This window comes from Flavobacterium beibuense F44-8 (assembly GCF_000769915.1).
GTDB classification, from domain to species: domain Bacteria; phylum Bacteroidota; class Bacteroidia; order Flavobacteriales; family Flavobacteriaceae; genus Flavobacterium; species Flavobacterium beibuense.
In genome coordinates, this window is the sequence record NZ_JRLV01000014.1 from 57,672 (window position 1) to 115,342 (window position 57,671).

A 57,671-nucleotide genomic window follows, 5' to 3' on the forward strand; every position below is an offset into this window, starting at 1 on the left:
AGCCCGCTTTTTTATTCTATTGAAATACTATCGTTAAGCACTTTCACATCATCTCTAATTACATCAACACTATCCTTAACAGCCTTTGCTTTAAAATCCTTGACAACATTTTTATTCTCCTTAGAAACTATACTGTCAATTTCAACTTTTTCTGTCTTAAGCCTTTCAGACACTTTTTCTAAAATAGCCTCATAACGGTCAAAATCAGCAGCATAATACTCATTGCTTTGAGCAAATGTTAAGCTGTCTGTTTGGTATTTATCATAAATATAAGTATCAATCTTAATATCGTTAGCACTGAGCACGGCCGGAGCAAAAGAACTTATAGACTGTAGTAGGGCTACATCATAAAGTATATCCTCCATCTTATCTTCACTTAAAAGATTATCCGGTTTCTGTAATTTATCATTACAGGCAAAAAGGCATATTGCCGATAAAAAAACTGCAATTTTTTTCATGATTATTCCCTATCAAAAAGTAAACGCTCACCACAACGGATATCTTTCACCTTAAAGTTATTGTATACCAGTTGTCCGTTTACAAACGTATGCGTAATTCTTGATTTAAAGTTAGTACCCTCAAACGGAGACCAACCGCATTTATATAGGATATTTTCTTTTTTCACATTCCAAGGCAATCCTGCATTTACAATAGCAAGATCGGCAAAATAGCCTTCACGGATAAAGCCACGCTTCTCTACCCTGAATAGTTTTGCCGGGTTATGAGCCATTTTCTCCACTATCTTCTCGATAGATATCTTACCCTGATGATATGCCTCAAACATAGCCACTACAGCATGCTGTACAAGCGGCCCGCCCGATGGAGCACTGGTGTATGGATTTTTTTTCTCCTCAAGTGTGTGAGGAGCATGATCTGTAGCTATAACATCAATCCTGTCATCAAGCAAAGCTTCCCAAAGCGCCTTTCTGTCTTCAGCCGTTTTTACAGCAGGGTTCCATTTAATAAACGAACCTTTTTTCTCATAATCGGCATCGGTAAACCAAAGGTGGTGAATACACACCTCGGCAGTAATTTTTTTCTCCTCAAGCGGAATTTTATTGGTAAAAAGTTCGGTTTCCTTAGCTGTAGACACGTGGAAAACGTGCAGCCTTGCTCCTGTTTTTTTAGCCAGTTCAATTGCTCTTGACGAAGAGATATAACATGCCTCTGCACTACGAATAAGCGGATGGTATTTCATTGGGATGTCATCACCAAACTCCTCCTGATATTTTGCAAAATTAGCACGTATAGTAGCCTCATCTTCACAGTGTGCAGCAATAAGCATTGAAGTACTTGAGAAAATCTTTTCCAGTACCTGCTCATCATCAACCAGCATATTACCGGTAGATGAGCCCAGGAAAAGTTTTATACCCGCAACATTTCTCGGATTGGTTTTTAAAACCTCCTCAAGATTATCGTTAGTACCACCCATCATGAATGAATAGTTAGCATACGATGTTTCGGCTGCTCTTTGGTACTTCTGCTCCAAAAGCTCCTGTGTTACCGCATTTGGCACGGTATTAGGCTGCTCAATGAATGAAGTGATACCACCGGCAACCGCAGCACGCGATTCGGTTTCAATATTACCCTTATGGGTAAGACCCGGCTCTCTAAAGTGTACCTGGTCATCTATCGCACCCGGAATAAGGTAATTCCCTTCGGCATCAATAATTTTAATATCAGAAGATTTTGCACTGATACTATCAGCAATCTCCTTTATGTATTTATCCTCAATTAAAAGATCGCCTTCAAAAATAGACCCTTCGTTTACGATCTTAGCGTTCTTAATTAAAACCCTGTTCATTATATCCGTTATAATCTGTTAAGCATTTTTTTAATTCGTAATGAAATAACACCAAAGATAGCTTCTTTAATAATGGCATTACTCATTTTAGATTGTCCTTTAGTTCTGTCGGTAAATATTATAGGCACTTCTGTTATAATAAACCCGTTAGACCAGGCTCTGTATTTCATTTCTATCTGGAAAGCATACCCCACAAACTTAATTTTATCAAGATTTATGGTTTCCAGCACCTTGCGCGTGTAGCATATAAAACCGGCAGTAGCATCGTGAATTTTCATTCCCGTTATCATTTTTACATAAACCGAAGCATAATATGACATAAGCACACGGCTAAGTGGCCAGTTCACAACATTTACTCCGGTACTGTACCTTGACCCTATTGCCATATCGGCTCCGTTTTTACAACTCACCTGCAGCCTTTCTAAATCGGCAGGGTTGTGTGAAAAATCGGCGTCCATTTCAAAAATATATTCGTATTTCCCGGCAATAGCCCATTTAAACCCGTGCACATAGGCAGTACCTAACCCCTCTTTACCGGCTCTTACTTCCAGGAAAAGGTTATCAGGAAACTCTGCCTGAAGCTCTTTTACCTTAGCAGCAGTACCATCGGGCGAATTATCATCAACCACCAGTATATCGAAGCTTGTCTCTAATGAAAAAACAGCCCTTATAATGGTTTCAATGTTCTCAATTTCGTTATAAGTAGGTATTACTACTATACCTTCGCTCATGTGCGCGTGAATTTTGAATGCAAAAATAATGTATTTCTAACGTGCATGCCATAATTAAATTATAATTCTGCAAAATAACTGTACATAAAAATGTTTAATTTTGCTGTGTATGACCGACTTCGTTTTACATGAAAGAATAATCGATAGCAAAGACTGGGCCACCATCCTGTTTGTTTTTTGCTTTGTGCTCATTGCAGCAAACCGCTCTGTATTTGGGGGGCGCTTTGCCGAATTCTCAAAACTCGCACTATCAAACAAATACATAAAAATATACAAGGATAGCGGTAATATGACCAGTACTTTTACCATATCTTTCTTTTTTGTACAACTGGTGTCATTTACTTTTTTCATACAATTCCTGCTAAGTTATTTTGGCAGCAGCAGTAAATACAGTCTTGTTACCTTTGTACAGATATTTACTTTTTTAAGCTTTTTTATCCTCTCTAAATACCTTACCGAAAAAATAATTGCCACATCATTTAACATAGAAGAGTTTAACGAGCAGTTTAACCTTATGAAAGTAAACTACCGAACCTATATAGGACTGGTGTTACTTCCGTTAAATGCAATACTGTTTTACAACAGTAACCCCTCCCCTTTTGTGGTTTATACAATTTTAACCCTTATAATTACGGGAAGCCTTTATTCATACATAGTTTCATTGAAGACTTATCAAAATTTGATACTCGGTAAATTATTCTATTTTATTTTGTATCTTTGCACTCTTGAAATAGCACCCTATTATTTCATGTATTATTGGTTTACAAAAAGTTAGTTATAACAACATGTCAAATATGAAAGTGAAAACAATTTTGGTTTCGCAGCCGGAACCTAAAGTAGAAAATTCACCATACTTCGAAATCCAGAACAAACTAAAAGTAAAAGTAGACTTTAGGCCATTTATCCACGTAGAGGGTGTAAGCGCAAAAGATGTTAGGGCTCAAAAAATTGACCTTAACAATTTCACTGCCATAGTCCTTACCAGCAAGAATTCTGTTGATAATTTTTTCCGGGTAGCGGAAGAAATGCGTTATAAAGTGCCTGAAACTATGAAATACTTTTGCCAGAGCGAGGCCGTAGCCTTTTACCTGCAGAAGTATGTGGTGTACAGAAAGAGAAAAATCTATGTGGGCCAGAAAGATTTTGCCGATCTTTCTCCGCTTATTAAAAAGTACAAGGATGAGAAATTTCTTTTACCGGCTTCAGATCAGCTTAACGACGATGTCCCTCAAACAATGGACAACCTTAAGGTAAACTGGACAGCAGGTACTTTTTATAAAACAGTGATGAGTGACCTTTCTGACCTTAAAGATGTTTACTACGATGTACTGGTATTTTTCAGTCCTACAGGAATTAAATCTTTATTTAAAAACTTCCCTGATTTCAAGCAAAACGACACCAGGATTGCTGTATTTGGAAGTACAACCCAAAAAGAAGCTCTGGACCGCAACCTGCGCATAGATATTATGGCTCCTGCACCGGGAACCCCTTCTATGACAATGGCTCTTGAAAAATATATTATTGAAGCCAACAAAGGGAAATAATATTATATTACATTACACCAAACACACACAATACTACAAAAGCCGCTTAAAAAGCGGCTTTTTTTGTTTATACACGTTTATACTACAGCAAACTATACAAACAAAAAAAAGAGCCGTAAAAAACGGCTCTTTTTCATTATTCTAAAATTTCCTGATTATGCCACTGGTGCACCTGCCATGATTTCATCATTAGCAAATTCTTCAAATTTGGCAAAGTTTTTCCTGAACGACTCGGCAAGCTCATGTGCTTTTGCATCATAAGCATCCTTATCTTCCCATGTAGTCCTTGGGTTTAAAACCTCATCAGGAACATTAGGACAGGTTTGCGGTATCGCTAAGCCAAATACTTTATGTGTTTTGTAATCCACATTATCCAACTCTCCGTTAAGAGCTGCAGTAATCATGGCTCTGGTATATTTTAATTTCATACGCTGACCCGTACCGTAAGCACCACCGGTCCATCCGGTATTGATAAGCCATACATTAACGCCGGCTTCTTTCATTTTAGCACTTAACATCTCAGCATATTTTGTTGGGTGTAGCGGCATAAACGGCGCACCGAAACAAGCAGAGAAGTTAGGCACCGGCTCATTGATGCCTGCCTCCGTACCTGCTACCTTAGCTGTATAGCCCGAAATGAAGTGGTAAGCAGCCTGACCCGGAGTTAACTTAGAAACCGGAGGCAGTACCCCAAACGCATCGGCAGTAAGGAAAAATATGTTTTTAGGATTTTCACCGATAGATCCCGGCTGAATGTTATCTATATGATATATTGGGTAGCTTACACGTGTATTAGGCGTGATTGAAATATCTTCAAAATCAACCTCTTTAGTACCTTCTTTAAAGATTACATTCTCTAAAAGAGCTCCTTTTTTAATAGCCCTGAAGATATCCGGCTCATTTTCTTCTGTCAGGTTGATAACCTTAGCATAACAACCACCTTCAAAGTTGAAAATTGTATTTTCTTTAGTCCATCCGTGCTCATCGTCACCAATAAGCTTACGTGCAGGATCGGCAGAAAGTGTAGTTTTACCTGTACCCGAAAGACCGAAGAAAATAGCTGTATCACCTTTTTCACCCACATTGGCACTACAGTGCATAGGTAAAGTATTTTTAAACACAGGAAGAATAAAGTTAAGCGCAGAGAAAATACCTTTTTTCATCTCTCCGGTATAACCTGTACCACCTATAAGAGCAATTTTTCTTGTGAAGTCAAGTATTGCAAAGTTGTGCTGACGTGTTCCGTCTACAGCCGGATCGGCCATAAAGCCCGGTGCACATACCACATGCCATTCTGCATTAAAGTTCTCAAGTTCTGAATCTTCAGGACGAAGGAACATATTATAACAGAAAAGGTTTGACCATGCACATTCAGTAACCACCCTAACGTTCATCCTGTAATTAGGATCGGCACATACATAGCTATCCCTTACAAAAACTTCTTTACTCGAAAGGTATTCGGTTACTTTATTATACAGTTTTTCAAATTTATCACTATCAAAAGGAATATTGACATTACCCCACCACACTTTATCTTCAGTAATACTGTCTTTAACTATAAAGCGGTCCTGAGGAGATCTTCCGGTGAACTCTCCGGTATTAATTGCCAGCGCCCCTGTAGAACTTTCGACACCCTGGCCTTTCTCTATCGTAATATCATGTAACTCATCTGGAGTTAACTGATACTTTACATTAGCATTTTTAATTCCCATTTTCTCTAACGAAATCGTTTTCGTAAAAAGGCCAAAATTACTCATAAGTTTTGTTATTAAGTTGCATTGTTTCAGGGGACAAAAGTATAAATTAAACTTTACAAAATAAAAAATTAAAACAAAATTATTGTTTTCGCTTCATTATCTGTAAAAATAATACTACCCAAGCACAAATTAATAATAATCCTCCAACAGGTGTTATAAAACCTATTGTTTTGAAATCGAACGAAAAAAGGCTGTTACACGATAAAAAATAGATAGATCCCGAAAAGAAAAACACCCCTATGGTTGTAAGTGTTAAAATTGTCTTTTTTGCCTTTTCTGTTAACATTGAAGTTGCCCCTACAAAAAGCAGGAATAACGCATGATATATTTGGTATTTTACCCCTGTGTCAAAAGTAGCTATCTGTTCCGGCTCAATGAGTTTTTTTAATCCGTGTGCTCCAAAAGCACCAAGCATAATACCCGTAGCACCCAGTATTGCTGCAATCGCTATTGTTTTTTTATCCATGATTATGTTATTGTGAGGGTAAATTTAAAAAGTTTAACGCATTTATTTTGCTAAATAATTTTTATAAATATAACAAATTACTACTTTCGTGTTATAATTAAATAACCAAACTCAAATGAGGAATATATTAATAATTGGTGCAGGACGCTCTGCATCATCATTAATTAAATACCTTTTAGACAAATCAGAGACTGAAAACCTGCACCTTACTATTGCAGATCTTTCCCTTGAACTTGCCCAAAAGAAAACCGCAGGCCATCCTCGCGCCACAGCTATAGCTTTTGATATTTTTAATGCAGAACAACGCGATACACAATTAAGCAAAGCCGATATAGTAATTTCCATGCTACCGGCACATTTGCATTATGAAGTCGCTAAAGACTGTATTAAGCATAAAAAACACCTGGTAACCGCATCATATGTTAGCCCTGCCATGCAGGAACTCGATACGCTGGTTAAGGAAAACAATCTTGTTTTCATGAACGAGATAGGTCTTGACCCGGGTATAGATCACATGAGTGCCATGAAGGTTATAAACGAAATTCGTGAGCAGGGCGGTAAAGTAATTTTATTTGAATCGTTTTGTGGCGGACTTGTAGCCCCGGAAAGTGATAACAACCTGTGGAACTATAAGTTTACCTGGAACCCGCGTAATGTGGTACTTGCAGGACAGGGAGGAACAGCTAAATTTGTTCAGGAAGGAACCTACAAGTATATCCCTTACAATAAGCTTTTCCGTCGTACAGAATTTATGGAGGTAGAAGGTTATGGCCGATTTGAAGGTTATGCCAACAGGGACTCTTTAAAATACCGCAGCGTATACGGACTGGATGATGCCTTAACCTTATATAGAGGTACACTTAGGCGTGTAGGCTTCTCTAAAGCATGGAACATGTTTGTACAACTGGGTATGACCGATGATTCGTATATCATGGAAAACTCAGAGAATATGAGCTACAGGGAGTTTGTCAATTCGTTTTTACCTTATCATCCCAGCGATTCGGTTGAATTGAAATTAAGACACAGCCTAAAACTGGATCAGGATGATATACAGTGGGACAAACTGGTAGAGCTTGACATTTTTAACCCGAATAAAAAAGTAGGGCTTATAGATGCCACTCCGGCTCAGATACTGGAAAAAATACTTAGCGACAAGTGGACGCTTAGTCCTGAGGACAAGGACATGATTGTTATGTACCACAAGTTTGGATACGAGCTTAACGGTGAACGCAAACAGATAGACTCCACTATGGTATGTATAGGGGAAGATCAAACCTACACTGCAATGGCAAAAACAGTAGGTTTACCGGTAGCTATGGCAACCTTACAAATATTAAACGGTAATATTACCACACCAGGGGTACAAATACCCATAAACAAAGAAGTATACGAGCCAATATTAAAAGAGCTTGAAGATTTTGGGGTCGTTTTTCACGAAAAACACGTTCCCTACATGGGCTACAATGCCAATAATGTAGTGAGCTAGACCTCCTTTACTAACTCAATATTTTACAGCCTTTCCCACCGCCCCGGGAAAGGCTATTTTTTTCTACCATTCTACACTAACATTAATTATAGTCAATATGCAATAGTATCAAAACATAAATATCAATCACTAACTGTAACCAAAAAACGTATATTTACAACAAACTGAAAGGTTATGAAGATAAATTCACTACAAATTGAAATAGACGGTATTGATAAAGAGATACTCCGCTATCTTATGGAAGATGCCCGTAAACCCATATTACAGATAGCCGCAAAAATAGGCATATCGGGCGCTGCCATTCACCAACGTTTGCGTAAACTGGAACAGGCAGGAGTAATAGCCGGATCAAAGTTTATTGTAAACACAAAAGTTTTGGGCTACAGTACAATGGCATTTGTAGGGATCTATCTGGAAAAAGCTTCCAGTAATTTTGAAGCAGTTAAAGAACTTAAGAAAATACCCGAAGTACTGGAATGTCATTATACCACAGGAAACTGGTCTATACTCATAAAAATGATATGCCGTGACAACGAACACCTCATGCAGCTACTCAACAAAAAAATACAGCCCATTAATGGAGTATCACGTACCGAAACCTTTATATCATTGGAACAGCAAATTGAAAGACAGATACAGTTATAACAGCAAGTCAGGAAAGACTATGAAAAAGACTACAACTACAATCAGTTTATCATTAATAACATGTCTTTTATTTAGCTGCAACACCCCTGGTTACATAAAAAACAAATACACAATAACAGGCGCGACAGCCCATATAATAGATTCTACACAGATAGATTTAAAACTAGCTGTCACTTACTATTCTGACTCAACATACAGCAATTTGTTCCCAAGTTCTATTGAAAAGGGTCAGGAAGGGAGTGATGATGAAATTTTATTTTTAGGTTTTAAGAAGGAGAAAACCAACGAGATACTAAATGAACTTGCAAAAAAACTAAACTCAAAGAAAAAAGGATATACAGGAGAAAAACTGGAACGTGGCTACATACTCCCTAACACAAATCCTAATTATGATGACTTAATAATGATAATTAAACGAAAAAACAGTATTGACACGCTGAAAATAGAGACATACAAACAAGCTTACTAAATAAAAAAACAGCCGGACCTTTAAGTCCGGCTGTTTATCAAGATATATATAGACAGGGTTTAATCCCTGGAACCTCCAAATACCTGCAATGCCCAATACAAAAGCATAGCTAACGATCCAATAGCAGCGACCACATAAGTACGGGCAGCCCATTTTAGTGAATCCTCAGCACCGGCATATTCCTGCTGACTAAGCATATTTTTGCTTTTTAACCATGCAAGGGCACGGTTACTGGCATCATACTCCACCGGCAATGTCACAAAGCTAAACAGTGTGGCAATAGCCATAAGTGCAACACCTAAAACAGCTATATAATACCCCATACCTATTTTAGCGGCAGCACCTAAAATCAAGCCTAAAAATATAAGCATAGGCGCAAGATTAGACGACACGCTTACCACAGGAACCATTTTAGACCTAAAAGTAAGCATGCTGTATGCTGTAGCATGCTGAACGGCATGCCCTACCTCGTGTGCTGCAACGGCGGCGGCGGCGGCATTACGCTGGTTATATACGGCCTCACTTAGGTTCACGGTTTTATCTGCCGGGTTATAATGGTCGGTTAACCTACCGGCTACCGATACTACCTTTACATCATAGATACCGTTATCCTGCAACATTTTCTGAGCGATTTCAGCACCACTCATACCATTCCTTAAGTGTACTTTTGAGTAAAAAGCAAACTTACTCTTTAGTTTGGCACTAATAGCGTAACTTGCCAAACCAATAATACCTATTAAAATATAATATTCTAAATACATCGTTTTTTGATTTATATAAATAGTATATATCAAAATTAAAGCCAATCTTAATTAAGATTGGCTTTAACTGTTATTTTGGCATTTTATTAAGCTTTTACCATGCCCAAAGTGCTAATCTGACATAAAAAGTACCCAAACCGTTTTCCTTTACTGTATTCCCTACAGAAGCAAAATCCGACTTCCATTTACCGTTTGTAAGTCCTATATCATATCCGGCATTAATCCTTAACGGGAAATTAGTATCTCTAAGAAAACCAAAAGCTACAGACGGACCAACATTCAACAAACCGCTTCTAAGCGACACATGAGAGTTGTTCATTGTATTAGGAAGATCATCAAGATCTACGTAGTTGTTTCTTGAAAACAGGTTAACGTAGTAAGAGGTGTATGACACGTCACCTCCGGCAGAAAACATAAAATCCTTGTTTTCCCAAATCGTGTAATGCACCCTTAGCCTACTGCTACTACTAATAGACTGCGTCCTGAAACCACCGTCATTCCTGTCGTAAAAACTACCGGAAATCTCTATATCGGTATACATTTTAGAATCGGGAATGTTGATGCGGAAACCAAGGGCAAATTCGGGAGTGGCTTCATCAATTTTACGAAAACCGGCATTGGCAAGCTTGTCGTTAAGTTTAAACCCACTGTTTATGTTAGCTCCTAATGCCACATACAGGTAAACGGGTTTCTCTTTTTCATTTGTTGTTTCAGGCTGACTTTCCTGTGCAAAGATTGATGATTGAACTCCAAAGCAGCAAAGGGCTGCAAATAGTAAGGCTTTTTTCATAGCATGATTGTTTATTTGGTTATTTGATTTAGCATTACCAAACCATGTGCCAAAATTCCTGTTAATACTAAAGTACATCTTTTTAGCACAGGTTGTTATACGTTATCACTACACTCCGTTCAGAATGACAAAGCAGAGCCTAATACATACGAGTGTCATCCTGACGAAAGGAAGGATCTATATTTTTAGACCTACAAGGTTTCAAAACCCTGCAGGAGAAAATTATCCTACGATATTAATAATCTTACCCGGAACAACAATCACCTTTTTAGGTGCGCGTCCGTCAAGTTGCTGTACGGTACGCTCGTCAGCTAAAATAGTTTTCTCTATTTCAGGAACAGGCATATCCATAGGCAGTTCAATTTTAAAGCGCATTTTTCCGTTAAACGATACCGGATATTCCTTACTGCTTTCCACAAGGTGTTCCGGATTGAATTTAGGGAACGGCACTTTAGAGATACTTTCCTGATGCCCTAACCTGTGCCAAAGCTCTTCGGCAATGTGTGGCGCATAAGGCGAAATAAGTATGGTAAACGGCTCAAGTATGGTACGCTCATGGCATTTAATAGCCGAAAGCTCATTAACAGCGATCATGAATGAACTTACCGATGTATTGAACGAGAAGTTCTCTATATCTTCCTGTACCTTTTTAATGGTTTTATGAAGTATTTTGTATGCCTCCTTACTTGGCTGATTGGTATTAACAATAAGTCCGTTATCGTCAAAGTATAACTTCCATAATTTTTTAAGGAAGCCCGAAACTCCTGTTATACCGGCAGTATTCCATGGTTTGGCCTGCTCTAACGGACCAAGGAACATTTCATACAACCTTAAAGTATCGGCACCATACTGCTCACAAATATCATCAGGGTTAACTACATTGTACCAACGCTTAGACATTTTTTCTACTTCACGTCCTACAAAATATTTACCATCTTCAAGTATAAACTCTGCGTCATTAAACTGCGGCTGCCAGTTCTTTAATGCCTCAACATCTATTTCATCTGAAGCATTCACCAAATTAACATCTACACGTAATTCTTCAGTCTCATAGTTTTGTTTAAGACCTTTTGAAACATATTGATTAGTTCCTGAAACACGATAAACAATCGCACTCATACCCAAAATCATACCCTGGTTGATTAGCTTTTTAAACGGCTCTTCCTGAGTGATAAATCCGCGGTCTTTTAAAAACTTGTTCCAAAAACGACTGTATAATAAGTGACCTGTAGCGTGCTCGCTACCGCCAATATATAAGTCTACACTCTCCCAGTATTCCTGTGCTTTTTTAGATACGAATTCCTCATCGTTGTGCGGGTCCATATACCTTAGCCAATACCATGAACTACCTGCCCAACCCGGCATAGTGTTTAGCTCAAGCGGGAATACCGATACATTATCGATAAGATCGTTGCTTACCACTTTGTGCTCTGCAACACTCCATGCCCACTCTTTAGAGTTCCCTAAAGGCGGCTGCCCGTCTTCGGTAGGAAGGTATTTCTCCACTTCCGGAAGGCGAATTGGCAAGTACTTATCCTCTATCATTTGCGGTAACCCGTTTACATAATAAACCGGGAACGGCTCACCCCAGTAACGCTGGCGCGAGAATACAGCATCACGAAGGCGGTAATTGGTTTTACCCTTACCCTGCCCTATATCTTCAAGCGCCTCAATAGCTTTTTTGGTCGCTTTTTTATAATCAAGTCCGTTTAGGAAGTCAGAATCCTTTAGCTTCACGCCTTCTTTAGCGCCATAAGCCTCTTCGGAAATATCAACTCCGTCAAAAATATTTTTGATTGGGATATTAAAATGCTTCGCAAAATCATAATCACGCTGATCTCCGGCAGGTACTGCCATAACAGCTCCTGTACCATAGCCCGCAAGCACGTAGTCACCAATCCAAACCGGAATAGGCTCTTTAGTGAAAGGATGCTCGGCATACGCACCGGTAAATACCCCTGATATGGTTTTTACATCGGCCATACGCTCGCGCTCACTCTTTCTTGAAGTAGCCTCGATGTATGCTTCAACCGCTTCCTTCTGTTCCGGAGTAGTGATTTTTGCTACCAGTTCATGTTCTGGCGCAAGCGTCATAAAGCTAACCCCAAAAATAGTATCAGGGCGTGTAGTAAACACATCTATCGCAAACTCTCCGGTATCATCTCCCGTTAACAGGTGAAGGAATTTATTATGATTGTCTTTTACTTTAAAGGTAACCGCAGCTCCAACCGATTTTCCAATCCAGTTACGCTGACTGTCTTTTAGCGAATCGGTCCAGTCGATTGTGTCAAGCCCTTGTAGTAACCTTTCGGCATAAGCGGAAATTCTCATACTCCACTGCGTCATTTTTTTACGCACTACCGGATGCCCTCCCCTTTCGGAAACACCGTTCACAATTTCGTCATTCGCTAATACAGTACCTAAAGCCGGACACCAGTTCACTTCGGTTTCGGCAAGATAGGTAAGTCTATATTTTAATAATATTTTTTGCTGCTCTTCACCGCTGTAACCTTTCCATTCGGCAGCAGTAAACGCCGGGATATTATCATCACAAACCGCATTTACTTTTGTGTTACCGTTTGCTTCAAACTCAATAACAAGGGCACGAATATCTTCTGCCTTGTTAGCATCGATATCAAACCATGAATTGAACAGTTGGATAAATATCCACTGTGTCCATTTGTAATACTCAGGGTTAGATGTTCTCACCTCCCTGTCCCAGTCAAAAGAAAAGCCTATTTTATCAAGCTGCTCCCTGTAACGCGCAATATTGGTTTCGGTAGTTATAGCAGGGTGCTGCCCGGTTTGGATAGCATACTGTTCTGCCGGAAGTCCAAAACTGTCATATCCCTGTGGGTGCAGTACATTAAAACCTTTATGGCGTTTGTAACGTGCATAAATATCTGAAGCGATATAACCCAGTGGGTGCCCTACGTGTAATCCTGCCCCCGATGGGTAAGGAAACATATCAAGCACATAATATTTCGGCTTATCAGAAACATCTTCTGCCATAAAAGTACCGTTCTCTGCCCAGTACTTTTGCCATCTGGCTTCAATTTCGTTAGGATTGTATTTCATTGTATCAGTCTAAAGTCAAAAGTTTGAAAGTCTTTAAGGAAGGCAAATTTACGCTTATTGTACGAAAGTCAAAACTTTGCCCGTTATAAACTATGTATAAACAAATACTTTATTTATTTTTACACCTAAAATTAATGTGTGTATGGCATCATCTTTTGAACAATTTCAAAAAAGGCGGTTGATTTCTTCATATTTCTCGGTTATATTAATCATTTTCATAGTACTTACCCTTTTAGGGGCGTTAGGGCTTTTTGTTATCAATACAGAAAAGCTGTCGGGCTATGTAAAGGAGAATATTCCGCTTACTATTTATTTTAAAAGGGAAGCTAAAGACGAAAACATCAAGGCTTTTGGAAAAGAGCTTGAAAAGGCAGACTATATTAAAAACTTCCACTACGTCTCTAAAAAGGAAGCAGCCGAAAAGAACAAGGACATTTTAGGCGACTTTGAAAGCCTTATTGAAAATCCGTTATTTGATTCTTACGACATTCACCTAAAAAGTGCTTACGTACAGCCAGACAGCATCAAGAAAATTGATGAGAAGTTCAGGAAAAACGAAATGGTCGCCGATGTAAGTTATGATGCCGTAGTGGTAGAAATGGCTAACGAAAACATTAAGAAAATAACTTTTTGGATACTGGTTATTAGCGGCGGACTTACCTTTGTAGCCATGCTGCTTATAAACAGTTCACTTAGACTATCCATATACTCACACCGTTTTACCATCAAAACCATGCAGATGGTAGGTGCAACAAAATCCTTCATCAGGAGGCCGTTTATATGGAGAGGCATTAAACTGGGGCTTATAGGCGCACTACTTGCTATAGGAGCTTTATTATGGCTGGTTAACTATGTAGACGGTAAGCTGCCATTCCTGGACATTTGGAAAGACTGGGTTCCTACAGCTATTGTAATGGGTGGTGTACTGGGCTTTGGTATAATAATCGCAGCCATAAGTACGTTCTTTGCTACGCAGCGTTTCCTTAACCTAAGGACAGACGATTTATATTAAGCAAACCGCAAAACCTGAAATTTTAAACCTGAAACAATTATTATGGGTAACGAGATAAAAACACATTTCCTTTTTGAAAAGGTAAACTACAAAATACTTTTAATAGGCCTTGGCGTTATTTTACTGGGCTTTATACTTATGGCAGGTGGCGGTAGCGACGACCCTAAAGTATTTAGTGATGCTATTTTCAACTTTAGGAGAATAAGACTTGCACCTACTGTAGTGCTTATTGGTTTTGGCGTTACTATTTATGCCATACTTAAAAACCCGAACACTAAAAAAGACAGCAATTTTCCTGAAGACGCCGAAATTAAGAACTTCAAAAAATAATTACCCCTAATGGATTACTTACAGGCCATTATTATAGCCATCATTGAAGGCTTAACCGAGTATTTACCTGTTTCATCTACCGGACACATGATTATCGCTTCCTCCTTTTTCGGGATTGCAGGCGACGATTTCACCAAACTGTTTACGATAGTTATACAGCTTGGCGCTATACTTTCGGTAATTGTACTTTACTTTAAACGTTTTTTCCAAACGGTAGATTTTTACCTAAAACTACTGGTAGCCTTTATGCCTGCCGTAGTACTTGGATTATTATTAAGCGACTTTATAGACAGTCTGCTGGAAAGTCCGCTAACGGTAGCCATATCACTGGTTATAGGCGGAGTTATCCTTTTAAAGGTAGACGACTATTTTGGCGATTCTGAAAACACCGAAATAAGTTATGCTACCGCATTAAAAATAGGATTTTTTCAATGTATTGCCATGATACCGGGTGTATCCAGGAGCGGTGCCAGTATTGTGGGTGGTATGTCGCAAAAGCTTTCGCGTAAGGCTGCTGCCGAATTCTCTTTCTTCCTGGCAGTACCTACCATGTTTGGCGCAACAGCAAAAAAATCATTTGATTACTATAAGGCCGGATTTGAACTTACCGGAGATCAGGTAAACCTACTTATAATCGGTAACATAGTTGCCTTTATTGTAGGTACACTGGCCATAAAAACCTTTATTAATTACCTTAGCCGACACGGCTTTAAAGTGTTTGGCTACTACAGGATTCTTGCCGGACTGGCAGTAATTATAATTCATTACTTTATTCACCCACTTACTATTATTTAATGACGGCAGAAAGTTTTCAGGAAGGACAGGTAGTATTGATAGATAAACCACTGCAATGGAGTTCGTTTCAGGCAGTGAATAAAGTGAAGTGGGCCCTTAAAAAAAACTTAGGTTTAAAAAAGATAAAAGTAGGTCACGCCGGGACTCTTGACCCTCTGGCTACCGGACTACTTATTATATGTACCGGAAAATTCACCAAACGTATCCCCGAACTACAGGGCATGGTAAAGGAATATACCGGAACTTTCCATATTGGAGCCACTACCCCTTCGTATGATTTGGAAACGGAAGTAAATGCCACTTTCCCAACCGAACATATAACTGAAGAACTTATACTTGAAACCACTAAACAGTTTACCGGTGAGATAGACCAGAAACCTCCTGTATTTTCGGCCATCAAAAAAGACGGGAAACGCCTATACGAACATGCCCGAAAAGGTGAAGAGGTAGAAATTGCTTCCCGCAAAGTTACTGTACATGAGTTTGAAATTACCCGAGTAGCATTACCCGAAGTAGATTTCAGGATTGTTTGCAGCAAAGGAACTTACATTCGCTCTATCGCTAACGATTTTGGAGCTGCCATGCAAAGCGGTTCACACCTAACGGCATTACGCCGAACTAAAATAGGCGAGTTCTCGGTAGAGGATGCCATTTTACCCGATGCTTTTGAAACTATGGTCAGAAGCCTGAATAACGAATAGCTTTAGGTATCTTTGCAGCATGAAAAAAGCAATATTCTTTTTACTCTTAGCTGCAAACTCTCTTTTTGCACAAAACATAAAACTTAAAGACGGCGACCTTATTTTTCAGGATATGGATTGCGGTCCGCTATGTGATGCTATAGAAGCTGTTACCGAAGGCTATAACGGAAACGACTTTAGCCACATGGGTATGGTATACCACCGTAACGACACCGTTTATGTTATAGAAGCTGCCGGTAGTGCCGTTCGCCTTACTCCGCTGGAAAAGTTTTCAAAAAATACTTCAAAGCCCATGTATGTAGGAAGACTAAAAAGGAAACACCGTAAGCTTATCACTAAGGCTATCGATTTTTCACTGGAGCAGATTGGCGTTCCTTATGACGATGAATATGTATATGATAACGGCGCCTACTATTGCAGTGAACTTATTTATGATGCTTTTAAGTTTGCCAATAACGGAACTCCGTTTTTTGAATTACAACCCATGACCTACAAAGAACCCGGCACAAACGATTACTTCCCTGCCTGGGTAGAATACTACAAAAGCATTAATGCCGATATACCCGAAGGGTTGCCGGGGTGTAATCCGGGAGGAATATCAACTTCTAATAAGATTAAGGTTATCGGAACTATGTAAAATAAAAAAGTCCGCTCAATGAGCGGACTTTTTTATTTTACATATTCTCAGCGTTTTCAAGCAGTAGTGTTATCTCTTTCATAGTGCTTTCACCTTTATCGTGCAAATACCATTTTTGCAGTTCGGTTTTAGCCACCTGGTCAATAACACCGTGCTGTTCTTTATAATCCCTTATCAGTTTTGCCGCATCATGAGGTCTTGGTCCCCAGCTTCCGCGGGCAATATGGGTATCTTTCTCTACTAATACCAGCTTCGGAATAGACCTAGCACCGTTAGTTAAATATTCGTTCATTAGTTCGTCGTTATCATCACGAAGTACTATTTCAAGCTCCAGCTTATCGGTCTCATTAGCCATCTTGTTTATAACAGGCACTATCTGTGCTGCATCACCACACCAGCCTTCAGATATCACAAGCAATATATGCTCTTTTTTAAGCTTGCCCAGTCTTTCTTTAATATCATCCGTTAACTTAATAGTTTTGTCAAGGCGATTCATCCTTACTTCGTTAAGCGAACTGTAATTGGTTAAATCTTCCGATTGTGTTGCCCCTGTAGACAGTCCGTTCTGAAGAAGCGAAGATATATGGTTTCTATACTCTGAATAAGAATAACTGTTATCCAGACTTTTTTCTATTAGTGTACTCATAATATAAATTTGTGCAAAAGTAAATTACTTTTGCAATAGCAAAAAAGAAGCCATCCAATAAAAAACTGTAATTTAGTCAGGTAATTCTAATCACACCATGAAATTTGACAACAGCACTATAGGCCTTATTTTTTCGGGAGGAGGCTCAAAAGGCATAGCCCATGCAGGGGTACTTAAATTTTTTGACGAAATAGGGATAAAACCATCCCACCTGGCAGGCACCAGTTCGGGTGCTATTGTGTCATCCTTATATGCTCACGGCAAATCGCCCGAAGAGATACTGGAGTTCTTTAAATCCATATACTTTTTTCACTGGAAACACTTTACCTTCCGTAAGGCAGGTTTTATAGATTCTGAAGCTTTTAAAAGTTATTTTCATTCGGCCTTTGGCGAAACCCTAATCGGGGAAATGAAATACCGTATGCATATTACCGCAACCGATTTGGTTTCCGGTAAACTTAAAATCTTTGGACCGGAAACAAAAATCGCCGATGCTGTACTGGCTTCATCTGCCTTTCCGGGTATCATATCACCTTATGAGATAGACGGTAAAATATACAGCGACGGCGGTATTATAAACCACTTTCCTACCGATGTATTGCAGGGACGCTGTGAAACCCTGATAGGAATATACGTTAGCCCTATACAAAAAATTGGCGCTAACGATTTGAAATCCATCAAAACAGTAACCACGCGTGCTTACGATTTGCTTTCGGCAAACAGTAATATGCAAAAGTTTACCCTTTGCGATTGGGTTATCAGCCCCGATGAGCTTGCACTGTACAGTACCTTTGAAACCAACAAGCAAAAAATGGAGGAAATTTTCAATATCGGGTACGAATCGGCAAAAAAATCCTACGAGGAGCTCATTGCGTAAATACCTATCATAAGCAGGGGTTAAAATTCTGTTTTAAGAAAAACAATAATTACTATATTTGCACCAGTCAAATATTACCCTATGAAATATAAGAGAATCCTGTTAAAGCTAAGCGGCGAAGCCCTTATGGGCGACAGGCAGTATGGCATTGATCCTAAAAGACTTGCCGAATATGCCCACGAGATAAAACAAATACACGATAAAGGTGTTGAAATAGCAATCGTTATTGGAGGCGGTAACATTTTTAGAGGTGTATCCGGAGCCAGCAACGGTATGGACAGGGTTCAGGGAGATTATATGGGAATGCTAGCTACCGTAATTAACGGTATGGCATTACAGGGAGCTCTTGAAGATGCCGGTATGCAAACCAGGCTGCAAACAGCCCTTAAAATTGAAGCTATCGCAGAACCTTACATTAAAAGACGTGCTGTACGCCACCTTGAAAAAGGAAGAATTGTAATTTTTGGAGCCGGTACAGGTAACCCATACTTTACTACCGATACAGCTGCAGTACTAAGAGGTGTGGAAGTACATGCCGATGTGATATTAAAAGGTACACGTGTTGACGGTATTTATACTGCCGACCCAGAAAAAGACGCTAACGCGACTAAATATGACACGCTTACTTTTGAAGACGTACTTCAAAAAGGCCTTAATGTAATGGATACAACTGCCTTTACACTTAGCCAGGAAAACGAACTGCCTATTATAGTGTTTGATATGAACAAGGCAGGCAACCTTGTAAAAGTATGTGAAGGTGATACTGTAGGAACTACAGTAAGCGTTTAACTAAAAACTGAAAAGAAACAGCATTATGGAAGAAATAGATTTTATTTTAGATAGTAGCGAAGAGTCAATGAAAGGATCTCTTAGTCACCTTGAAAAAGAATTCCTTAACATCCGTGCAGGTAAAGCAAGCCCTGCCATGCTTGGTGGTGTAAAAGTAGATTACTACGGTGCTCAAACACCTCTTTCTCAGGTTGCAAACGTTAATACTCCCGATGCAAGAACCTTAACGGTTACACCTTGGGAAAAAGCTATGTTACAGCCAATTGAAAAAGCAATTATGATTGCTAACCTTGGTTTTAACCCAATGAACAATGGTGAGAATATCATCATTAACATTCCGGCATTAACAGAGGAAAGAAGAAGGGATCTTGTAAAGCAGGCTAAAGCGGAAGCTGAAGATGCTAAAATTGGTGTACGAAATGCCCGTAAGGATGCTAACACCGAAATCAAGAAACTTGAAAAAGACGGTATGTCTGAAGATGTTTGTAAAAAAGCAGAAGACGATATACAGGAGCTTACCAATGCTTACATTAAGAAAATAGATGACCTACTGGCTCACAAAGAGGCCGAGATCATGAAAGTATAAGTTTTAAGGTCCGCTGGTAACAGCGGACTCTTTGTTTATACTATCTTTGTAACAATTTTACGTATTGCGCGTTTAGCTTTAAAAACCCCTATGAGAGTTATTACCGTCCTGCTTTTTTTGTTCAGCATGGCTGCCAACGCCCAGTTTACAATAACCGGGATAGTTAAGGACGGCAGTACTAACTCACCGCTGCCTTTTGCTACTATAAAAACACAGGAAGGCAATACCATTATTGGTGATCTGGATGGTAAATTTATAATAGAAAGCAAAACCAGGCTACAAAGCATAACCATTACCTACACCGGTTATGAAGCCAAAACCATTAAAACCCACAGCGGAAAAAAATTTTATACCGTAGCACTTAAATCCAAACCAAATGAACTGGAGGAACTGGTTATTAACCAAACCAACAAGGCTACAACTATAATAAAACATGCCATCCGTATTAAGGAGAATAATGACCCGCAACAAAAACTAAACAGTTTTAAATACAAAACCTACAACAAACTTATTGTTACTGCAAATCCAGATTCCATCAGTTCAAAACTGGATTCGGTTTACCTATATGAAAAAACCGGACGCAGGATATTAAAAATAGACTCGACCGACTATAAATTCAAAAAGCTGATTGAAAAGCAACACCTATATCAAACTGAAAAAATATCGGAATTCAGCTATACAAAAAAAGACGGACTTAAAGAAAATATACTTGCCGCACGTATGGCAGGCTTCAAACAACCCGTGTATGAATTTATAGGCCTTAGCCTGCAATCCTATTCGGTTTATAATGATGTAGATTTATTGGAAACCAAGTACAGGGGACCTTTATCATACAACGCACTTTTAGAGTACAAATACAGAATACTCGACACGGTATATATAGACAACCGCAAAACGTTCATGATCTATTTTACCCCAAAACGAGCTAACAAGAAAAAAAGGCTATACGGACTTGTATACATAGACAGCAATACCTTTGGCATTGCTAAAGCAGTATTCAGAGTAAAAAACGTACTGGACATAACCTCTACCCACCTGTTTAAGTTTGAAGAAGAACAGGGCGTTTGGTTTCCCGACAGGAAAACCCTTAAAATAGTAAAAGGAAATAACCGCGAAGACATAAATATACTGGGTGAAACCATCAAATTTGACGCTATAAACACCACAAGCCCCGACAGGGATAAAGAACCGTCTGACTTTGTATATGTATATTCTGAATCCATTAATTCGGATAAGGAATTCAATATCCCGCTAACCATAAGAAGACCGGCTATTGCTATAGAGATAAATGAAGAAGCCATAACCCGCCCTGAAAGTTACTGGACACAACACAGAGCCGACACACTGGACGAGCGCAGTATTAAAACCTACCCTGCACTGGATAGTATTTTAACCAAGGAAAGAATAGAACAGTTTATCAACTTAGGCAAAAGAGTTATTACCGGATACCTTCCTGTTGGCTTTTTTGACTTTGACCTGAGACAGATTATAAAATACAACAACTATGAAGGCGTGAGGTTTGGCGTAGGCGGAATAACCAATAATAAATTCTCTGAAGTATTTCGAATCAGTACTTATGGTGCTTATGGTACTAAAGACGGACAGTTTAAATACAATCTTGGCGGAGCTGTACGACTGGGGCGTTTTTCAGATTCATGGATTGGAGGCTCTTTTACCGAAGACGTACAGGAAATTGGCAGTACCACGTTTGCTACAGATAAACGGGTATTTAAAATATACGACCCACGCCCTATAAACGTTTCTACTTTCTATAAGTACCGAAAATGGCATGGTTATATTGAAACCAAAATAATCCCGAAAACAGAAAGCCGTTGGGGTTTTAGTCGCACCAGTGTAGAGCCGCGTTTTGACTATGCTTTTAATACTAACGGACATTTATACACCAAATACAACCTTAGCACATTTGAGGCTGCCCTGCAATGGAATCCGTTTAGTGACTTCATGCAAACACCCGAAGGACGTATTGAAATTGAAAAACGATTCCCGAAATTTACATTCCAGTACACTCAGGCAGTTACAGGATTATTTGACAGTGATTTTACTTTTGGCAAACTCGATTTCAGAACCGAGTATGAGAGAAAATACATAAACGGACAAAAAACATCGTTGGTTATACAGGGAGGTTTAGCCATGGGCGACACCCCTATTACCCACCTGTACAGTACCTCGCCAAACAACCTTGATAAAGACGGCGTTATAGCCCGTATTACCTTTGCCGGTAAAAACAGTTTTGAGACGATGTACTTTAACGAGTTCTTCTCGAGCCAGTATGCCATGTTTCAGGTAAAACATGCTTTTAGAAGATTAAACCTTTTTGGCGACATTAAGCTTAGTCCGGTACTGGTAACCCGAGGCGTTTGGGGTAACATGGAAAGTCCGGAAAAACATGTGGGACAGCCATACAATACGCTTGAAAAAGGTTTCTATGAAAGCGGAGTGGAACTTAATGAAATATTTAAAGGGCTTGGATTAACGGCCTTTTACCGTTACGGCCCCTACCATTTACCCGAGTTTGACCGTAACATATCCATTAAGCTGTCTTTTGTATTCAGCCTGTTTTAGTGCGAAACAAATTTTAGCCCAATAATCGAAGCTATCAGTGTAGTGATAAAGAAAAGCCTCCAGAAATCGGCAGGTTCTTTAAACACAACAATCCCCACTAAAACCGTACCTACAGCCCCTACCCCTGTCCATACCGCATAAGCAGTACCAATAGGCAGTGTTTGGGTAGCCTTATACAATAAAAACATACTAATAGCAAGGCATACAAAAAAACCTCCCATCCATAATTGAGAGGCAGTTCCGGTAGTCTCTTTAGCCTTACCAAGGCAGGAAGCAAAACCTACTTCAAAAAGCCCTGCTATAACAAGTAAAATCCAGTTCATGGCACTATTGTTTAAGTAAAGGCAAAGATACTACTTTAAGACAAGGTAAAGTTTTCCAAATTATGGTTTTAATATTTACACCTTTTTGTTGTTTTTACTACATTTGCAGGCATTTGTATTTTGAAAAACATCAAAACACAGCTGATTTGCGGTTTATTCTATTTAATTTATTATAAAAATGAAACACACAAAAGTTAAAGACCTGTTGAATAGCACCAACACGATTGATGAAGTATCAGTAAAAGGATGGGTAAGAACTTTTAGAAATAATCAGTTTATAGCACTGAACGATGGTTCGGTTATACATAATATCCAATGCGTTGTTGACTTTGAAAATACTCCGGAAGAAACGTTAAAACGTATCACTACCGGAGCAGCAGTTGCCATTAAAGGTAGCCTTGTGGAGAGCCAGGGTAAAGGACAGAAATATGAGATAAAAGTTTCGCAGGTTGAAATTTTAGGAGACAGTGACGCTGAGAAATTCCCTATGCAGCCTAAAAAACACTCTCTTGAATTTTTAAGAGAAAACGCACACCTTAGAACACGTACTAACCTTTTTGGAGCAATTATGAGGGTGCGTTCGGTACTATCATTTGCCATCCACCAGTATTTTCAGGAAAAAGGATTTGTGTATGTAAACACACCTATCATTACCGGTAGTGATGCCGAAGGTGCAGGTGAAATGTTCAAGGTTACTGCATTACCGTTTGACAAAACACCACGTACAGAGGAAGGCAAAGTAGACTATAAAGAAGATTTCTTCGGTAAAGAAACAAACCTTACCGTATCGGGTCAGCTTGAGGCAGAAACTTATGCTATGTCTTTAGGACAGGTATATACATTCGGCCCTACTTTCCGTGCTGAAAACTCTAACACATCACGTCACCTTGCCGAGTTTTGGATGGTTGAGCCTGAGGTTGCCTTTAACGACCTTGACGCTAACATGGATCTTGCTGAAGATTTTATCCAGTATGTTATTAAATATGCAATGGAAAGATGTGAGGATGACCTTAAGTTCCTTGACGAGCGCCTTGCGGCTGAAGAAAAACAGAAGCCACAAAACGAGCGTAGCGGTATGGGGCTTTTAGAGAAACTTCAGTTTGTACTGGAAAATAACTTTAAGCGTGTTAGCTATACAGAAGCTATTGACATCCTTAAAAACTCTAAACCTAACAAGAACAAGAAGTTCAACTATATTATTGAAGAATGGGGTGCCGACCTTCAAAGTGAGCACGAGCGTTACCTTGTAGAGAAACACTTTAAATCTCCTGTAATCCTGTTTGATTACCCTGCTAAGATCAAAGCATTCTATATGCGCCTTAACGACGACAACAAAACCGTTCGTGCTATGGATATTCTTTTCCCTGGTATTGGAGAAATTGTGGGTGGTTCACAAAGAGAAGAACGTCTTGACATACTTCAGCAAAAAATTGCCGAGCTTGGTATCGACGAGGAAGAACTATGGTGGTATCTTGACACACGCCGTTTCGGTACTGCTGTACACAGTGGTTTCGGACTTGGTTTTGAGCGTTTAGTACTGTTCGTTACCGGTATGAGTAACATCCGCGACGTGATTCCTTTCCCAAGGACTCCGCAAAACGCTGAGTTTTAATTTCAAAAAATTAGTATTGAGAATTGAGATATTAGAATATTAAAAAAGCCCTGCAAAAATGCAGGGCTTTTTGTTATTTTAGCAATACTAAACCTCACCATAATGATTAACGAATTAATCAATATAAGCAACTCAGAAGACTTCTATCAAAACTGTGATTTAATTACAGAATCTTACTCATTTAACACTAAAGAAAAAGTGTTTGAGCTTATCGTTTCCGTTAATCAAATAAGTTACGACCATCCTGTTGAATATCAGGAATGGAAAATAACCTGCAAAGAAACAATGAAGATAAACGGATTTGACTTAGACTTGATGATGCCATATGTAAAGATGAAAATTATGGACAAGCATCCTTTACTATGGCTATATCATGAAGATAAGTTATATTACGAATTAAAAGGAACTCCAAAAAATATTTATGAACTTGGATTTGACCTTATAAACATGTTTGAAACAGAAACCGGAAACTGGATACCTTTTCATAAAGCACTATGGAATTTCAAACAGCGACTTGAAGCAGAAAAAACTACAATATCAATACCGGCACCACTGCAAAAAAGCCTCGAAATAATACTTAACAAACAGGAATTATCCTTTAAACTAACGGGACAATATTCTGGAGAAAAGAAAGGTTATGCCGATAAACCGGAAACCAAAATATTAATGTTTGGGAATAGCGATGTCAGTCCTTACGAATATAGCTTAGGACAGCCTTATATTATTGCCGAAGATTTCAAAGCCGAAAGAATAAAATAAAGCAACGTCTTATCAAAAATTATACCTTTTTTTATTTCAATTATAATTTTTTCTAAAAACATAGCGTTCTAAAAGGGCTTTTTTGTACTTTTATAATTCATAAAACTCTATGTTTTCATTATGCTCAAACAGAATTTACAATTAAAATTATCTCAGAAATTATCGCCACAGCAAATTCAGCTGATGAAGCTGATACAATTGCCAACGCAGGCTTTTGAGCAACGCCTTAAAGAAGAAATGGTGGAAAATCCGGCATTGGAAACAGGCAAGGAAGACCAGTATGAGGCTGATGAGTTTGGCAATGACGACTACGATGATTATGACGACTATGATAACGAAAGGATAGAAGCCGACGACATTAACATAGACGAATACCTTAGCGACGACGAAATACCCAACTATAAACTACAAACCAACAACTACAGTGACGACGACGAAGAGCGTACCATGCCTTATGCGGCACCTGTTAGTTTCCATCAAAGCCTTAGCGACCAGCTTAACACTTTTATACTAAGCGATAATGAGAGGGATATTGCCGAGTTTTTAGTGGGTAGTATCGACGATACCGGATACATTCGCAGGAGTGTTGCCGATATTGTGGACGACATGGCCTTTACACAGGGTATTTACACAGATGACCAAACTGTAGAAAACATACTACACATTATACACCAGCTGGAACCGGCAGGAGTTGGTGCACGTGACCTGCAGGAATGCCTGTTGTTACAGCTTAAACACAAAACCCCTACAGAGTCTATTGACCTGGCTATAGATATACTGGAAAATCAGTTTGATGCCTTTACCAAAAAGCATTATGACAAACTGTTACAGAAGTACGACATCAGTCAGGATCAGCTTAGAAAAGCTATAGACGAAATAGAAAAGCTAAACCCAAAACCAGGTGGGGCTTACGACAGTAACTCTAAAGTTGTGGAGCATGTTGTTCCTGATTTTTCTATAAGGATTGTAGACGGCGAACTGGAACTTTCCCTTAACGGAAGAAATGCTCCGGAGTTGCATGTGTCTAAAGATTATCAGGAAATGCTACAAAGCTACAAGGAATCTAAAGACAGGTCTAATCAGCAAAAGGACGCAGTACAGTTTATCAAACAAAAACTGGATTCGGCAAAGTGGTTTATAGACGCCATAAAACAGCGTCAGGAAACTCTTTTTGTCACCATGAATGCCATTATGCATTATCAGGAAGAATATTTCCTTGATGGTGATGAAACCAAACTAAAACCGATGATCCTTAAGGATATTGCCGATATGGTAGGACTGGACATCTCTACCGTTTCCCGTGTAGCAAACAGTAAGTATGTAGAAACACCATATGGCACCAAACTGATTAAGGAATTCTTCTCTGAGGCTATGAAAAATGATCAGGGAGAAGATGTATCTACCATTGAAATCAAGAAAATACTTCAAAACGTTATTGACGAAGAGGATAAGAGAAAACCGTTACCGGATGACAAGCTTGCCGAAATACTAAAAGAAAAAGGCTACCCTATAGCCCGAAGAACCATTGCAAAATACAGGGAACAACTGGATATTCCGGTAGCCAGAATGAGAAAGAGGATTTAATATGAAGAAAATACTGCCGGCTTTCTCCTATATATTCCATCCGTTGTTTGTATCGGTGTATGCTGCGCTGTTATATTTTTTATTTGCCCATCAGTATTTTTACAGCTATGAAATTATACTGGTAAGTGTACAGGTGCTTATCCTTACCGTACTCTTACCCATATCTATATATTACCTCCTTCATTCACTGGGACTGGTACACTCTACCATGAAGCTGGACAAAAAGGAGCGTAAAATCCCACTCATAATACAGGCATTACTGTTAGGCATAATGCTCTATCAGGGATTTGGCAATACCACTATCCCGGAGCTGTATTATTACTTTGCAGGTTACCTTATCAGTACAGTGTTGGCAATAGTAATGATATTGTTTAACCAAAAGTCCAGCCTGCACATAATGGGCATTAGTGCGCTTACCGTTTTTTTGATAAGCCTGTCCCTGCATTTTCATCTTAGCCTTAATTACACCATTGCTTTTTTTATACTATGCACCGGTTTTACCGCCTCTTCAAGACTATTCTTAAAAGCACATACACCAAACGAGTTACTACAGGGACTACTTATAGGCGTTGTACCACAAATAGCACTATGGCACTGGTGGCTATAAAAAAAGCGGACCTTAGTCCGCTTCAAAGAATTACCTTTATATAATTAATTAAGCTCTTTTAGTATCGCTTCCCCAACTCCTTTTGCCGATTGCGGGTTCTGTCCTGTAATAAGCCTGTTATCTACGGTAACGTGAGGCTCCCACATTCCTGATTTCTCAAACTGTCCGCCACGTTCAATTAACTTGGTTTCCAACAAGAACGGAACTACAGTTTCAAGCTCTACGGCTTTCTCCTCTTCATTGGTAAAACCATTTACCTTTTTACCACTTACCAGATAAGATCCGTCTGACAGTTTTACGTTTACCAGTCCGGCAGGACCGTGACATACAGCTCCTACTATTCCGCCATCTTCATATACCTGTGCGGCTATTTTTGCTAGTTCTTCATTCTCCGGTAAGTCCCACATTGCACCATGACCACCTGCATAATAAATAGCCTCATACTCTTTTGGATTAACCTGAGACGGTGTCATTGTATTTTCAATTTTAGCGTGGTATTCCTCATCTTCCCAAAACTTCTTGTTTACCTCATCATTCAGGTCAAAGCCATCTACCGGAGCCTTTCCTCCTTTTGGGCTAACAAAATCAATTGTATAACCTGCTTCGTGTAACACCTCCCACGGATGTGCTACTTCGGCAAGATAATATCCTGTAGGTTTACCGGTATCTCCTTTTTTATCGTGACTGGTTACAACAAACAAAATCTTTTTCTCAGTTTTCTCTGCCGTTTGAGTTTCTTCCTGCGGTTGGGAATCTGCCTCCTCTTTTTTCTCTGTTTCCTTACACGATGCAAACGAAAGTGCTAAAACCACAAAAGCGGTTTTAAAAAGTATTTTTTTCATAGTAGTATTTAATTAATTAACACTGCAAATTTACTGCCCCGTATTTGTAGTACACAGGACATACATCACATTTTTATAACTAAAAAGGTTAAGTAAGCCTGCTTAAAGTTTCGCGTGTCACTCCAAGATAAGCCGCTATAAGCGTTTTAGACACTCTTTGATACAGTGATGGGTATAAACTCATAAACTGTTCGTAACGCTCTTTAGCATCATTATTAAGCAGCGAAAGGATGCGTCTTTGTAAGGCGACATAACCTGAATTGGATTTCTTTCTGAAAAAGTATTCCATTTTATGAAGTGCAGCACAAAGCTTGTCCTTATCCTCAAGTGTAATGCAAAGCAGCTTGGTATCCTCAAGGCAGTCTATATCCAGTTGTGCCGGAGTTTTATGAAGCAACGCCTGATAATCGGTTACCCACCAGTTTTCCATAGCAAACTGCATGATATGGTCTTTACCCTCGTCATCACTATAAAAAGCCTTTACAAGACCGCTAACCACAAAATACTCGCAGTTTACACTATCGCCCTGCTTTACCAGAAAATCTTTCTTTTTAAGTTTTTTGGACTTAAAATAAGAAAACACAATATCAAACTGCTCGTCCGTTAATGGAACTATCTCCTCAATATGTTTTCTTAAAGCCTCTTTCATACTTACAATATATAGAACATTAGCCCAATATTAAAGGAACTTAGCTTTAATTCTTCACCCTGTTTGGTATAAGCATTTTTATAAATCGGAGTAAAAGAGTATGCTACATAAAAGTTCCAGGTATTCCACCCTGCCGAAACATAAGCGGTAGAAATCCATTTGTTTACATCAGGGTTGTGCTGTATCCTTATTGTTCCTTCATTACTTTCAAACTGAGAACGGTCGTTTAACAGATAACTCACCTTAAACCCTGTATAAATTCTCCAGAATTTATGACTGGTCATTGTAGAGTTTCTCCACCTCAACTCTATGGGCAGTTCTAAGTAATGAAGCACCAGTTTATTTTTTGAAAAATCACTATCCCCTACAACCTCATACACCCTGCTTGTAACTTCCCTTTCTGTAACTTCAGATACTTTCAGGTTGTGTTTTATGTTAGTATACGAATATCCTAAACCTATAGCTACCGCCCTGTTTCTTGCCTCATTAAGCGGAATATCCCTTAAAAACCCAACTGTAAGTCCGGTTGAGAATGAGTTTTGCGAATACTGGTCGGCTTTACCGCGAATAAGATTATAGGATACTGAAGCATAAAACTGATCTTCCCTGTATAACGGATCGGGAGTTAGCAGACTATCCGACTGCACAACAGCCTTATCTGTTTCATCAGTTTGTGCCAGTAATGGAGGTGTAAAAAACAATAACAGATAAAAACAGATTATTCGCATGGCATGAATGGGTTATTTATACAAAGATGCAAAAGTTTACGGATAGTTTATTTATGCTGCTTTATAATTTTATCTTTTTGCTTATCATCACTGTTCCCCAATAAAAAACTGTACGGTTTTAAAGGTTTTACATGCATAAATATCACATTTATGATCCCCAGTATAGGTATTGAAAGTATCATCCCTATTACACCCCACATCATATTTCCCACAACAACTGCAATAATCGTAATAAACGGATCGAGGTTTACATTATCGCCCACCACATAAGGTTCAAACAGGTATGACTCTACAAACTGAGCAACAGAGAAAGTCACCACAATACCTATTAAGGCTGTGGTATCTCCATCGGCAACATACCCCAGCCCAATAGCAATTAGGAAACCTATAATATTCCCAATGTAAGGAATTATAGAAAGTAATGCTGCCAAAACACTAATGATGATAAAATTACTAACTCCAAAAACTGCCATACCTACGGCGTAGATTATCGTTAAAAATATCATCAGTATAAATTTACCATACAGGTAACCCTGGGTAATTTTTATAGCCTGACTAAGTACATCATCTACATCATCTTTATTTTGCTTTTTAAAGAGCTTCACAAAAAATTGCCTGAACTTTTTACGGTAATTCAGTAAAAAGAAAACATAAATAAACGTGAGCAGGTAATCTCCGCTAAAGGAGTACAGTCCGTTTATAAAGCTGATGGCCTGTTTACCCATATTTCCTGTAGCCTCATTTTGTTGTTTGGCTATATCCTCAGGACTAATGGGTGTTTTCTCATAAATGTAATCTTCCAGTTTTTCAATTTGGGGCATTATTTTTTGCCTTGCCTTATCCCAATCGGCTACAAAACTCTGTATCTGTATTGAGATAAGCGCTACAAAGCCTACACTTACCAAAAACAACAAAACAGTATTGATAAGTGACGACAGCATACGGTTTATTTTCCACGATTCCAGTTTTCTGGCAACGGGCAGCACAAGCAATGCCAGTATCACAGCCGTAAGCAAGGGGGCCAACAGGGGTTTAACTTTAATAAGCCCTGCGGTCAAAAAATAAATACCTACTATGAAAACAGTACCGGTGTATAGTATTCGTTTACCTGAAGTCATAAATTGTAAGTTTTACTTTAAAGATAAAACTTACAGCTTTAACATTGTCAAAGTTTTAGGAAAATTTAATATTTGATGGTTGTAATAACCCCTATTATAAATTATCGTTTTGAAGTTACAGCAGTACTTTATATTTTAGTTTATAAACCTAAATAATAAATCATTGACTAACTTTCTCTGAAAGTTTTATGCCATTAAAACTTATCACAATCAACACTCCTTAAATCTTCCCTGTAAATACACTACTTTTGCTTTTTTAGAGTTATACTCTTGTGATGCTGAGATATAGGTTTTTAATGGCGTTATTGTATTTGGTTTCCGCGGTTTACGGTCAGGAAACAAACGGCCTGTTTAAAAACCGAAAAATAGTCCCTGTAACCGATACCATACAGATAGACAGTGTGAGCATCAATAATGCCTTTTTTACCCTAAAGGACAGGAATGGAAAAGATATAGACACCACCTTATACCATGTAGACTTTAAACACAGTACACTGGTTTTTAAAAATGGCCACACTCCACAGGACACCCTGTTTATGCGCTACCTAAGCTACCCTGAATACCTTACCAAAAAATACAGTATTTATGACGATTCCCGCGTGGTAGACAACAATGCTACCGGAATCCAAAACCTGTACCGTGTAACCCGCGATCCGCTCAACACCTTTAAACCGTTTGACGGACTAAACACATCGGGTAGTATAACGCGGGGTATAACCGTAGGTAACAATCAGAATGCGGTGGTTAACTCCAATCTTGATTTACAAATTACAGGAAAACTCTCTAACAAAGTAAGCCTTCGTGCTTCCATACAGGACAGTAACATCCCGCTACAGGAAGGCGGTTACTCGCAAAAACTGGATGAGTTTGACCAGATTTTTATAGAACTCTTCAGTGATAACTGGAGCATACGCGCCGGGGATCTTTTCCTGGAAAACAGGCAGTCCCGTTTCCTTAACTTCAACAAAAAGGTTCAGGGTATATCTACCAACTTCTCTTTTGGAGATGACGATTCAAAAACCACCATTTTTGCCGCTGCTGCACTGGTAAGGGGTCAATATGCCCGAAGCACCTTTACAGGGCAGGAAGGTAATCAGGGTCCGTATAAGTTACGGGGTCCTAATGATGAGTTGTACATACTGGTAATATCGGGTTCAGAAAGGGTTTTTGTAAACGGAATCCTGTTGGAACGTGGCGAAAACAACGACTACATTATAGACTATAATGCCGGGGAAATAATATTTACCTCACTGTTCCCCATAACCAGTGAAATGCGTATTAATGTGGAATACCAATACACAGTGCAAAGCTATACAAGACTGCTTACCTACGGAGGTATTACCCACGAGGAGGAAAAATGGAGTATAGGCGGGTTTGTATATTCTGAAAATGATATTAAAAACCAACCCCTGCAACAAAACCTAACTGAAGAACAGGTAGAAATACTAAAACAGGCAGGAGATAATACCGACCAGATGATTGCTCCTTCGGCTTATGTGGACACGTATTCCGAAAACAAGATATTGTACCGCAAAACCCTAATTAACGGTGTTGAGGTTTTTGAATATTCCAATAACCCTGATGACGAATTGTACAATGTACGCTTCACCTACCTTGGCGCTAATATGGGCAACTACATACTGGCAAGCTCGGCAGCTGTGGGGCGAATTTTTGAGTATGCACCTCCCATTAACGGCATACCACAGGGAGACTACGAACCCGTTATCCGACTTACGGCTCCGCAGAAAATACAAATTGCTACCGTGTTGGGTAAATACAACCCAAGCGAAAAAACGCTTATCGACTTTGAGGCCGGCATGAGTAACAATGACCTCAACATGTATTCGTCACTTGACAATGATGACAACAACGGTTATGCCGCAAAAATAGATGCCAAACAACGCCTGTATACCGGTAAGTGGGAACTGGATGCCTTTGCCAACTATCAGTTTATCCAAAAGGATTTCCGTACCATAGAGCGCTTGTTCAATATAGAATTTAACCGAGACTGGAACCTTAACGGTATCACCACTACAAACGGTAACCAAAGCTACCTTACAACCGGAACCACATTCAGGCTACCGCAAAAAGGGCAGTTTAACTACCAGCTGGAGCAACTGGATTTTTCGGATAGTTTTACAGGAACACGCCACGTAGTTAACGGACGTTTTACCTTTAATAATTTCCTGATACAAAACCAGGGTAGCTGGCTGGATAGTGACAGCGATTATGCCGCATCAGAATTTATACGAAACGAAGCCCTTGCCAAATATCATTTTGGTAAAAACTGGGTAGGTGGTACAGTACGGGTTGAAGACAACAGGGAACGCCTTAAGGAAACAGGTCAGTTATCAGCTCTAAGTCAGCGTTTTAACGAATTCGGAGCTTTTGTAGGGCGTGGCGACAGCACTAAAGTGTATGTGGAACTGGGCTACCTGCAAAGGGCTAACGATAGTGTTGTAAACGGTATTCTTGACAAGGTAAATACCTCCCGATCGTACTACATGAAGTCGCGACTGATGAAAACTGAAAAAAGCGACCTGAGCCTTTTTGTAAATTACAGAAACCTTAAGTTTACCGATCCCGCTATAAAAAACGAACAGTCCCTTAACTCAAGGCTTTTGTACAATGACAGGTATTTCGACCAGTTAATACAGGTTACCACTGCTTACGAAACGACATCGGGTACTATACCGCAACAGGAGTTTACCTATCTGGAAGTTGAACCCGGACAGGGAACCTATACCTGGAACGATTATAACAATGATGGCATACAACAGCTGGAAGAGTTTGAGGTTGCTCCCTTCCCCGATCAGGCAAAATATGTTAGGGTATACCTCCCTAACCAGGTATACATACGCACCCACCAAAATAAGTTTTCGCAGTCGGTTACCCTGAATGCCAACCAGTGGCAAAACGAAAAGGGTTTCAAAAAACTGTTATCTTATTTTTATAACCAGACCTCGTTTATAATTGACCGTAAAATAGAACGCAAACCGGGAGCTTTTGATCTTAACCCGTTTGACAATAGTGAAGACGGACTACTAGGACTTAACTCCAGCTTTAGGAATAGTTTGTTTTATAATCGGGGTAAACAACACCATTCCGTTACCTATACCTATTTAAAAAACAGGGCACGCACGCTGCTTAATGCGGGCTCTCAGGAAAGTAAAAACAGTTCGCATCAGTTACAGTATGCCCATTTAATACAAAAACTATGGCTGTTGGGCTTTTCGGCACAAACCCTTCAATCTGACACCTACTCTGAAAATTACAGCAGCAGAAACTACAAAATAGGCGGATTTGCATTATTACCTAAAGTATCGTACATATTTTCCAAAAATGCCAGTTGGGATCTTTTCTATGAATACCGAAGCAAAGAGAATAAAATAGGTGAAATGGAAAGCCTATACCAACAGCGTGTGGGAACATCGTTTACCTATGCTTCAGACAGGCAGTTTTCCATAAACGGTGAGTTCTCTTTTTATGGTAATGACTTTACAGGAAACGAACTCTCTCCCGCTGCTTACCAAATGCTTGAAGGTTTACAGGCCGGAAAGAATATTACATGGCGATTGCTGCTGCAAAAAAACCTTACGCAGTTTCTGGATGTAAACGTAAACTATCAGGGACGTAAAAGTGAAACCAGTAAGGCCATACATACAGGTAATGTACAGCTAAGAGCTTATTTCTAATTGAACAATGCCTTTTCCTTATCAGAAAAAGCATCGCACTGCACTACATAGTTTTTAGTAAAAACTTTGAGATCTTTAGGCTGTGCGGCATAATTAGCAATCAGAAAAGCTTTGTCTTTTTTAATATCTCCGGTATAACCTGTAATCCAGGGTACATTATCCTGAATATTTAAACGCAGCAGCCGTGCCTCATAGTTTTTGGCATCTTTTTCTATTACCTCCTCCAGTAAGTCAGTCCCTCTATTAAAGTAACGGGTTTTAGTAAATAAACCCTTTTCATATTTAGCCATCAAAACGATAGAAGCCGCCTTGTATGCCAAAAGAGTAGTATTTTCATGGCTGTTATCCAAATACTCAAGGGAAGCATGGAACACAAGGGCACTTTCGGCAGAAACAGCAGCATCAATATACTGTTGCCTAACCGTTGCCAATTCTTTATCGGGAGCAATACATAACAGACATAAAAAAAGCCCTAATACTTTCATGAAGATCGTTTTAGGGCATAAAGATATGGTTTTTAACAATTAAACAGTTCTTAAAAACAGTTAACCGAAGGCTAAAGGTTATTCCTCCAGCAAAAAGGTATAAGCAACCTGTACCTCATCGGCTATTTTTTTGCTTACCACTTTTGGTACATCAATATCAAAGTCAGCAGGCTTTACCATAAAATTACCGATTATGGTAATGGTATTCCCTTTAACCGACACCATGGCAACATCATTAATTTTTTTGGTTTTCCCGTGCAGGGTAAGTTCACCTGTCAGGGTAAACTGTTTCGGTTTTTCCGAAAGTGCTTTCAGTGAAAACCCTTCCAGCTTTCCTTTAAAAACCGCCTTAGGGTATTTTGCTGTTTCGGCATAACTCTCATTAAAATGTTCTTCCATAAGGGCAACCTTAAAACGAAAACCATTCATGAGTGCGAGCGCTGCAAGCTCACCGTTATTGGCATTAAGTATAGCCGATACATTTTTGTTTTCGGCAGCTACCTCTTCAAACGAAGGAACCGAAGCCTCAAACTTTATATCTCCTGTTTTAGTGGCAAACTTTTGCGCATGAGAAACAAAAGGCACCATAGCTGCCACAAAAAACAGGATGAAGTATAAATTTCTTTTTTTCATAGTGATTTAATTTTCAAGTAAACCATCGGTATTCCATTGTAATATCAAATTGATATTTGCCTGTGGCATCCTGCCGGTTTGCGGCATAAGTTGCTGCTGTCCGTTTTGTAGCTGTATGCGTCCCAGCAAATTGTGATTCTCTACCGCATCTTTAACCTGTGCATAGGTAAGTAATGGCCTGAAAGAAGCCACACCTCCGGGAGCATGGCAGGACAAACAGTTATTATCTATAATCGTTTTCACATTAGCCGTATAGGTAACAGTACCTACTATGTTTTGTTCTTCGCTTATATCCTCATAAGTATTGGAATCACACGATACAAAAAACAACGCTAACAAACCTGTATATAAAATTGCTTTCTTCATATTAAAAAACCCTGTATAAATTAAACCCGAAGAAAAAATCTCCCTTACCCCAATCGCCTGCCGCAGTGGTAACATAACCACCTTCGGTCATGGCCTGCGAGTTAGTAAACAACAGCTGAAAAATGTGTCCGCCTGTTTCTAAGTCCAGTCCAACCGACAGCGGATTCTGATAAAAATCAGGCTTATCAAAATTGTATACATATTCCATATTAAGCGAAAGCCTCTTGGTTAGCTTAAGCCTTCCCCCTGCTCCCAGTGAAAACTGGTCATCGTTTTCCACATGAGGGTTGTAGAGGTTTTTATGAATATACATGGGCACCATTTCCAGCGAGAGCCTGTCGGATATTTTTCGTGACACCAATAACTGACTTATATAGGTTAACCTATCTCCAAATTCAATTTTAGGATAATCTTCCTTTTCCAAAAAGGTATTGATATCTATGGTATTGTAGCCAATAACCGTTACCGGAGCTCCGGTTGCCTGATTGGCAAGCCTGTACTTTACGGCAGTTTCATACACCTTTAAAAGTGTATGGCGTGAAGCACTAACCGAAAGCCATTCGTTAATACCATAGGCGCCTCCAATTTTTGTGGTAGCCATATCCATCCCGAAAAACTCGGAAATACCGCCTTTAACCGAACCAAACCTGTGGGAGACCACAAAGTAAAATTCCTTTGCGGCAGGTATTTTTGTTGACTGAAGGGTTACAATCTGTAATCCCTTAAAAGCAGGCGTGTCATAATCCTGCGTGGAAACCGAGTCGATCTCGGCTAGTAAATCGTCCTGTGCTGAAACAGAAAACACTACTGTTAGGCAAAACAGCAAGCCTAAAAAATTCTTCATTTTTATTATTGATTAATTGTACACTGATCCAGCTTTACCTCACCAAAAAGTTCGTCAAAGCCTATGCATCGCCCCTTTACCTTAATGTTTTTGCCCGAAATAATATTTTTTGCAGGCACATCAAAACTGCAATACACACCTGGCTCAAGGGAAACCGAAATGCTGTCATTATCATTTACGTTTCCTATAACCACAATGGTTTTATTGAGGTACATTGAATCTGCCGTGGCAGCATTAGTTTGGTACTCCTCCACAATATCTGGGGCTGTTAGGGTATAAGCCGGTGCTTCGGCGGTTATATCTCTTGCCTCTTTGTACAAAAAACCGAAATAGAAGTAATAGGCCGCAGCCAGCACCAGCAAAATAACACCTGAAATGATTAATATCTTTCTGTTTTTCATATTGCAGATTGTAATAATTTTCTTCTCACAAGGCTAAATTACCAAACCACATAATGAGAAAAGGGCAAGGAATAGTAAACCCAACGGCTGACTTAGTATTCCTGCCCTTTCACTTAGAATTTGTTTTACAGCCCTTCACTTTAGAGCACAAAAAAAGGCCCTCTCACAATGGGCCTTTTTGTTTAGAAAGATTCAGATAGTCTCACATTTTATCTGTCTTACTGTTTTTTATTTTCATCTATTACCTTTTGGATAGTGTTCCAGTCGTAATAATGGAATGTCATACCGTTACTCATGGCAACAAACATACCTTTAGGAAATTTACCTCCCAGGTTAACACTGGTAGCATCGGCTCCGTCACACTCTATGGTTGAGGTTGGCACCTCTGCCAGTAGTTTGTACTCGTTAGGATTTCCGTTAACACCCTCACGTGGGTATACCATAAACGTATTTGCCTGCTGATTAGATATCAGTATATATCCGGTAGAATCGGTAGCCTTATATATTGCAATACCTTCGTGGTCCTGCTTAAAGCCATCCTGCCCAAAAAAGGCAAGCTCCTCATTTCCGCCTTCAGGGCTGGCATTATATTTCCTTATACCCTTACCTTCGTCACTGTAATAAACTACTCCGAGTTCGTTATCTACAGCTATAGCTTCAATCTCTTTGTTCCCACTATAGTTACCAAATTTCCTTACAACGTTTGCCGTTACAATACCGTTATCGTTGCCGTTTAAGCGATACTGCCACAGATAACTTCCCGAAGGACCGCTTTTTCTGCCTACTATAGCATAAATAGCCGTTACACTGTCTTTAGTTTGAGTGTAAAGCGAAATCCCCATTGGGTCGCGCTCTGTTTCGCCTTCAAAAACCTCAATACCGCCATTATCAATCGGTTCCAGTTCAGGCAGGCTAAATACTCTTATCCTGTTGGTTTCCCTTTCGGTCGTTACGGCAATATCAGTTTTTTTACCAGCCACCATAAGTCCGTATGCGATATCTACATTGTTAGGCCTTTTAAGAGTAACCGATTTTTTCACGATTTTCCCTTCAAGGTCATACATATACAGTCCGCCATCGGTATCCTTATCTGTACCTACTATATAGCTTTTAGAAGCATCTTCCGGATTAATCCATATAGAAGGATCGTCTGTATCGTGTGGTGTAGGCTGTGTTACTACAGCAGGCTTAACGGCATCTTCCCTTACCGGGGCCAGCTTATCTCCGCAGGAAACAAGTGTAAACCCAATAGCTGCTGCAAGTGTTATATTCTTTATCATTTTTTATTCATTTCTGTTGTGTAAATAATATCTCCGTGCTCGTTAACTAACTGCACCAGTAACTTTTTACCGGTTACAGAAAAGCACATGAACCCTGCCTGATTATCGGCAAAAAGGGTTCCTTCACGCTCTCCGCTTGGCCTTACCTCACTACCTGCCCCCGAAAGGAACTGGGTAGTATAATGCCCTTTCGGTTTTACAACCTGCAGGTCGTGCTCATGCCCGCACAGGTAAGCGTCTACTTTATACTTATCAAAAAAAGAAGCAAACTTCTTTTCAAAGGCTTTGATATCATCACTGTTTTTTCTTTTCCCTCCGCTATATAACGGATGATGCCCTACAACTATTTTCCATTTAGCATCGGTTTTTTCCAGTGTTTCAGTCAGCCACTTTCTCTGGGCTGTGGTATCCTGCTTAATGATATTTTCATACATATCATTATCCTTTTTATAGTAACCGTCTATAAAGGGATTAGTATCCATAACCACCATAAGCAGTTTGCTGCCGTCCTTTAATTTGAAAGTTTCACTATAATACGTATCGGGCATTTGCCAGCGACGGCTCACTTTTGTGTAATCTATCTGCGCCTGAATGTTACCGTTGTAATCGTGATTACCCAGTGCCACATACCAGTTTTCGTACAGCTTGGTATTGGTATAAATGTCCTCAAAGGAATTTTGAAGCTGAGGATCCTGTGTGCTCTCTATCCCGTTAGGGTAGAAATTATCACCTACAGAAATGGTAAAATCAATATCAAGCGTTATGGCAGCAGCCCCCATTTGTTCGGCTACCGGTTTTTGATGGTATTGCCCGTGGCGTCCAAAATCACCCAGTACCAAAAAGTGAAGCGCATCGTCTTCCTGTTGCAACTTTGGGATAAATTTTCCCTGATAACCTGATTCGGTTTCTTTTAAATATCCCTGTGCGCCTGCATTTAGGAAAGCAAAACACGCAATAAGTAAAACTATTTTTTTCATAAGCATTGTTTAATGAAACCGGCAAATTAATGCCGGCTTCATTAAAATTATATTTTTTTATTAGAAGTCAAATTTAAGACCAAGGTTGTAACGACCTTCGTAGTACTCTAACTGCTTCACCCTGTTTGATACGCCCTGGTAGTAACGTAACGGCTGATTGGTAAGATTTTTAGCCTCTGCAAAGATGCGAAGGTTTTTAGTAATCTTGTATGAAGCGTTAATGTCAAGGAAGAACTGCTTGTCGTAGTAGCTGTCGCTAAACTCATCTGCACCCAGTTCGTCAAGGTAATCAGAAGTAAAGTTTGCAGAAGCTCTTGCAGAGAACCTGCTGTTTTCCCATGAAAGCGATCCGTTAAACATGTGAGGTGCAGTACCCGGAAGTGTAACATCTGTTCTTTCGTTACCATCCTCATCAGAGATACCTTTAGCTTTAGAATCAGTGTAAGTATAGTTAACATACACCCCAAAGTATCTAAGGAAGCCCGGAAGGAAATCAAGCTGTCTCTGGAAAGCTACCTCAAAACCGTATACATCTACATTATCACCGTTTCTTGACTGTATAAATGTCCACTGCTCTCCTACTGGCACAGGGTTATCTGCCTGATTAGGAAAATCATTAGCAAAATCTACTGAAGTATACTGGTTGTTGCTATATGTGTAAATGAAATCCTGAAGGTTTTTGTAGAAAACACCTCCTGATATTAAACCTACCGACTTAAAGTAATTCTCTGCCATTAAATCGAAGTTGTACGAATAAGTAGCATCAAGATCGGGGTTACCTGCTATGATTTCAGTATCTGAAGCAATGTTGTTAATATATGGTGCAAGTGCATAGTAGTTAGGTCTTGCTAAAGCTGTAGTGAATGCAGCCCTGATTACAAAATCCTCGGTAGCGTTATATTTAAACGTAACACTTGGAAGTATGTTAGTGTAAGAGTTTGTGTTCTCTATTTTACCTTCAAGTTCTTCTTCATCAAGTACCCTGTTACCGGTATAGTCAATGTGTGTATTTTCTATACGGGCACCAATTATCATAGATAATTTACTATTGAAATCCTGATCCCATCTTACATAACCTGCAAAGATGTTCTCTTTTGCTTCGTAGTTTACAGCCAGGAATTCAGAAGGATCTGATTCACTGTCGTAAAGCGCAGGGTTGTTAAGGTCTAACCCGCCAAGGTAGGCTGCAGAAGCATATATACCCGGCACATACTGGCTTCCCGGATTGAATCCGTCACCACCCCAGTAGCTTGTAGCAACATCTGCAAGAGTTAGGTCACCTTGCGGCTCGTATGCATAGAAGTTGTTCTGTCTTGTTTTATCTTTTAAACGTAAACGTAAACCTGTTCTTAAACGTCCTTTTTGCCCTTCAATTACAGAGAACGGGAAACGGATGTTTACTTTAGCACCAAACTCGCTTTCTTTAGTATAGTCACGGTTTTCTGTAAGTTCGCTAAATTCCATTAGTGAAGGATCTTCTCCTGTAGTAGTTACATAAGGTTTTTTCATGTTTGAAAGGTCTACACCAAAAGGAAGGTCTTCCTGTTCAAACTCAATGTAACGCTCATTAGGACGGAACTCTTTTGCTGTTGCATAGTTTACACCCCAGTCTAAATCAAGCTTAGGACTCAAAAGGTGCTCACCTCTTAAAGAGTAGTTTTGTACACGCTGGTCTTCAAGTCTTCTGTTTTTGTTACGACTGTTATCTATACCACCTTTAGTTTCTCTTTTTACAACACCTGTATAACCTACAATTTGCTCACCGTTATATAACGGGTCGATATCATCATAAGTAGTTCTGAAACGGTTTTCACGGTCATCTCTCCAGTTGTAAATACCGCTGGCAAAAATAGTATTGTAATCGTTAAACTTATAGTCTATAGCAAAAGACCCACTACGACGTATACGTTGTACATCATACTTTCTTATTTGTTGTTCTTTTACATATACGTTCCCAAAATCATCCTGAGTCCAGTCGGCCTCAATGTTGTCACTACCAAAATCGTTATTGTTGTACGATCCGCTAAGAACAACACCCAGTTTGTTATCAAAGTAACGATTACCGTAAACAAGCCCGGCAGTATAAATACCTTTATCTCTAATTGGACCATAACCACCTGCAAGTGTAGCAGAGATTCTTTCACCGTTTGGTGTAGCACGTGTAACAAGGTTTACCGAACCACCAATCGCATCGGCATCCATATCTGGTGTAAGGGTTTTATTTACCTGAATGGTAGAAATCATATCAGACGGTATAAGGTCCATCTGTACATTACGGTTATCACCTTCGGCAGAAGGAATCCTGTCACCGTTAAGGGTTACCGAGTTAAGTGACGGAGCCAAACCACGGATAATGATGTTACGCGCCTCACCCTGGTCATTTTGCATAGTGATACCCGGTACACGCTTTAATGCATCACCAATGTTTGAATCAGGAAAACGACCTACCTGGTCACTTGAAATAACATTAGTAATGTTACTGTTGTTTTTTTGCTGATTAATTGCTCTTGCCTGGCCTCTTAAAGCATCTCCTACCACAACAATCTCATCAAGTGTTTCAGATCCGCTAACCAATACAAAGTTTACGGTTGTATTTTTACCCTCTTCCACAACAACCTGTTGTGACTGGGTTTGGTATCCTAAATATAATACCTCTACAGTATAAGTACCTGCAGGTACATTAAGAAATTCAAAATCACCTATCTGGTCAGATACTGTGTATTTATTTCCTTCGCTAAGTCTAACTGTAGCACCGGGAAGTGAGAAATTTTCATCCTGATCGGTAATCTTTCCCGAGATTACCCCGTTCTTTTGAGCATAAGCAGATACACTCAGCACAAAAGCCGTGATTAATAGTAATAGTTGTTTCATTGATTTAATCTTTGTGTTTGTTGGGCGCAAAACTAAAAGTCACATTTAACGTAGGCGTTAGCCCTACATTATGTCAACATGACTATAACACTAAATCAATGTTACCACTATTAATAAAACGTAAACTAAAAAGAATGGCCGACTAAACGATTAATCGTGGTATATCCATAGGCAGCCTTGTAAGCAATTCATAATTTAACTGACTACTTAATTCCCCAAACGAAGCTACCGTAATTTCCTGCTCTCCCTGCTCTCCTATTAAGGTTACTTTATCATTTATCTTTACATCAGGAATATTACTTACATCGACCACTACACAGTTCATGTTTACCGTTCCTACAACAGGAGCCCTCATTTTATTAATAAGAACATGACCGGTATTGCTCAGGCTTCTGCTAAAACCGTGGGCATATCCCACAGGCACCACCGCCACATGTATTTCCTGATGCGCAAAATAAGATGAACCATAACCTATAAACTCTCCGGGAGGCACAAGCTTTAAGCTCATTATTTTACTTTCCCAACTGATAATACGCCTTAACGGAGACTGTACCGTTTTGTATTTGTTAAGGTATTCTATTAAAATTTCGGGGCTGGGCCAAAAACCATATTGCATAATACCTATGCGAAGCATATCGTAATGCATATCGGGCAATCGAACAGCTGCCGCACTACAGCAGGTATGGATCATATTAGGCTCAAGTCCTAAACTTTTAAACTGCTTTAGAGCCCTTTTAAAATTGATTTTCTGCTTTTTAACACGGAAGTAGTTCGTAATACTTTCGGCTCCGGCAAAGTGCATGCACAACCCCTGAAAAACCAAAGTATCAGTATTATTTTTAAATGTATCTGCCAATTCAGGAATCATGGATTGCTCAAACCCCATACGATACATACCTGTTTCCATTTCAATATGTACCAGTGCTTTTTTACCTGTAACAGCAGCAGCTTTTACGGCTGCATGCAGCCGTTCCATATTAAAAACATAAAACTGAATATCGTTCTCAATAGCCCAGGCAAGATCTTCGTCTTCTATAGCCCCCATTATCATAATGGTCGTATTTTTAGCTACTGTTTGCTGTACGCGCAAAGCCTCTTCGGCATTAAATACCGAAAAATGATTTACACCACATTGTTCGGCCATAGTCACATACTCCTCAATACCGTGACCGTAGGCATTGCCTTTTACAACGGCGCTTAATTTTTTATCTTTAAAATATTCCCTTAAAAAATCCCAATTACTCTTTAAAGCATCTTTGCTTAGTTTAATATGGGTGGATTTCATCATAATTATTGTACTTTTCTCTGTATTTCAATAAACATTTTAATTCCGGTTTCGGTTATCTCATCCGGGTAATCATATTCGGGATGGTGTAATGGTTTGCAGTTCTCACCCGATCCCACACCAAACATAGCTCCGGGGAATAGGTTAGTAAACACCCCGAAGTCTTCCCCAAAGCGAAAACCTTCATTGAGGTTTTCATATTCGAATTGATTCTCACCCGCAGCCTCATGGATTATAGCCACTGCATCAGGATGATTTTGATTGGACTCAAAAGGTTCAATCATTTCAAAAGTTACCTGTAACCCTTCCTGCTCAGCAAGATTAGTTGCTATTGTTTTGGCTTTGGCAATGGTATCGTTAAGCCTTTGGTTATTATCGGCTCTTATGGTTAGGTGTACCGATCCTTCCCCTGCCGAAACGCCATAGGCCTTTTCCCCCATCTCCATATATACCGGAGTTATGGTTATATATTCAGGTTTTTTCTCCATATTAAGCTGAAGGGTTTGCAGCATAAAGCTACTCATGGCAGCCGCAGGGTTTTTACCGTTCCAGGGTTCGGCGGCATGTGCTGTATATCCTTTAAAGTAAGTAGCAAGGCTTACCACACTCGAGGTAAAACTCCCTGTTTTACATACTATTTTATGCTTTTTGAATCCCGGTAGGTTATGCAGGGCAAACACCATATCAACATCAAGCGATTTAAAGAAAAAATCATCGGCTACATTACGGGCGCCCCAGCCGTTTTCTTCCGCAGGCTGAAACAGCAGGTATACATTACCTGCCTGTGGGCGTTGTTTGGCATAATGCCCCGCAACACCATACATTATGGTAGTGTGCCCGTCGTGTCCGCATTTGTGGGATACACCAGGAGTTTTAGAATTATAAGATAAATCGGTATTGGTTTCCTGTATAGGCAGTGCATCAGTATCGGCTCTCAGCAAAATATTCTTACCGGGCGCTGTACCATAAAAACAGGCAATAATACCCGTATTGGCAACCTTTTCAAGCCTGTCGGGCTTTAAGGGCTCCAGTAAACTGAGTATGTATTTTTGAGTATTGTATTCCTGTTGTGAAATTTCAGGATTTTGATGCAAATAGTGCCTTACAGCGGTTAAGTTTTCCATAATCTCTGTTTAGGCTAATAATTATACTAAAAATTAGGCAGTTAAAAAAGGGTTTAAGTGAACTCCTTCACTTTTTAACACACTTAAGTAAAATTACGGGATTTTTTAAAACCGTAATTTTTACGCAGATATACATGTTTTTACCTTACTAACTTAGCAAAGCTAATCAATTGATTTACAAATAAAAAAGTGGAACAGATAACCACTTAAATAAACGGGCGGTATTTATTTCTGAAAAGCCTAACGAGTAAGAAAACCAACTAAAAAATTATTAAGATTATGTCAACTCAAAATTCATTAGAAGCAACATTAGTAGGAGGATGGACTCCTTTTCATCCACTAACTGCAGAAGACAAAGCAGTATTCGATCAGGCAATGAAAGGTTTTGTAGGTGTAAAATACACTCCGCAAAGCGTATCTACACAGGTTGTAGCCGGTAAAAACTACCGTTTTAAATGTACAGCCTCTATGCCACCTGCAGAGGTAGTATGGGAAGCTATCGTTGAAATTTTCCAACCTCTTAACGGAGGAGCTCCTTACGTTACAGGAATTATAAGACTATAGTTTAAAACAACAACTTTCGTCCAACGAAAAATCCGCTTGATACTTTAAGTATTGGCGGATTTTTTAGTTTCATAACCCTGCTGATTAAAAAATATTTAGCCAATGTTTAGGTTTGCGCGCCTCATTTTCTTGATAAATATTAGTTAACAGACCTTTTAACCACCCCTTATTTTATTTAGATTTGTACTATTAAGAGCCACGTAAAAACAAGTCTAAGAAAAAATTATTGCAGGAAATATGGGGATGTTCGTGATAAGTAAACGAAACAACGGAGATTATAAATTTGTTTTCACATCCAGAAAGGGAAAAACGATTTTTACCAGTATAGGCTGTAAGCAAAAATCTGATTGCCAAAGGATAATAGAAGCCATAACAGAAGATGTCCATAAGTTTACTTTCAGGAAAAATGCTACCCCATCGGGTAAACATTTTTTCAGGCTCTCCATTGGCGGACTCGTACTGGCTACCAGCCGTAAATATTCTACCCCGTTAATGCTGCAAAAAGGTATTGACGAAATTATTAAATATGTGATTACCGCCGAGATACTTGATTTCTCTGAAGGGGAATCTATTTTCCCTCCCGAGGAAGAAGTATTTTTAAATGAAGAGGCTAAAGCCAGTTAAATAGCCCTACCCTTTTTTCAATTCGCTTTCACTTAAAAACGTCCAGGCTACAATACGCGTAGTTTTATTACCTGTGCCCATAGCAATGGTTTGGGTTTGGGTTACCCCTATATTGCTTAACGCTTTATAAATCCCTTTTAGGTTAGCTTCTTTTGAAACCAGCGTAGTAAACCAACGGCAATTTTTGGCAATCTTTTTACTTTCGGCAATCATGGTCACAATAAACCTATATTCCCCTCCGTCGTAAATAAGCTCATTACTTACACCCGCAAAATTAAGTTGTAGTGATTTCACCTTTTTCCTTTGTAGGTTTTTAAGTTTCCTTAAAGTTCCCTTTTGGGCATCCTCTGCCGAAGCATGGAAAGGAGGGTTACACAGTGTTACATCTATCTTATCGGTACTGTTTATTATCCCCGTAAAAATATGCTTGGGATTTTGCTGTTGCCTAAACTCTATATTTCCTTTGAGCTTATCGTTGGCTTCAGCTATCTTTTTTGAAGATGCTATAGACTCGGTACTAACATCACAGGCTATAAACTTCCAGCCATACTCGGCTACCCCAAGTATAGGATAAATACAACTCGCACCCACTCCCACATCAAGACAGGTAATAGCATCCCCCACAGGGATTTTACCATTATTCCCTTCTGCAAGCAAATCGGCCACGTAGTGAATATAGTCTGCCCTCCCGGGTATGGGAGGACATAGGTTTTTATCAGAGAAGTCCCAATACTCAATGCCATAATAATGATTAAGCAGGGCTTTGTTTAACAGCTTTACCGCCATTGGGTTGGAAAAATCAACCGATTCATCACCAAACTTATTCAGTTTAATATAACCTGCCAGCTCGGGAGTACAGCCTTTAAGCGCATCCAAATCATATCGCTCCCTGTTTTTATTGCGGGGATGTAATTCTGATTTCTGCTGCTTGCTTTTGTCTGTAGGCATATTATTTCTTTTGGCGGAATGGTTAATTATCCGGCATCAAAATTCGGCAAAAAAAAGGTATAAAGCCAATGCTAAGCTATTAAACCCTTAACGAAGCCCTAAAGCCCCTGGCAGCATAATACGATTCGGCACCATTATGATACAGGAAAACCGTATCATAACGACGGTCACAAAATACAGCTCCGCCCAGTTGCCTTATATTATCAGGGGTTTTAACCCAACTCGATGTTTTGGTATCAAACTTACCAAGCGTTTGCAATTCCCTGTATTGTTCTTCGGTTAAAATCTCTACACCCATAGCCGCTGCAACATCAAGAGCACTGTCTTTAGGCTTATGTTCTTTTCTCGATTCAAGTGCTGCACGGTCATAACATAAACTCCTGCGTTTAGGGCTTTCGGGAGAACAGTCGTAAAAAATATACTCACCTGTTTTGGCATCAAACCCTACAACATCGGGCTCACCTCCTGTTTCTTCCAAAGCATCTAGCGACCATAATTTATTAGTGTTGGCTTCCAGTTTTTCCTGCACCTTATCCCAGCTTATCCCTTCATGCCTAACCATATTTTTCTCAAAACGGGATTTGAGTACCTTTAGTAATTCCTGCGACTGGTCGTGTGATAATTGATTTTTACTGCTCATTACTTATCGTTTTTAGTTGGTTTGTGTTTCTTGATTCAGGTCTTAAATACCATGATACCACAGTAAGCACTATCAATAATACCGGACCGAATAATTCTCCCACCGGGCTACCCGATACCAAATGAGACACCACTGCCCCCGTCATGGTAAAAAAGAACCCCGCATAAGCCCATTCCTTAACAACAGGCATTTTAGGCAGGAGCATTACCACTACACCCAAAATTTTCCATATCCCTAAAATGGTGAGAATATAAACCGGATAGCCTAATTGGGTTATCTTGGTTACTTCATCTTCTGTTTTCAGTAGTTGTACTATCCCTGTAGAGAGCATTCCTAAAGCCAGCCAAATGGTAGCAATCCAGTAAATAATTTTATTACGCTTTGTCATAACTCCCCTATTTTAGTTTTTCAGCTATTTCCTGCAGTCGGTTATGAGCCATATTAAGCCCCTGTGCAAACGGAAGCTGTAGCATTTGGTTCCTCATCGCTACCGACCTGTACACGATATGCATGGTAAGCTGACTGGTATCATTAGTCAGTTTTTCAAACTTCAAAAATTCCAACTGTACTTCAAAAGGAGTGTTTTCCATTTCGAAGGTGCGTACTATTCTTTTATTTGGCTCAAACTCATGAAAAGTACCGTTAGCACTAAACACCACATGCCCTTCGGGACTGGTAGTTTCAAACCTGTAACTGCCATGTTTTTTAGCTTCCAGCTTCACTACGTTTGTTCCCATCCACTGAGCAAACAAACCGGCATCTTCATAAGCTTTGAAAAGAAGTTCTACCGGTAAATCAAATTTTCGGGTAATTACAAGCTCCTGCCGGTTATCTTCGGCATGAATTTTTGTTTTTAATTCCATTATTGTTCGTTTTTTGATTGATAATTCTTCATTACATCCTCAAGCCTGTTAAACCTTTCATCCCACATTTTACGGAACGGCTCAATAAACTCAGCAATCTCCTTCATCTTCTCGGGGTTTAGGTGGTAGTATATCTCCCTCCCATTTTGCTCAGGTCTTAGTAGCTGACATTCGGTAAGTATCTGTAAGTGTTTTGAAACAGTAGGCCTTGCGGTATCAAAATTTGAGGCTATAGTACCTGCGGTCATTGCCTGTGTAGCCACCAGCATAAGAATCGACCTTCTTGTTGGGTCGGCTATTGCCTGAAAAACATCACGTCTTAAATTCATTGCGTAGTTATTTGACTACAAATATATGTGTAGCTATTTAACTACGCAAATAATTTTAAAAAAAACTGGTTTTCACCGAAGGCTTTTTAACTTGTGGAGAAGATGGGATAGCTATCGAACTCTTTTATAAAAGATTTAAATAGATTTTGATTTTATTGCAAAAATACACCTATCATCGACCTAGTTCAATATATTAACTTACTGATTATTGACTGACGAATAAGGCTCCGGATATTTTTCAGGATACTCTTTACGTTTATCTATATAATATTGACTCCCTTTTCTATTTGAATCCTTTTTTTCTTTAAACAGAAACAAATATCTATCCCGCCTATTTAAATATAAAATAAATGTATTGTCATTATAGTCAACAATATCCAACGAGTGTTCACCCCATTTTAAAATACTGTCTTTTGATATTACCCAATCAATATCATCAAAAATTAAATCCCCATCTTTAGTAATTTGCTCAAATTCACCATTTAATTTTTTTCGATAGTGAGTAGAAGTCCCATCAGCATTAAACTTAAAATAAGCACCTCCTAAATATCCCGGCTCTGCTTCATCATAAACTAACCAATAGTCATTAGTTCCATTAACAATGCAGCTATCCATAGACTGATTATTACAACTTACATAGGCCAGACTTAATAAAAAAAGAAGTACAGCTTTAACCATCAGCTTTCACGTATTCAACATTGTAAACATCTTTTCATGTAAAACATTAAATTTAATTACGAATACTCCCAAAATACTTAGCTTTTATTACACACCTGTACTGTTAGGGGAGTTAGATTAATCAGGGGTGTACAATTCCCATGTAGCATTTGTCACAGAATAAAATTGGGGATAACCCTGATACGCAAGATTTTTTAATACAGGTGAAGAAACATTAGCAGAATTCTTCCTATGAATAGCTTCCGCATCTACAAATCTAAAATTACCCTTTAATTTTACTTTTTTACCTTCATAAATAGTATCCCAACGCCTTAAACCTGCAATTCGATATACTTTTTCACTATCACTACATAATATAGCTCCGGTTTTATTGCTGTGCGCAATTCCAATGACAGAATCAAGAGTACCTGCATCTTTCCCTGACTTACAACTCATAATTAGCAAAAAACAAACTAATACAAAATATTTCATAATTAAACTTGTATGAATAAACTATCTGACATATTGGGGTAACATTTTCAAAGACAGCAATATATCTTTATAATCCTTTATTCTAATTCTTCAACCCAGCCGTGTGATGATAGCGAATATAATACATCACCTGTTTCTGCAGCTATATATACGACTACCCCCCGTTCCTCCACACCCCACAAAGTGCTGTAACCCGCTATATAGACGGTTAAGTATTCACTTTCATGATCTCCGTATAGGATTTTCTTATTTTCTTTTAATTGTATCTCATTAACAGGACTAATGGTAACATAATCACGCCTTTTTTTTCCAAGATATTTTTTTAGTATATCGTGGGCTTCTTCTTTTGTAATCATGCTATTTAATTTTTAAAATGTCATCAATTTGAATTATTTTTTTGTGTACGCAATTCCAATGACGGAATCGAGAGTACTTGCATCTTTCCCTAACTTACAACTCATAATTAGCAAAAAACAAACTAATACAAAATATTTCATAATTAAATTAATTAGTTCAATCATGTAACTCAATAACTAATATAAACAAAAAAACCTCCGGTTTTCACCGAAGGTTTTTACTTGTGGAGAAGATGGGAGTCGAACCCCATGCGTAAAACCCGCATAAATGCTGGGCTTCTTATATCATTGGTTTACTTTGCCACGATTTTGCCACAACCTAAACCTTCATAATGTTTTGACTTAGAGAACGATATAATCTTAAGCAAAGATACAAAACCCTGATTAAAATTGAAGTATTTAGAACTAAAATACAAAAGTATCCAAATATAAACATGAATTTAGTGTTTAGCACTAAAATGGCTTTAAGCTTCAAGTTTAAAGCTTAGAAGTGCCTATTATACAAGCCGAAACCATCTCATCTAGAGTACTTGAATATTGGCAGTTTTCCAGTAGCCAATCCAGTCGTTCGGTTGTTATAGTTACATTACGAATGTTCAAGTCTCTTAATGTATAAATTTTTCTCCTTCTTGCTTGAGTGGCCTTTAATTTATCCAGTTCCGGAATCAAGATACTTAACCACAAATCGGCAAAATGGTCAAGGTCAACGTATTCTTCATCGGCATTTGGATTGAACAGTTTAATCAGTTTTTCGCACTTTTGCTTGTCAGTTTGTATAGCAATGGTGTCGCGGTATTTTGCGAGTATGCTTTCACCTTTTTCTAGTGCACGCTTCTTTTTCCATGGCAATAGATTTTTCTCTTCTCTTCGAAGCTTCTGGATAATTCTAGTCATTTGGAATGCCGTATCTACCTCACTCCATTTTCTTTGAATAATGTTATCTTTAACCAGATAGGTTTTCAATTTATTAGTGATCTCTGAAAAGTCGGTGTGGCCTTTACCTTTTTCATCTATTAGTAACCATTTAGGACTTTTTGTAGTACTGCCTCTAAAAGCAAAAAAGCACCAATTCAGGTCAGATTCCACGAAACTTATTGCTGTTTTGACTGTAGCATCCACATCCTTATACATTTCATACGTTTCATGATCTATCAAAGCATCTGGCCCTTCTATCAAACTGTATAAATATTGGGTGCTATCTTTTACTCCATCCCATTCATGTTCTGTTGCCGTATATTCATTAAAAGCATTAATTATATTCTGAGTGTTAAAGTCATCTTTGAGGTATTTCTCATATATAGTTTTTGGTATTTCTACATTATTACCAATCAAGTTTTCCGTAACCATCAAAGTGTCAATCATTCTCTTATCTCCTTTTAGGGAAAAAGCTTCTGAATCATCGGGCCATAGTACGGTGATCTGGTCATGTTCACAATCCATCCTTTCTAGTCTACCGATGCGTTGTTCAATAATTCTTAGCACGCTTGGCATATCTAACAGTACCAGGCAGCTTGCATCTTGAAGATTAATGCCCTCTGACATGGCATCTGAACACAAGGCAATGAGTTTTTCATCGGTAGCTGCACCCAATGCAAAGTTTTCCATTACTTGATTTCGGTTTGTTTTGTTATGCCCAGCGGCCACAATTGCCCTTACTTTGCTTTGTTTGTCGGTAATAAGTTTGCTGAGATAATCGAGCGTAATAACGGTTGAGTCGAAAGCTAATATTTTATTATTCTTGATAGCGGCTTCAATGAGGACATCCGCTTTTTTTGATTCACGTTCTCCACTTAGCTTTTCCAATAGTGAACCAATTTTTTTGTAAATAGCAATTTCTTGATTACAGGCTTCATCATATTTTGCCTGATCATAAAGCCACTGATGGTTTTCACTTAAAAGCTGGTTCTCTACGTATTGTTTTGGCAATTTCAATCCACATTTTTGGATTTTTTCTAAAATGTTACCAGAAGTGTTTTTAGTGGATTTTAACGAAAATCTAATGTTTGCTTCGGCTGTTCCGTAAAGGTATTCATATAAAGCACAGCGAGAGGAGCGAAGGTTTACCCGTATCATATAGCCTGCAAGGGCTGTAGCCGAAGTAAATCTTTGGTTGATATAATGGACTTTTTCGTCTTCCTTCTTTAAAAAATCAGGTATTCTTAATATTTGCAAATAATGTATTCCTTTAAGCTGTTGTATCAGTGTTAAGATTTGTTGGGCAATTGTTTTATCATTTTCGTTTTCTCCAGTTGGATACGTTTCTGACAAGGTTCTAGGATATTTACACGTTTTGCCGTGCCTGTTTCGATAATGTTTTGGCTCACGCTCTATCATCTTATTAAGCTCCTTTTTCGTACGCCTTACAATAAATTGGTTAATATATCCTTTAAGTTGCTCCAGATGTTTTTTGTCTACATTCTTCTTCCTGTTTTTTCTAAGTTCTAGATAAGTGGTCAAATCATCGTCACTCAGATTGTCAATGTCCAACAGTTCTACTAATCGTAATAGGTCATCGGCTTTTTTATTGATTGGGGTAGCGGTAGAAAGGATAACATGACTGGAGCCTTTAGGCGCAATGGCCTGGCTTCTCTTTGAATTCGGGTGGAGATAGTTATGCGCTTCGTCTATCACCAAGATATCCGAATGCTCAATCATTTTCTGTAAGCTTTTTTGATTTTTATCATGACCAACGCTTAGCTTGCCCATAGACTCTATCTTGTTATAAAGACTGAAATGGGATTGTTCTTTCTCCCAATTTTCTATCACTTGTTTGGGGCAGATGATCAATGCGTTGGAGCGGTCTTTCAATCCATTTTCCCATAACCAGTGAAATAACGTATAGGCCAGAGCTGTTGCAAATTTAGTTTTGCCGCTTCCGGTAGGGTCGGCTACAAGTACTCTTCCCTGATCTTGGATGATTTTCATGGCTCGTGCTATGCCCATTTTTTGTGATGGCCATAAATTGTGGGTAATCAGCGCTTGGTATAATACCGGAAAATCTTTCATCCATTTACTTTCCAATATTTCTGCAATGGCTCTTGCTAATGCTTCTTGCCAGATTGCATCCTTCAATAGTTTTGAAAAAAGTTCTATAAGTCCTTGATTATAATCATTGGCCTCTTTATAGTAATACTCTGCAATACGTTTAATATCATCGTATTGATCCTTTTCAACTTTAGAAAGGGTTGGTTGTATTCGTATGTTGGCCTCGGTTTGGATACGTGTTCCCGACTTACTGAAATTAGAGGAGCCTAATATTGCGGCGGTATCTCCTACATAGATTTTTGCATGAAGCCTGTCTTTTACTCTGAAATTGTATTTGCCTTCCTGTATTTTTTCAATTATATTGAGGATTGGCCCGCATAGTTTGATGCTGACATTTTGTTTAACCCAATAATTTTTAATTTCGGTGGATAGCGAGTAATGCGGGAGTCTTTTGCCGACACGTTCGTCTGGATCAAACCCGATGACGATTCGGAGCCTTTTTAGTTTGGGATAATCTTTTGTACCAAAAACATCAATCAAGTTGGAAAGGGATGTAAAACCAGTAAGTATGACATAGTCTTCGGTATTTTGGATGTCGTTTACCAAAATATCACTGACTGTTCGTGCCTGCTCTTTCAAATTCAATGGGAATTTAGCTTGATCTGGAAGATCGAGCGTATAGTTGAAATCGAAGAGATTAGGTTTAGACATGATCAGTTGTTTTTTAGCTTAATTTTATTCCATAGCAAGTTCCTTTAAATTAATACGTTTTTCTGAGAGATTATAATTTTTAAATTTATATCTCATAAAGGCTGACATCATATCTTCGTGAGTGGACATAATTATTTGATTATCATAAAATTCATTTCTTAGCAAATCAATAAATCCATAAAGATTTAATTCGTCCATAGTTTGCACTGGATCGTCTATTAAAATTAATTTGTTTTGGGAGTACTTTTTGTGAAGAGCTAGAGTGAAAGAAATAATTAATGCTGCCAATTGTCCAGAACTCATAGTAAAGACAGCATCATAGGTTTTTTGCGATCCTGTTTGAAAGCGTATTCCTTCTTTTTCGGAAAAAATAAACAGACCTATCCCGCCTTGAAAAGATTGCATAATCCTGCCTGAATATATATGGAATACTGTTTCTATGTCTTTTATTATTTTTCTCTGGTAAGATTTTAAGGATGAATTATATGTGCCTTTTAATCTATTCAATTTTAGAGAAACTTCTTTTGCTGTGTCTCTCTTTTTTGTTGCCTCTAGTAATAATGCAGATTTAGTTTGTAAAATTTGATTTTGACTTAATGATAATTTGTGAGATAAGTATTTTTTCTTTGCTTCAATTTGTTCAATAGTCACAGAATCTACTTGGTTAAGTTCATTGTTAAAATATTCCCGGAAATACTCCAAAAAATACGTTTCTATTAATTCTGCATTACTTGTGTCTTTTATAATGGAGATTTCCTTCTTAAATGGCTCTAATTTGTCAGCTACACCTAATATTTGTTCGTCACTTAGATACTGTGAATAATCAATTTCGAGAATACCAAGAACTTTTATAAGATCATTAAAATGATTGTCATCTAAATCAAGTAACTGTGAAGCAAATTCTTTATTATAATTAAGAGAAGTAAGGTGAATATTTATCAGCTCTATTATTTGTTTAATCGTTTCTGATTTAAATTCTCTAAATGTTTCCTGAAGACGATTGGTTTTATCGGAATTGATTTCTTTGATTTGCTCAGATTTAGTTTCGATTTGAATAAGTAGCGTTTCAATATTTTTCCAGTTATAGCCACACAAAACACATTCTCCACTAGAAACCCCAGCTTCTCTTAGGTTTGTAAGTTCCTCTATTAGATCATTTCTAGATATTGAAATGTCTGAATAAATTCTATCTAATCCTAAGAGCTCTTTATGACTAGATATAAGTGTCTGTTTGGTTAAAGAAAAAGTAGTTTTTAAATCATTTGAAAGGAAATCATACGGATTCAAGTCAATTGATTCTTCCACCGTATTATGACTAAAAGATTCCAGTTGTTTTATTATATTTTGAAGATCTGTTACTTTATTTCGTAATTCCCTTATCTCATCTTTTTTAGATAAAAAATTATGAAATTTAAAAAAGTTATTTACCAGGTTTTCATTTTCAAAAAGATAGTCAACAGCTTTATTTTTCCTATGCTGAATGAATAGACTTTTTCGTTCAACAAATGTCTTTAAGCGGTCAAGAACTCCGTCAGTGCTTATAATATCTAAATAATTAAATGTTGATGAATTGATCTCCTCCTGATCCCAAAATAAATCTTTTTTTTCTAATAATTTTACAAAAGAAGTAGGCGTTTCATCCGCAATGATATTGCTTTTTATTTGATTCACTTCCTGCTCAAGGATTCCAAATTTTTCATTTTCATTGGCGAAAATTGCATCAACCCTCTTTTTTAGATCAGCAATTCTCTTGATTTTTTGCTCAAATTCTTTTAGATCAAATAAGTGACCAATATGGTTTTTTCTTTTTTTGTCAGGATGTTTGAGCAGGAATAGAGATTCTTCTTGTTCTACATAGTTGAGAAATTGGAAATTAGAATTGTAATTTTTACCTAATAAGTCTGTTAAAAATAGATTTTCATCCTCAACAGGAGTTCTATTGTCAGATAAGAAATCATCTTTTGTAAAAAGCTTGTAAACAGAAAAATCTATGTATGGCTCTATATGTGTTGCATCTGCAAATCGCTCTAATATATAGGTTTGGTCATTTTTAATTAGCTCAATTGTGATCAAAATGTCTTTGCCTATTCCGTCTGAATATTGAAATGGATTTTCAGAAAAATTTTCTCTTCCATCAATTAATTTCTCTTTTAGTTCTGTATATCTTCTTATCTTGCCTGTAAGGACTAATTCTATTGCATCATAAATAGTTGTCTTTCCAAAACCGTTCGGACCGTCAAATACAATAATGTCAGAAGAATTAAAATTTATTATGGTGTCTTCGAATACCTTAAAATTCTGGATTCTAATTTTGTTGATCTTCATTTGGTAGTATTGCTTTTAATTTTTCAAGAATAGTTTCATTGGTCATTGCGTTAAAATCTTCCTCATCGAGCATAAAAAAATCCTGTTCCAAAATTTCGTCAAGTGGATTGTTTTCAACAGACTTTTTATTTATTTCTTCAAGAGATTTAAGGTTATTGGTTTGAGTGATTCCTATTTTAATAAAAGGTATTTTAATAGCTATTCGATAAATCAATGACTCAAACGAGTTCGCATCAAAATTCGTTTTGTGCTGTTCAAATATTTCGTCTTTCAGAATAAGTGTTTCAATGGCAGTAAGTGCATTTGATTCACCAATTGTAGCATTTAAATTTTTTAGCTCTTCATCAGTGTAATACAAGATACTTTTCTTGAAGTGGTATGGATTCTCTTCAATGTGTAGCAGGTTATCAAATTTAACATCTTGTAATTTTGGAACCTTATTCAATATTAACAGGTTTACGTTTTTATCAAAAGTCGATTCTTGTACGAGTTCTTTCGTTTTTACAAATAGCTCTATTTGGTCGTTTAATACATTATTGATGTTATCGCCATCGTACTGAGCAATGACCCAATAATTTTTTTGCTCTTTCAAAACATAGGTTTTGAAATCTGTATTAGGTTTTTCTTCGAGCTCTGCAGCTTGGAATATTCTATTTATTAGATCAATCATTTAATTTGTTTTTTGCTGTTTCTAAATCAATTAAGCTAACTTTTTTCCATTGGGTGATTTTTGTGTCACTTTCGGCTTCGCCAGTATCAACATAGTTGACATGACTGATGTTGTTTGCATAGGCTTCTATATTGTCAACGTTGCATTCTAAAGTGATTAAGTAATCAGAATTAAAAGGAACGTCTACCATTTTATTCAGAGCTGTTTTAATTATCCGCTCACTTACTTTTTTCTTACTTGATTCAGAATTGGAATAGTCTATTGAGGTTGGGAAATATTGTTTGCTTTCAGAACAAACCCAACCGATTCCCTCAGCTCCATTAGACTCTTTAATGGTAAATAGTATTTGATAGAAAGAATCTTTCATTTCATCTTCATTGAGGCTTAAGTCCGTATATTGCTGTAAATTCTCATAAGAAACACTTTTATGAGGTCTTATATTTTGTAGAAATTCTTTGAAAGTGGTAGTGTCGTAAGAATTGAAAAGTATCGAATATTTATCCATCTTGGTTTTTAATTCGGGACTTAATTGATCATCTTCACAATCTAAGCAGAACTCCTGATAATATCGATTAAGATTATTTCTAATCTTGTTTTCAAAATAAACTTCGTCTTGAACAAGTAAAGCTATATCTATTCTCATTGCATTTAAGAAATCTTGTAGAGGAATAGGATTGTCATAAGCAACATTTCTTATGGCAGCTCCACCATGATTTAGGGCATGAATGTATATTACCTTATCAGATATGATTTTTTCTAGTATTTCGCTTAATAATTGAACGGTATCTGGATTATTATGACCAGTAATATTATATTTTTGAAGTGTTAGGATAATTT

At 38.4% G+C, this 57,671-nt stretch carries 57 protein-coding genes (1 of these 57 only partly in view); 21 read left to right on the forward strand and 36 right to left on the reverse strand.

The annotated features are described in order from the left end of the window. Window positions 1-11: 11 nt before the first annotated feature. The 3 genes from Q763_RS11685 to Q763_RS11695 are packed head-to-tail and all read right to left on the reverse strand — an operon-like array spanning window position 12 to window position 2,535. The gene (locus tag Q763_RS11685) at window positions 12-458 is read right to left on the reverse strand and encodes a DUF4296 domain-containing protein (protein ID WP_035134464.1); all 447 of its coding nucleotides are present in this window, start codon (window positions 456-458) and stop codon (window positions 12-14) included. A gap of 2 nt (window positions 459-460) precedes the next feature. Then, window positions 461-1,804: a dihydroorotase gene (locus Q763_RS11690; protein WP_035134466.1), complete on the reverse strand. Its 1,344-nt coding sequence runs from the start codon at window positions 1,802-1,804 to the stop codon at window positions 461-463. An 8-nt stretch (window positions 1,805-1,812) separates the two neighbouring features. Further along, complete coding sequence (locus Q763_RS11695) at window positions 1,813-2,535, reverse strand: polyprenol monophosphomannose synthase (protein ID WP_035134468.1); 723 nt, start codon at window positions 2,533-2,535, stop codon at window positions 1,813-1,815. A gap of 109 nt (window positions 2,536-2,644) precedes the next feature. Between Q763_RS11695 and Q763_RS11700 the strand changes: the two genes are divergently transcribed. Further along, window positions 2,645-3,310 (forward strand): DUF4271 domain-containing protein, encoded by a 666-nt coding sequence (locus Q763_RS11700; protein ID WP_035134470.1) that lies wholly within the window; start codon window positions 2,645-2,647, stop codon window positions 3,308-3,310. A 19-nt stretch (window positions 3,311-3,329) separates the two neighbouring features. Beyond that, window positions 3,330-4,079: a uroporphyrinogen-III synthase gene (locus tag Q763_RS11705; RefSeq protein WP_035134472.1), complete on the forward strand. Its 750-nt coding sequence runs from the start codon at window positions 3,330-3,332 to the stop codon at window positions 4,077-4,079. A gap of 155 nt (window positions 4,080-4,234) precedes the next feature. On the opposite strand, the gene pckA is transcribed toward Q763_RS11705, so the two are convergent. Both pckA and Q763_RS11715 read right to left on the reverse strand, forming a co-directional pair. Next, on the reverse strand, window positions 4,235-5,836 hold the full coding sequence (pckA, locus tag Q763_RS11710) for a phosphoenolpyruvate carboxykinase (ATP) (RefSeq protein ID WP_035134474.1): 1,602 nt from the start codon (window positions 5,834-5,836) through the stop codon (window positions 4,235-4,237). Between the two features lie 79 nt (window positions 5,837-5,915). Further along, on the reverse strand, window positions 5,916-6,302 hold the full coding sequence (locus Q763_RS11715) for a DUF423 domain-containing protein (RefSeq protein WP_035134476.1): 387 nt from the start codon (window positions 6,300-6,302) through the stop codon (window positions 5,916-5,918). Between the two features lie 115 nt (window positions 6,303-6,417). Here Q763_RS11715 and Q763_RS11720 point away from each other — a divergent pair, with 115 nt between their 5' ends. The 3 genes from Q763_RS11720 to Q763_RS11730 all read left to right on the forward strand — a co-directional run bounded on the left by Q763_RS11720 (window position 6,418) and on the right by Q763_RS11730 (window position 8,902). After that, complete coding sequence (locus tag Q763_RS11720) at window positions 6,418-7,788, forward strand: saccharopine dehydrogenase family protein (protein ID WP_035134478.1); 1,371 nt, start codon at window positions 6,418-6,420, stop codon at window positions 7,786-7,788. A gap of 174 nt (window positions 7,789-7,962) precedes the next feature. Beyond that, on the forward strand, window positions 7,963-8,433 hold the full coding sequence (locus Q763_RS11725) for an Lrp/AsnC family transcriptional regulator (protein WP_035134479.1): 471 nt from the start codon (window positions 7,963-7,965) through the stop codon (window positions 8,431-8,433). 19 nt (window positions 8,434-8,452) lie between these two features. After that, window positions 8,453-8,902, forward strand: a complete 450-nt coding sequence (locus Q763_RS11730; protein WP_157499420.1) for a hypothetical protein — start codon at window positions 8,453-8,455, stop codon at window positions 8,900-8,902. A gap of 59 nt (window positions 8,903-8,961) precedes the next feature. On the opposite strand, the gene Q763_RS11735 is transcribed toward Q763_RS11730, so the two are convergent. From Q763_RS11735 to leuS, 3 genes are all read right to left on the reverse strand, one after another. Beyond that, a complete protein-coding gene (locus Q763_RS11735; protein ID WP_035134483.1) occupies window positions 8,962-9,663 on the reverse strand; it encodes a zinc metallopeptidase in 702 nt (233 codons plus the stop codon). 94 nt (window positions 9,664-9,757) lie between these two features. Next, window positions 9,758-10,453 carry a hypothetical protein gene (locus tag Q763_RS11740; protein ID WP_157499421.1) on the reverse strand — a complete coding sequence of 232 codons (696 nt, stop codon included), beginning with the start codon at window positions 10,451-10,453 and terminating at the stop codon, window positions 9,758-9,760. Window positions 10,454-10,675: 222 nt separating this feature from the next. Further along, window positions 10,676-13,531 carry a leucine--tRNA ligase gene (gene leuS, locus Q763_RS11745; RefSeq protein WP_035134487.1) on the reverse strand — a complete coding sequence of 952 codons (2,856 nt, stop codon included), beginning with the start codon at window positions 13,529-13,531 and terminating at the stop codon, window positions 10,676-10,678. A 142-nt stretch (window positions 13,532-13,673) separates the two neighbouring features. Here leuS and Q763_RS11750 point away from each other — a divergent pair, with 142 nt between their 5' ends. From Q763_RS11750 to Q763_RS11770, 5 genes are read left to right on the forward strand one after another with little or no spacing between them, the layout of a single operon-like run. Next, complete coding sequence (locus Q763_RS11750; protein WP_035134489.1) at window positions 13,674-14,543, forward strand: cell division protein FtsX; 870 nt, start codon at window positions 13,674-13,676, stop codon at window positions 14,541-14,543. A gap of 42 nt (window positions 14,544-14,585) precedes the next feature. After that, window positions 14,586-14,873 carry a DUF3098 domain-containing protein gene (locus Q763_RS11755; protein ID WP_052123424.1) on the forward strand — a complete coding sequence of 96 codons (288 nt, stop codon included), beginning with the start codon at window positions 14,586-14,588 and terminating at the stop codon, window positions 14,871-14,873. Between the two features lie 9 nt (window positions 14,874-14,882). Beyond that, on the forward strand, window positions 14,883-15,668 hold the full coding sequence (locus Q763_RS11760) for an undecaprenyl-diphosphate phosphatase (protein WP_035134491.1): 786 nt from the start codon (window positions 14,883-14,885) through the stop codon (window positions 15,666-15,668). After that, window positions 15,668-16,369, forward strand: a complete 702-nt coding sequence (gene truB, locus Q763_RS11765) for a tRNA pseudouridine(55) synthase TruB (protein ID WP_035134493.1) — start codon at window positions 15,668-15,670, stop codon at window positions 16,367-16,369. Before Q763_RS11760 ends, truB begins: the two co-directional genes overlap by 1 nt. A 19-nt stretch (window positions 16,370-16,388) precedes the next feature. Next, a complete protein-coding gene (locus tag Q763_RS11770) occupies window positions 16,389-17,006 on the forward strand; it encodes a YiiX/YebB-like N1pC/P60 family cysteine hydrolase (protein ID WP_035134496.1) in 618 nt (205 codons plus the stop codon). 37 nt (window positions 17,007-17,043) lie between these two features. Here the strand turns inward: Q763_RS11770 and Q763_RS11775 are convergent, their stop codons facing one another. Further along, window positions 17,044-17,652 (reverse strand): thioredoxin family protein, encoded by a 609-nt coding sequence (locus tag Q763_RS11775; protein WP_035134498.1) that lies wholly within the window; start codon window positions 17,650-17,652, stop codon window positions 17,044-17,046. A 97-nt stretch (window positions 17,653-17,749) separates the two neighbouring features. Between Q763_RS11775 and Q763_RS11780 the strand changes: the two genes are divergently transcribed. The 4 genes from Q763_RS11780 to Q763_RS11795 all read left to right on the forward strand — a co-directional run bounded on the left by Q763_RS11780 (window position 17,750) and on the right by Q763_RS11795 (window position 22,487). After that, window positions 17,750-18,529, forward strand: a complete 780-nt coding sequence (locus Q763_RS11780) for a patatin-like phospholipase family protein (protein WP_035134499.1) — start codon at window positions 17,750-17,752, stop codon at window positions 18,527-18,529. A gap of 81 nt (window positions 18,530-18,610) precedes the next feature. Further along, window positions 18,611-19,318, forward strand: a complete 708-nt coding sequence (gene pyrH / locus Q763_RS11785) for a UMP kinase (RefSeq protein ID WP_035134501.1) — start codon at window positions 18,611-18,613, stop codon at window positions 19,316-19,318. Between the two features lie 22 nt (window positions 19,319-19,340). Then, the gene (frr, locus tag Q763_RS11790) at window positions 19,341-19,904 is read left to right on the forward strand and encodes a ribosome recycling factor (protein ID WP_035134503.1); all 564 of its coding nucleotides are present in this window, start codon (window positions 19,341-19,343) and stop codon (window positions 19,902-19,904) included. Between the two features lie 90 nt (window positions 19,905-19,994). Next, window positions 19,995-22,487 carry a DUF5686 family protein gene (locus Q763_RS11795; RefSeq protein WP_035134505.1) on the forward strand — a complete coding sequence of 831 codons (2,493 nt, stop codon included), beginning with the start codon at window positions 19,995-19,997 and terminating at the stop codon, window positions 22,485-22,487. On the opposite strand, the gene Q763_RS11800 is transcribed toward Q763_RS11795, so the two are convergent. Then, on the reverse strand, window positions 22,484-22,810 hold the full coding sequence (locus tag Q763_RS11800; RefSeq protein ID WP_035134507.1) for a DMT family transporter: 327 nt from the start codon (window positions 22,808-22,810) through the stop codon (window positions 22,484-22,486). The two genes, Q763_RS11795 and Q763_RS11800, sit on opposite strands and share 4 nt — an antisense overlap. Before the next feature lie 178 nt (window positions 22,811-22,988). Here Q763_RS11800 and asnS point away from each other — a divergent pair, with 178 nt between their 5' ends. The 4 genes from asnS (at window position 22,989) to Q763_RS11820 (ending at window position 27,372) form a co-directional block, all read left to right on the forward strand. Further along, on the forward strand, window positions 22,989-24,422 hold the full coding sequence (gene asnS, locus Q763_RS11805; protein ID WP_035134509.1) for an asparagine--tRNA ligase: 1,434 nt from the start codon (window positions 22,989-22,991) through the stop codon (window positions 24,420-24,422). Between the two features lie 102 nt (window positions 24,423-24,524). Then, window positions 24,525-25,181: a hypothetical protein gene (locus Q763_RS11810; RefSeq protein ID WP_035134511.1), complete on the forward strand. Its 657-nt coding sequence runs from the start codon at window positions 24,525-24,527 to the stop codon at window positions 25,179-25,181. Window positions 25,182-25,301: 120 nt separating this feature from the next. Next, window positions 25,302-26,765 carry an RNA polymerase factor sigma-54 gene (rpoN, locus tag Q763_RS11815; RefSeq protein WP_035134513.1) on the forward strand — a complete coding sequence of 488 codons (1,464 nt, stop codon included), beginning with the start codon at window positions 25,302-25,304 and terminating at the stop codon, window positions 26,763-26,765. Window position 26,766: 1 nt separating this feature from the next. Next, window positions 26,767-27,372 carry a hypothetical protein gene (locus Q763_RS11820; RefSeq protein WP_035134515.1) on the forward strand — a complete coding sequence of 202 codons (606 nt, stop codon included), beginning with the start codon at window positions 26,767-26,769 and terminating at the stop codon, window positions 27,370-27,372. A 44-nt stretch (window positions 27,373-27,416) separates the two neighbouring features. Here Q763_RS11820 and Q763_RS11825 read toward each other — a convergent pair whose 3' ends face one another. The 4 genes from Q763_RS11825 to Q763_RS11840 form a co-directional block, all read right to left on the reverse strand. Continuing rightward, window positions 27,417-28,214, reverse strand: a complete 798-nt coding sequence (locus tag Q763_RS11825) for a type 1 glutamine amidotransferase domain-containing protein (protein WP_084596062.1) — start codon at window positions 28,212-28,214, stop codon at window positions 27,417-27,419. 88 nt (window positions 28,215-28,302) lie between these two features. After that, entirely contained in the window at window positions 28,303-28,863 is a 561-nt protein-coding gene (locus Q763_RS11830) for a Crp/Fnr family transcriptional regulator (protein ID WP_035134517.1), read from the reverse strand. 2 nt (window positions 28,864-28,865) lie between these two features. After that, window positions 28,866-29,591, reverse strand: coding sequence for a porin family protein (locus Q763_RS11835; protein ID WP_035134519.1), 726 nt, complete (start codon window positions 29,589-29,591; stop codon window positions 28,866-28,868). 47 nt (window positions 29,592-29,638) lie between these two features. After that, a complete protein-coding gene (locus Q763_RS11840; RefSeq protein ID WP_052123425.1) occupies window positions 29,639-30,709 on the reverse strand; it encodes an AI-2E family transporter in 1,071 nt (356 codons plus the stop codon). A 275-nt stretch (window positions 30,710-30,984) separates the two neighbouring features. On the opposite strand from Q763_RS11840, the gene Q763_RS11845 reads away from it, so the two are divergent. Beyond that, on the forward strand, window positions 30,985-34,404 hold the full coding sequence (locus Q763_RS11845) for a hypothetical protein (protein WP_035134521.1): 3,420 nt from the start codon (window positions 30,985-30,987) through the stop codon (window positions 34,402-34,404). Here the strand turns inward: Q763_RS11845 and Q763_RS11850 are convergent. The 10 genes from Q763_RS11850 to Q763_RS11895 form a co-directional block, all read right to left on the reverse strand. Continuing rightward, a complete protein-coding gene (locus tag Q763_RS11850) occupies window positions 34,401-34,889 on the reverse strand; it encodes a hypothetical protein (RefSeq protein ID WP_035134523.1) in 489 nt (162 codons plus the stop codon). The two genes, Q763_RS11845 and Q763_RS11850, sit on opposite strands and share 4 nt — an antisense overlap. Before the next feature lie 78 nt (window positions 34,890-34,967). Then, window positions 34,968-35,522, reverse strand: a complete 555-nt coding sequence (locus Q763_RS11855) for a YceI family protein (protein WP_035134525.1) — start codon at window positions 35,520-35,522, stop codon at window positions 34,968-34,970. Window positions 35,523-35,528: 6 nt separating this feature from the next. Beyond that, entirely contained in the window at window positions 35,529-35,888 is a 360-nt protein-coding gene (locus Q763_RS11860; protein ID WP_035134527.1) for a hypothetical protein, read from the reverse strand. Between the two features lies 1 nt (window position 35,889). Next, entirely contained in the window at window positions 35,890-36,732 is an 843-nt protein-coding gene (locus tag Q763_RS11865; protein ID WP_035134529.1) for a DUF5777 family beta-barrel protein, read from the reverse strand. Between the two features lie 5 nt (window positions 36,733-36,737). Beyond that, window positions 36,738-37,133 carry an OB-fold protein gene (locus Q763_RS11870; protein WP_035134531.1) on the reverse strand — a complete coding sequence of 132 codons (396 nt, stop codon included), beginning with the start codon at window positions 37,131-37,133 and terminating at the stop codon, window positions 36,738-36,740. A 218-nt stretch (window positions 37,134-37,351) separates the two neighbouring features. Then, window positions 37,352-38,413, reverse strand: coding sequence for a phytase (locus Q763_RS11875; RefSeq protein WP_035134533.1), 1,062 nt, complete (start codon window positions 38,411-38,413; stop codon window positions 37,352-37,354). After that, a complete protein-coding gene (locus Q763_RS11880) occupies window positions 38,410-39,390 on the reverse strand; it encodes a metallophosphoesterase (protein ID WP_035134534.1) in 981 nt (326 codons plus the stop codon). Before Q763_RS11880 ends, Q763_RS11875 begins: the two co-directional genes overlap by 4 nt. Before the next feature lie 60 nt (window positions 39,391-39,450). After that, the gene (locus Q763_RS11885; RefSeq protein WP_035134536.1) at window positions 39,451-42,261 is read right to left on the reverse strand and encodes a TonB-dependent receptor; all 2,811 of its coding nucleotides are present in this window, start codon (window positions 42,259-42,261) and stop codon (window positions 39,451-39,453) included. Window positions 42,262-42,403: 142 nt separating this feature from the next. Further along, a complete protein-coding gene (gene alr / locus Q763_RS11890) occupies window positions 42,404-43,549 on the reverse strand; it encodes an alanine racemase (RefSeq protein WP_035134537.1) in 1,146 nt (381 codons plus the stop codon). A 2-nt stretch (window positions 43,550-43,551) separates the two neighbouring features. Next, complete coding sequence (locus Q763_RS11895) at window positions 43,552-44,670, reverse strand: amidohydrolase (RefSeq protein WP_035134540.1); 1,119 nt, start codon at window positions 44,668-44,670, stop codon at window positions 43,552-43,554. A 279-nt stretch (window positions 44,671-44,949) separates the two neighbouring features. On the opposite strand from Q763_RS11895, the gene Q763_RS11900 reads away from it, so the two are divergent. Continuing rightward, a complete protein-coding gene (locus Q763_RS11900) occupies window positions 44,950-45,234 on the forward strand; it encodes a hypothetical protein (RefSeq protein ID WP_035134542.1) in 285 nt (94 codons plus the stop codon). Between the two features lie 237 nt (window positions 45,235-45,471). After that, window positions 45,472-45,858, forward strand: coding sequence for a YegP family protein (locus Q763_RS11905; RefSeq protein WP_035134544.1), 387 nt, complete (start codon window positions 45,472-45,474; stop codon window positions 45,856-45,858). Window positions 45,859-45,864: 6 nt separating this feature from the next. Here the strand turns inward: Q763_RS11905 and rlmF are convergent, their stop codons facing one another. The 12 genes from rlmF to Q763_RS11965 all read right to left on the reverse strand — a co-directional run. After that, window positions 45,865-46,806: a 23S rRNA (adenine(1618)-N(6))-methyltransferase RlmF gene (gene rlmF / locus Q763_RS11910; protein ID WP_035134546.1), complete on the reverse strand. Its 942-nt coding sequence runs from the start codon at window positions 46,804-46,806 to the stop codon at window positions 45,865-45,867. Window positions 46,807-46,885: 79 nt separating this feature from the next. Beyond that, window positions 46,886-47,446, reverse strand: a complete 561-nt coding sequence (locus Q763_RS11915) for a DUF4256 domain-containing protein (RefSeq protein WP_035134548.1) — start codon at window positions 47,444-47,446, stop codon at window positions 46,886-46,888. Continuing rightward, a complete protein-coding gene (locus Q763_RS11920) occupies window positions 47,436-47,834 on the reverse strand; it encodes a DoxX family protein (protein ID WP_035134550.1) in 399 nt (132 codons plus the stop codon). The genes Q763_RS11915 and Q763_RS11920 overlap by 11 nt, the downstream gene beginning before the upstream one ends. A gap of 7 nt (window positions 47,835-47,841) precedes the next feature. Then, window positions 47,842-48,309 carry an SRPBCC domain-containing protein gene (locus tag Q763_RS11925; protein ID WP_035134556.1) on the reverse strand — a complete coding sequence of 156 codons (468 nt, stop codon included), beginning with the start codon at window positions 48,307-48,309 and terminating at the stop codon, window positions 47,842-47,844. Then, a complete protein-coding gene (locus Q763_RS11930) occupies window positions 48,309-48,638 on the reverse strand; it encodes an ArsR/SmtB family transcription factor (RefSeq protein ID WP_035134557.1) in 330 nt (109 codons plus the stop codon). Before Q763_RS11930 ends, Q763_RS11925 begins: the two co-directional genes overlap by 1 nt. Before the next feature lie 198 nt (window positions 48,639-48,836). Next, on the reverse strand, window positions 48,837-49,316 hold the full coding sequence (locus tag Q763_RS17530; RefSeq protein WP_052123426.1) for a hypothetical protein: 480 nt from the start codon (window positions 49,314-49,316) through the stop codon (window positions 48,837-48,839). Between the two features lie 117 nt (window positions 49,317-49,433). Next, complete coding sequence (locus tag Q763_RS11940; protein ID WP_157499422.1) at window positions 49,434-49,787, reverse strand: hypothetical protein; 354 nt, start codon at window positions 49,785-49,787, stop codon at window positions 49,434-49,436. A gap of 77 nt (window positions 49,788-49,864) precedes the next feature. Next, on the reverse strand, window positions 49,865-50,143 hold the full coding sequence (locus Q763_RS11945; protein WP_035134561.1) for a hypothetical protein: 279 nt from the start codon (window positions 50,141-50,143) through the stop codon (window positions 49,865-49,867). A gap of 477 nt (window positions 50,144-50,620) precedes the next feature. After that, a complete protein-coding gene (locus tag Q763_RS11950) occupies window positions 50,621-53,839 on the reverse strand; it encodes an SNF2-related protein (protein ID WP_035134572.1) in 3,219 nt (1,072 codons plus the stop codon). Between the two features lie 24 nt (window positions 53,840-53,863). Further along, window positions 53,864-56,164, reverse strand: a complete 2,301-nt coding sequence (locus tag Q763_RS11955; protein WP_035134573.1) for an AAA family ATPase — start codon at window positions 56,162-56,164, stop codon at window positions 53,864-53,866. Further along, window positions 56,145-56,834 carry an ABC-three component system middle component 1 gene (locus tag Q763_RS11960; protein WP_035134574.1) on the reverse strand — a complete coding sequence of 230 codons (690 nt, stop codon included), beginning with the start codon at window positions 56,832-56,834 and terminating at the stop codon, window positions 56,145-56,147. The genes Q763_RS11955 and Q763_RS11960 overlap by 20 nt, the downstream gene beginning before the upstream one ends. Next, window positions 56,827-57,671 carry the 3' portion of an ABC-three component system protein gene (locus tag Q763_RS11965; protein WP_035134575.1) on the reverse strand. It continues 448 nt past the right edge of the window, so the window shows 845 of its 1,293 coding nt (coding positions 449-1,293); its start codon lies beyond the right edge, outside the window; its stop codon occupies window positions 56,827-56,829. The genes Q763_RS11960 and Q763_RS11965 overlap by 8 nt, the downstream gene beginning before the upstream one ends.

Excerpts from the sequence above, each read along its gene's own strand:
- Q763_RS11840 (WP_052123425.1), bottom strand. The coding sequence starts at position 30,709 with ATGACTTCAGGTAAACGAATACTATACACCGGTACTGTTTTCATAGTA.
- Q763_RS11720 (WP_035134478.1), top strand. The coding sequence starts at position 6,418 with ATGAGGAATATATTAATAATTGGTGCAGGACGCTCTGCATCATCATTA.
- Q763_RS11820 (WP_035134515.1), top strand. The coding sequence starts at position 26,767 with ATGAAGAAAATACTGCCGGCTTTCTCCTATATATTCCATCCGTTGTTT.
- Q763_RS11755 (WP_052123424.1), top strand. The coding sequence starts at position 14,586 with ATGGGTAACGAGATAAAAACACATTTCCTTTTTGAAAAGGTAAACTAC.
- Q763_RS11740 (WP_157499421.1), bottom strand. The coding sequence starts at position 10,453 with ATGAAAAAAGCCTTACTATTTGCAGCCCTTTGCTGCTTTGGAGTTCAA.
- asnS (WP_035134509.1), top strand. The coding sequence starts at position 22,989 with ATGAAACACACAAAAGTTAAAGACCTGTTGAATAGCACCAACACGATT.
- Q763_RS11835 (WP_035134519.1), bottom strand. The coding sequence starts at position 29,591 with ATGCGAATAATCTGTTTTTATCTGTTATTGTTTTTTACACCTCCATTA.
- Q763_RS11920 (WP_035134550.1), bottom strand. The coding sequence starts at position 47,834 with ATGACAAAGCGTAATAAAATTATTTACTGGATTGCTACCATTTGGCTG.
- Q763_RS11750 (WP_035134489.1), top strand. The coding sequence starts at position 13,674 with ATGGCATCATCTTTTGAACAATTTCAAAAAAGGCGGTTGATTTCTTCA.
- Q763_RS11800 (WP_035134507.1), bottom strand. The coding sequence starts at position 22,810 with ATGAACTGGATTTTACTTGTTATAGCAGGGCTTTTTGAAGTAGGTTTT.
- Q763_RS11885 (WP_035134536.1), bottom strand. The coding sequence starts at position 42,261 with ATGAAACAACTATTACTATTAATCACGGCTTTTGTGCTGAGTGTATCT.
- Q763_RS11810 (WP_035134511.1), top strand. The coding sequence starts at position 24,525 with ATGATTAACGAATTAATCAATATAAGCAACTCAGAAGACTTCTATCAA.
- alr (WP_035134537.1), bottom strand. The coding sequence starts at position 43,549 with ATGATGAAATCCACCCATATTAAACTAAGCAAAGATGCTTTAAAGAGT.
- Q763_RS11930 (WP_035134557.1), bottom strand. The coding sequence starts at position 48,638 with ATGAATTTAAGACGTGATGTTTTTCAGGCAATAGCCGACCCAACAAGA.
- Q763_RS11690 (WP_035134466.1), bottom strand. The coding sequence starts at position 1,804 with ATGAACAGGGTTTTAATTAAGAACGCTAAGATCGTAAACGAAGGGTCT.
- Q763_RS11905 (WP_035134544.1), top strand. The coding sequence starts at position 45,472 with ATGGGGATGTTCGTGATAAGTAAACGAAACAACGGAGATTATAAATTT.
- Q763_RS11960 (WP_035134574.1), bottom strand. The coding sequence starts at position 56,834 with ATGATTGATCTAATAAATAGAATATTCCAAGCTGCAGAGCTCGAAGAA.
- Q763_RS11735 (WP_035134483.1), bottom strand. The coding sequence starts at position 9,663 with ATGTATTTAGAATATTATATTTTAATAGGTATTATTGGTTTGGCAAGT.
- Q763_RS11880 (WP_035134534.1), bottom strand. The coding sequence starts at position 39,390 with ATGAAAAAAATAGTTTTACTTATTGCGTGTTTTGCTTTCCTAAATGCA.
- Q763_RS11775 (WP_035134498.1), bottom strand. The coding sequence starts at position 17,652 with ATGAGTACACTAATAGAAAAAAGTCTGGATAACAGTTATTCTTATTCA.
- rpoN (WP_035134513.1), top strand. The coding sequence starts at position 25,302 with ATGCTCAAACAGAATTTACAATTAAAATTATCTCAGAAATTATCGCCA.
- Q763_RS11795 (WP_035134505.1), top strand. The coding sequence starts at position 19,995 with ATGAGAGTTATTACCGTCCTGCTTTTTTTGTTCAGCATGGCTGCCAAC.
- Q763_RS11760 (WP_035134491.1), top strand. The coding sequence starts at position 14,883 with ATGGATTACTTACAGGCCATTATTATAGCCATCATTGAAGGCTTAACC.
- Q763_RS11780 (WP_035134499.1), top strand. The coding sequence starts at position 17,750 with ATGAAATTTGACAACAGCACTATAGGCCTTATTTTTTCGGGAGGAGGC.
- Q763_RS11955 (WP_035134573.1), bottom strand. The coding sequence starts at position 56,164 with ATGAAGATCAACAAAATTAGAATCCAGAATTTTAAGGTATTCGAAGAC.
- Q763_RS11865 (WP_035134529.1), bottom strand. The coding sequence starts at position 36,732 with ATGAAGAATTTTTTAGGCTTGCTGTTTTGCCTAACAGTAGTGTTTTCT.
- Q763_RS11825 (WP_084596062.1), bottom strand. The coding sequence starts at position 28,214 with ATGAAAAAAATACTTTTTAAAACCGCTTTTGTGGTTTTAGCACTTTCG.
- Q763_RS11915 (WP_035134548.1), bottom strand. The coding sequence starts at position 47,446 with ATGAGCAGTAAAAATCAATTATCACACGACCAGTCGCAGGAATTACTA.
- Q763_RS11945 (WP_035134561.1), bottom strand. The coding sequence starts at position 50,143 with ATGATTACAAAAGAAGAAGCCCACGATATACTAAAAAAATATCTTGGA.
- Q763_RS11895 (WP_035134540.1), bottom strand. The coding sequence starts at position 44,670 with ATGGAAAACTTAACCGCTGTAAGGCACTATTTGCATCAAAATCCTGAA.
- Q763_RS11715 (WP_035134476.1), bottom strand. The coding sequence starts at position 6,302 with ATGGATAAAAAAACAATAGCGATTGCAGCAATACTGGGTGCTACGGGT.
- Q763_RS11700 (WP_035134470.1), top strand. The coding sequence starts at position 2,645 with ATGACCGACTTCGTTTTACATGAAAGAATAATCGATAGCAAAGACTGG.
- Q763_RS11860 (WP_035134527.1), bottom strand. The coding sequence starts at position 35,888 with ATGAAGAAAGCAATTTTATATACAGGTTTGTTAGCGTTGTTTTTTGTA.
- Q763_RS11705 (WP_035134472.1), top strand. The coding sequence starts at position 3,330 with ATGAAAGTGAAAACAATTTTGGTTTCGCAGCCGGAACCTAAAGTAGAA.
- Q763_RS11870 (WP_035134531.1), bottom strand. The coding sequence starts at position 37,133 with ATGAAAAACAGAAAGATATTAATCATTTCAGGTGTTATTTTGCTGGTG.
- pckA (WP_035134474.1), bottom strand. The coding sequence starts at position 5,836 with ATGAGTAATTTTGGCCTTTTTACGAAAACGATTTCGTTAGAGAAAATG.
- Q763_RS11855 (WP_035134525.1), bottom strand. The coding sequence starts at position 35,522 with ATGAAAAAAAGAAATTTATACTTCATCCTGTTTTTTGTGGCAGCTATG.
- Q763_RS11875 (WP_035134533.1), bottom strand. The coding sequence starts at position 38,413 with ATGATAAAGAATATAACACTTGCAGCAGCTATTGGGTTTACACTTGTT.
- Q763_RS11725 (WP_035134479.1), top strand. The coding sequence starts at position 7,963 with ATGAAGATAAATTCACTACAAATTGAAATAGACGGTATTGATAAAGAG.
- Q763_RS11830 (WP_035134517.1), bottom strand. The coding sequence starts at position 28,863 with ATGAAAGAGGCTTTAAGAAAACATATTGAGGAGATAGTTCCATTAACG.
- Q763_RS11940 (WP_157499422.1), bottom strand. The coding sequence starts at position 49,787 with ATGAAATATTTTGTATTAGTTTGTTTTTTGCTAATTATGAGTTGTAAG.
- Q763_RS17530 (WP_052123426.1), bottom strand. The coding sequence starts at position 49,316 with ATGGTTAAAGCTGTACTTCTTTTTTTATTAAGTCTGGCCTATGTAAGT.
- Q763_RS11900 (WP_035134542.1), top strand. The coding sequence starts at position 44,950 with ATGTCAACTCAAAATTCATTAGAAGCAACATTAGTAGGAGGATGGACT.
- leuS (WP_035134487.1), bottom strand. The coding sequence starts at position 13,531 with ATGAAATACAATCCTAACGAAATTGAAGCCAGATGGCAAAAGTACTGG.
- pyrH (WP_035134501.1), top strand. The coding sequence starts at position 18,611 with ATGAAATATAAGAGAATCCTGTTAAAGCTAAGCGGCGAAGCCCTTATG.
- Q763_RS11845 (WP_035134521.1), top strand. The coding sequence starts at position 30,985 with ATGCTGAGATATAGGTTTTTAATGGCGTTATTGTATTTGGTTTCCGCG.
- Q763_RS11695 (WP_035134468.1), bottom strand. The coding sequence starts at position 2,535 with ATGAGCGAAGGTATAGTAGTAATACCTACTTATAACGAAATTGAGAAC.
- Q763_RS11685 (WP_035134464.1), bottom strand. The coding sequence starts at position 458 with ATGAAAAAAATTGCAGTTTTTTTATCGGCAATATGCCTTTTTGCCTGT.
- Q763_RS11730 (WP_157499420.1), top strand. The coding sequence starts at position 8,453 with ATGAAAAAGACTACAACTACAATCAGTTTATCATTAATAACATGTCTT.
- Q763_RS11850 (WP_035134523.1), bottom strand. The coding sequence starts at position 34,889 with ATGAAAGTATTAGGGCTTTTTTTATGTCTGTTATGTATTGCTCCCGAT.
- Q763_RS11925 (WP_035134556.1), bottom strand. The coding sequence starts at position 48,309 with ATGGAATTAAAAACAAAAATTCATGCCGAAGATAACCGGCAGGAGCTT.
- rlmF (WP_035134546.1), bottom strand. The coding sequence starts at position 46,806 with ATGCCTACAGACAAAAGCAAGCAGCAGAAATCAGAATTACATCCCCGC.
- Q763_RS11950 (WP_035134572.1), bottom strand. The coding sequence starts at position 53,839 with ATGTCTAAACCTAATCTCTTCGATTTCAACTATACGCTCGATCTTCCA.
- truB (WP_035134493.1), top strand. The coding sequence starts at position 15,668 with ATGACGGCAGAAAGTTTTCAGGAAGGACAGGTAGTATTGATAGATAAA.
- Q763_RS11770 (WP_035134496.1), top strand. The coding sequence starts at position 16,389 with ATGAAAAAAGCAATATTCTTTTTACTCTTAGCTGCAAACTCTCTTTTT.